Consider the following 57510-nt stretch of genomic DNA (forward strand, 5'->3'; position numbering starts at 1 on the left):
GAGTTTCACCAGACCCCCCACCGCGTTTTCGTGCTGGGCGAGCTAACGGAAACCGATTTCCGCAAAACCAGCCCCGGCGGCATGTTCACCTCCAAAATCTACTTCGACGTGGACCGCTACCAGCCTATCTCCACGGCTCACCTCGCCGAAATCCTCCAGACCCAAACCTGGGCGGAATACGGCCGCTAAGCATACCTAGGCGCCCAGCAGCCCGCATCAGGCTGCCGGGCGCCTGCACAAAACCCCGCTTTCTGTCTGAAAACGCATTTTGTTTAGTTCTACAGGGTGCGAAGGGGCTGCAAAGAGAACCAAACCGATACAACGCACCACCCTTACCCCATGCGCCAGCCTACCCTCAATGCCACTGCTCAATCCCTCGTCCAGCGCGTCTGGGGCTACGCCACCGTGCTCCGCGACGACGGCGTGGGCTACGGCGACTACGTCGAGCAAATCACCTACCTGCTGTTTCTGAAAATGGCCGACGAGCAGGCCGGCGCGCCCAACGCCCCCGCCGTGCCCGAAGGCAAGGATTGGGAAAGCCTGCGCGCCCTCGAAGGCGACGCGCTGGAAGTGCAGTACCGCCACATCCTCACCGACCTGGGCAAGGAGCCCGGCATGCTGGGCGTCATCTTCAAAAAAGCCCAGAACAAGATTCAGAACCCTGCCCGCCTCAAGCACCTGTTGGTGCTGATAGACCGCGAAAACTGGTCGGGCCTGGGCTTCGACGTGAAAGGTGAGATTTACGAAGGCCTGCTGCAAAAAAACGCGGAGGACGTGAAGGGCGGCGCGGGCCAGTACTTCACGCCGCGCCCACTCATCCAGGCCATCGTGGAGGCCGTGGCGCCCACCCCGGGTCAGACCATCTGCGACCCGGCCTGCGGCACGGCGGGCTTCCTGCTGGTAGCCCGCGACTACCTCGTGGACACCTACGGTGCCGAGCTGGACCGCGAGCAGCTCCGGTTTCTGCGCGACCACACCTTCCACGGTACCGACATCGTGGACTCGGTGGTGCGCCTGGCCGCCATGAACCTCTACCTGCACGGCGTAGGCTCGACCGAGAGCCCGGTCAAAAACCAGGATTCGCTGCTCGCTGACCCTGGCGAGCGCTACGACTTCATTTTGGCCAACCCGCCTTTCGGCAAGAAAAGTAGCATCACGGTGATGAGCGAGGAAGGCCAGACCAGCAAGGACACGCTCAGCTACGAGCGCACCGACTTCGTGGCTACCACCAGCAACAAGCAGCTCAACTTCGTGCAGCACATCTACACGATTTTGAAAGTAGGCGGCACCGCCGCCGTAGTACTGCCCGATAACGTGCTCTTCGAAGGCGGCGCGGGCGAGACCATCCGTCGCAAGCTTTTGCAGGACTGTGACGTGCATACCCTGCTGCGTTTGCCCACCGGCATCTTCTACGCCCAGGGCGTGAAGGCCAACGTCATTTTCTTTGAGAAGCGCGCCGCCGCCGAGCAAGCCCAGACCCAGGCGCTGTGGGTGTACGACCTGCGCACCAACCAGCACTTCACGCCCAAAAGCAACCCGCTCACGCTAACCCACCTGCAAGACTTCATCGCGTGCTACGGCGCGCCCGGCCAGCGTGCCCAACGCCAGGAAACCGAGCAGTTTCACCGCTACGAGCTAGCCCAGCTGCTGGCCCGCGACAAGGTGAACCTCGACATCTTCTGGCTAAAAGACGATGCGCTGGAAGACAGCGCCACCCTGCCCGCGCCCGATGTGCTGGCCCTGGAAATCACCGAGAACCTGCAAGTCGCGCTGGCGCAGTTCGCGAGCATCGCCGAAGAACTAGAAGTAGAAGCTTAGGGGAGTTGGAGCACGTTTTAGGTAGTATACCTTGGCTGCGCTCCCCTGAGCAGGCTACTTAGGAACTGTAAGTGGTATAGACACTTGGCGACACTTTGTTGCCTGGAATTAGGCAAGCCACCACGTAGTCGGGCCGGGTGTTTCCAAGGTTGTAATAGGGGGCCAGGTGCAGCAGGGCGAATAACTCCCGAAAATTGTTGACCGGAGCCGCGCCTTTTTTGGGGCTGATATCAAAAACCACCAGCAAGCCCAGCTGGTGGTAGGCATGCACGTAGGTTTGGGCCTGCGCCAGATAGTTTGCTTTTATCACTGACCAATCAGGCTTGCTGTCGTCCTTTTTGATTTCTATTGGAAAGACCAGGTTATTTTCTGCATACACGATATCCATTCGGCCGCCCCCGATTTTATCGGCCGGTTCGTAGCCATAGTATTCGGCCCGGCTACCGGATGTCAGGGCCGTGAACAGGTGGTTCTGGAATGTTTCCTCCTTGTCCTCGCCAGGGTCGTACAGGTGTGGAAAGAAGCGCTTAGGTTGCCTTATTGACTGGTAAGCGTAGGAAATGATATCCGCCAGGACGCGGAAAAATGTGCTCTGCTGCCGGGGCGCGAGCGTCGGCAAGGCGTGCTGTATTTCCCGCGCGAGGTCAGCCAATACTTCGTCGCCCACCAAAAAGCCCGTTTCGTAATCAACGAAGCTTCCTTGCTGCGTTTCCGGTAGGTAGCGAAAGGCGAGGTCTGCCAGCAGTTGCGCGTCAGCCGGTCCGGCCGCGCTCAAGGCCGCTACGTCGCGTAGTATCCGAGCGGGTTCAATTTGGGGAAAGGCGCGGAGTAATTGGGCTGTCAGGTCGGTGGTATCGGCTACGCTTTTTTTTTCAAGCGTATGTTCCAGCTGCTGCAGAAAGAGCGTCAGGTCCGCATTTTGCTCACCTAGCTCGGCTAGCACGGCGCTGATTTTCAGCTGGCAAGCAGATAGATTCTGCACGTAGTAGTGGCGGACCAGCCGGCTGGCAACCCCGTCGGCGAATTGCTTATAGGAGTGTTGCAGGGAACTGCTGAGGGAGTCTAGGAGCGCAATGTCATTGCATAGCTTGCTGAGCTTGGCAAACTCCTGGTGATAGTCCGTCCAGGACGACTCGGCCGCCGTGCGCTCGCCGATTAGCCGCAGGTTATTAAGGCCATGCAAAATATGCCACTCCAGCAAATAGGTGGGCTGTTGCCAGCTCCACAGCTGCCGCTGCCAGAGCAGGGTATTAAGGGCCGCTAGCAACGGCTCGTAGTGTTCGCGCCGCTGCCCGAGCAGGGCAATCAAGCAGTCGGCAACCAAGCCGAAGAATTCGGCATCGACCCGATTTTCAGCCAGCGTCCGGGCCTGCCGAAAGCATTGGTTTGCCTGGGCCACTTCTTCAAAAAACTGTTGTTCGGTGGCCTGGCCGGTCCGGTAGAGCAGGTGCACCAGCCCTTGCCGGAAGTAGGCTTCCGAAGCAATTTCTTCATCCGTATTGCCGAGCGCACTCGTCAGCGCCAGATACACATCGGTATCATCCCCGCACAGCAGAAACAAATACTTGAGCTTACAAATGCTGATGTAGCGCTCTTCGGCTGCGGCTACGTCGAGCAGAAAATCACGAGCAAAATCGACCCGTAACACATCGGCCAAAGCCAGTTCGCCAATCCATTCCAACGCTTTCTTGCGCACATGCTGGTTGGGGTCCTGCTCGAATACGGCGCTCAAAAACCGCTTGATGGCGCGCTGCTCGGTGGGCACGGCCATGCTGTCCCAGGCCAGCTCATCAAACCATTCAATTCGATAGGCTAGGGGCTGGGTGCTGAAGTGGGCGTAGTCGAGCGCAGCGGGTAAGGGCATTAGAAAAAGAACTCGCCTCTGGCGCGCACATCGGCTTTTTCCGGGGCCACAGCCGTCTGCAGCTCGCGCTGCGCTGTACCCACAAAAACCTGCAGCTCGCTGCCAAGAGCCGATTCAATATAGGCCAGCGTATCCTTTAGCCCATCCAAAAAAGCCTGGTCGGCCTCTTCGCCGGCCGGCGAATCGAGCATAATGAACCGTGGGTGCCGGCCGGTTTGAAACTGCACGTCCATGTCTATCAAGGCGATGTATAGCCCTAATTTGGCCCGCAACTGCTCGCCGGGCGAAAGCTCGTCAAATTTGAAATCCTGCTCGTGTTTGGTGAAGTGAATGCGAAAATCTCCATCGATAATTACCTTCTCGTAGTGCAATAAGCCAAAGGCCTGCAAGTGCTTGAGGTAAAGCTCTTCTAGCTGGTGCAGTACAGTTTTGCTACGTTCGGCCTGCATTGCCAGCAGCTCCGTTCGCGCAATTTCCAGCAAGTTTACCTTTAGCTCCATCTCGGCCAGCTGCGTATCGGTGCCGCCGCGTGGGGCAGCTAATGCCTTCACCTCGGCTTCGATTGCCGCTTTACGTACATTGAGCGCTGTCATCTCGGTTACTGTGGCCAACACATCGACCACCACGGGCGGCGGCGCGCTAGCTGCCTTTTCCAATTGCTCTATCTCGTCGATTACGGGTTGCAGCGAAACGCCAGCCAAACGCTCTTTTTTTTCGTCTAACTGCTTTGTTAGCAGCGACTGCTGATGGCGTAGGCCAGCCAGCTTTACTTTGAAGTTGTACTCGTCAACCTTGAAACCTTGCGCCTCGGTCTGCAATTGGGCTATCTGCTCGGCATAGGCTTCCGGCTCGATGGCCTGGGCCGGCACCTGGTGGTCGGTGCACAGCCGGCAGCTGCCGGTTTTCTTTTCCTGCACTACCCGCGCGGTGGCCACGTCGTGGCTGCAGCTGGGACAGGTTTTGACTTCCAGGCTGTTGAAGAATTCTCCGAACTGCTCGTACTCGGTCAGGTCGTTGAAGCGGCGGTTTCGCTTGTTCATCTCCACCGTGCTTTCGTTCATGCTGCGGTATGCACGGGTAGCCTGCTTTTCCAGGTCATTATACTCGTTATCACCACCAATAATTTCAGCGTTCAGCGTGGTTTTCAGTTGCGACAAGGTACTGTAGCGGTTTCGCGCTATTTCCAGTTGGCGCAGTGTAGTAGCTTGAGCGGGGGGAGGAGGAACGGATAGGACTTGGGTAAGTGCTGAGGTCCGGCGCTGAATTTCTTGCAGCTCAGCTTGCAGCTCCGTCAAGCGAGCCGGGTCAGCTGCGGCTTGTGGCGTAGCCTGCATTTTATGCAGGCCGATGTCATTTTTCAGGTTGTCGGCTTTCACTTTCAGCCGATTGATGGGATACGTCAATTCCAAGCCCAGTAGCATCTGAAAGACCAACTCTGACTGATTGCCGTAGAAAAATGAGTTGTCGGTTGCTTCGAGAAAAATGGCCTTGAAATAGGTTTTCCAGCTTGCCGGCACGGTCAGCAGGTTAGGATTATCCTTTTGGGAGGCCCGTTGGGTTCGTTGCAGCCGGTAGTAGTCAAACTCGCGGAAAAAGAGGTTTTCAATAAAATCCGCATAGTTCGTCAGTACGCCTTTGAAGCTCTGCGCGGCCTCTACCTGCTCCGGATTGAAAGCTTGCAACGCCTGCCGGTTAGCGTTGTAAAATCGGTAGATGGGGCTACGGTCATTCTCGCCTTTGGTCATGTGCACCGAATAGGAATTGCCCCCGATTTTAAACTCGACCCAGGCTTCCCGCAGCCAGCCCATAATCTCCTTGTCCAGGCTGTCGTTGCCGGAAAGCGCCAGCTTCAACACCTTGAAGATGCTGGTTTTGCCTTTAGAATTATCGGCTACCCACAGGTTGACGCCGTCGGCCATCACGCGGGCGTATTCGATTACTTCCCCGGTATTACTTCCCCGGTATTATTGACCCTACCCGAAGCGTTTTGCCAACCGAGCGGGGGCTGTCGCGCTGGTAGGCGTCTTCGTCAAGCGTCAGCAGCTCCTGAATCTTGGGCAGCACCATGGTGCCGCCCGCACGTTTGGCCACCAGCTTACTGAGTTTTTCTAATTCGGTAGCGGCGCTCATAGCTGGGTTTTGAACAAGGTGAAGTATTCAGTACGAACCATTGCCTCGATGTCTTGGATGTAATCGCCGAGTGGCGTTTCCCGATACTCCTCAATCGCGTACTGCCGATTTTTTAGCTGGGTGCCCGAGGCATCGGCAAAGTAGCGCTTGATGAGCTGGCAGCGGTCAAAGTACCAGGATGCCGACGGTACATTGGCCAAGCCCCGCTCAATGCGCTGAATTCCGTCTTGCGTGAGGAAGTACGCTTTGCGGATGTCTTTGAGCCCCATACTGGTCTGCTTTCTAAACTCGACCAGCCCCACTGATTTCAGAAAGCCGATGATGTCGTCCAGGTCTTGGTAGGCTCCGAAAAAAAATCGCTTCATTTCGTCGGTGCGCAAGTCTGGTTCTCCCTTAGCAAAAATATCGCTGACAATCTGTTGAACATCGGTGCTACTCGGCACGCCGGTTTCTTGGTGCAAGCGCAGCAATTCGAAGCACAAGTAGCTGGGGTAGCGCAGTAGAAAGTCTATTTTTTGAATTTTTACTTCCCAATAGAATACTTTGGCTAGTGTTGGTTCCGAAGGCTCCACGTACTCCTCAGAGAAAAAATACAGTATAAGCAAAACACGCAACCGCTCTCGGTAAGGGGCTATTTTCATGGTGATGCGATAGGACAGACCTTGAGCGAGCTGCTGGTTTCAACGCTTCCCTATTTCGACCCGCAAAATAGCATGATTCTACTCTGATACATTTCGCTAGCTTCGCAGTGGCTAAGGCACCAGTCCAATAATAGGTTGCTTTAGACATTGAAGGCAAATGACCATGCAAATGGTGTTCGCTATGCTGGCACGCCTCGTGGCACTGTACGCAAAGCTGCCACGCTTCTATGTGAAAAAAGGCGTGCACCCTATCTACATCGGTAGGTGAATGCGAGTCCACGCAGCAAATCAAGTGGCTGTTTATGCTTGTGGCGCCCGGCTTCTCGCTGGGCGGCGCTGCGGCTATGGCCACGCGGCCCAACTGAGCCAGAAAGCTACCCCTTACCAAATTATAGGTTGTATTAGCCGGAACCTTTGCAACTAGTAACTGTACCCGTTCAGGTACAATATAAGTTCGTTAACTAATTTTACACCCGAACGGGTATTAAAACAATACTTAAGTTCTTATTACACCCGAACGGGTATAATGTATGCATCATTCTCTTTCCGCCTTCGTCAAACAGCGCCGCAAGCTATTGCAGCTTTCCCAGCCCGACCTGGCGGCCAAAGCAGGGGTGGGGCTGCGTTTTTTGCGCGAGTTGGAGCAGGGCAAGCCCACCCTACAACTGGATAAAGTGAACTTAGTACTACGTCTGTTTGGCCATGAACTGGCTCCCGCGCCCATCGACCGTGCCCATCTCGCAGAGCAGTCATGAGAAAAGCTGAAGTACATCTGCACGGGCAGTTGGCCGGGCACCTCACCCAGGACGAGCAAGGCTATACTTTCGCCTACACCCCTGACTATTTGCTCATTCCTGCGGCCGAGTCGGTGAGCCTTACGCTGCCGCTACGCGCCGCGCCTTATGTGGAGCGAACGATGCTGCCGTTCTTTGATGGGTTGATTCCGGAGGGCTGGCTGCTGGAAGTGGCCGAGCGGAACTGGAAGCTCCACGAGCGCGACCGCATGAGCCTGCTGCTGGCCTGTTGCCGCGACTGCATCGGGGCCGTGAGCATTCACCCGCTAGAAACCGAAGACGACGCATGAGCCGCTGCCTCTATTGTTATCAGTCCTTGCCCGAAGGCGGCGGGCCAGCCTACCACCCGGCTTGTAGCCGCAAGCTGTTTGGTAAGGCGGTGCCACCGACGTTTCCTTATACCGAAGCCGAAATGCTGGCGTTGGCCGAGGCCGTCGTGCGTCAGCACATCACCGTGACCGGCGTGCAGCCCAAACTCTCGCTGACCCTGGCCCCGGCGGGGGCGGCCGGGCAGCCCAGCCGCTTTACCATCGTGGGCGCGCTGGATGGCGAGTATATCCTCAAGCCGCCCACGGCGCGCTATCCGCACCTGCCCGAAGTGGAGGACCTGACCATGCACCTGGCGGCCCTGGCCCGCCTGCCCACGGTGCCCCACGGGTTGCTATACCTCGAAGGCAGCGCCCTGGCCTACGTCACGCGCCGTATCGACCGGCAAAAGGGGCGCAAGCTGGCCATGGAAGACATGTGCCAGCTGACCGAGCGGCTGACGGAAAACAAGTACCACGGCTCGCATGAGCAGGTAGCCAAGGCCATTCTAAACTATTCCGCCAACCCCGGTCTGGACGTGGTGAACTATTACGAGCTAGTGCTCTTTTGCTTCCTGACCGGCAACGCGGACATGCACCTCAAGAACTTCTCGCTGCTGCACACGCCCGGCCTAGGCTACGGCCTAGCCCCGGCCTACGACCTGGTAGCCACGGCCTTGGTCAACCCCGCCGATACCGAAGAACTGGCCCTCACGCTCAACGGCAAGAAAAAACGGTTGCGGCAAACCGATTTTCGGCAGGCTGCCCAGCGGGCTGGTGTTGACGATAAGGTGATGACGGGCATTCTCGCCCGCTTTACCAAGGCCAAGCCCGCCTGGCACGAATTTATCGGGCGCAGCTTTCTGCCTAAAGTGCTTCAGGAGCAGTTTTATACGCTGTTGGATAGTCGGTTTGCGCAGCTAGAACTGGTGTAGGATAGGAGACTACTGCCGTCACTGACCATTCTTCCGGCAACTGATTTCTACCTGGCGCTTAAAAATCAGAAGTAGTTTAGCTGACCGAGACTTGTTCTGCGATGGATTACCACAAATGCCTGCACCTGCTGTCGCACGCTCCAGCTGCTAAACTACTGCGTTTGCGCGGCGCTCATACGGCCTTGCTGCTCAGTTTTCTATATCAAGAATTCAAAACGGCCGGCCTGGCTACGCGGGCCGTGCTGGCCCCGCAGCTAACGGCGCAGCTGAGCGACTACTTGCGCGCGCTGGGCTACGTGCCCGAGGCCGATGAGCTGCCGGACGCCCCGGCCGAGATGGGTTGGTTTGCGAAGCCTAACGACCCGGCCGCCCTGGCCCGGCGCTACCTGAGCCGGTGGGCCGATGACGGGTACCTGTCGCTGGCCCCCGATGAAAATGGCCAGCAGTGGTACGACCTGACGGCGGCCAGCGAGAAAGCCCTCCAGTGGCTAAGTAGCCTGGAGCGGCGGGAGTTTGTGGGCACGGGCTCGCGCCTGCGCCAGCTCTTCGACCAGCTTACTTCCTTGGTAGAAGGCAGCCACGCCGACCCTACCCAGCGCCTGCACGAATTGCGCAAAGACCGGGAGCGCATTGACGCCGAAATAGCGCAGATTGAGCGCACGGGCCGGGTGCGGGCCTACGACGACCTGGAAGTACGGGAAAAGTTTGACCTCATCGTGCGCCAGAGCAAGGAACTGGGCACGGACTTCCGCGACGTAGACGAAAACCTGCGGCAGCTGCTGCTCGACCTCTATCAACAGCAGCTGCAAGCCACGGCTACTAAAGGCCAAGCCGTCAGCTTTGTGCTGAAAGCCCGCGCGGCCCTTAAGGAGCAGGACCAGGGCCGCAGCTTTTACGCGTTCTGGGAGTTTCTGACCGGCGAAACGCAGCAGCAGCAACTCAGCGACCTGCTGGCGGCTACCGACCAACTGTTGCAACAGCGCGGCTTGGCCGCTGGCCCAGATGTAAGCTTTCTGCGCCAGCTCAAGGGCTACCTCTACGGCGAGGCCCGCCGCGTACAAGTGGCCAGCGAGCAGCTTACCGACCGCCTGCACCGCCTCGTCACTAGCCAGCACCCGCGCCAGCATCAGCGGGCGCACGCGGCTACCCAAGCCATTCAGGCGCTGGCCTTGCAGCTGCGCCAGCAGCCCGCCCCTGCACGTGGGATGACGATGGCCGGCAGGCCCGCGCTGCATTTGCCATGGGCCCGTGCCCCTCACGGTCCCCAGCCGCCGGCCGCGCCCCGGCCCGCGGTGCCGGCAGCGCCAATAGCAGCTCCCCTCACCGACCTGCCAACTGAGGTAGCGCTGGCCTTGTTTCGCCACCTGCCGATAGACACGGCGCGCTTGGCCCAGCAGCTAGGCCACCTGCTGGCTGAGCAACCTACTATCGGGCTACCAGCCGTGTTAGCCCATTTTCCGCCTACTCAGGGGCTAGCCGAATTGGTGGCCTACGTGGCGCTGGCGGCCCAGCAAACCGGTGGGCCGCACCTGCTCGATGCATCGGAGGCCGTTGTAGTGCCACTGGATGCCAGCGGCCAGCAGGGCGGGCTGCGCGTGCCACATATCATTTATCAGCGAGCTTAGCTACCGCTGTTTTACTGTACTTTTCGAGCCGGCGCGGCCATGCGCTTGCGACGACCTTTTCTGCAATGCTTCAACCCTACGCCTGGCCTGCCCGCCAGCTTTTACTTGGGCCGATATACGACGACGATGCGCGCCTGTGGGCAGCGCTACAGCAGCAACTAGGGGCCTTACAGGTTCATTTTGGGGGCATTGGCCTGCGGGTGGAAATAGCGCCGCAGGACGGCTACGCCTTTCTGGACGATGCGCCAACGGCGGACGAAGAGGCGCTGGTGACCGGCCTGCCGCCGCTGCTGCGCACCCACCCATTGAGCTACGAGGCTACCTTGCTGGCGGTGGTGCTACGGCACTGGCTGGGTGAGCACGACCAGGCGGGCCAGCCCGATGGCCCTCAGCTGCGCATAAGCCTGGGGCAGCTGGCCGAGCGGGTGAGCCTACTATTGCCCCCGGCCTCCAACCAAGTGAAGCTGCTGAAGTCCGTCCGCAAATACGTGCAGGAATTGAGCGACTTAGGCTTTCTAAAGCTGCACCACGACGACGCGCTCGACCTGCAAAACGCGCGCTACGAGGTGCGCCGCATCCTGCTGGCCCGCCTGACACCCGAAATGCTGGAAGACTTTCAGCAGGAGTTGGCCGCCCAATTGCCCCCGCCTACCCAACTGCCGCTTGCCGCCCCGGATGACGACCCAACTACTTGAGTACAACGGCTACTCAGTCTCTTCACCTCACCAGTACCTTTACCTAGCGGCCGTAGTATGTAATCCCTTTTTGACCCGGTGTTGTCGGCTGAGCAGGCGGGCTACCGGCTGACTTATCTGGAAGTAATCAACTGGGGCACGTTCAATGGCGGGCCTTTTCGCCTGGAGCTCGATGGCCAAAATGCCCTACTTACCGGGGCCAACGGCGCGGGCAAAACCACGCTGCTCGACGCGCTACTGACGCTGCTGGTGCCCCCCGCCGGGGCAGGCCAACGGGTGTACAACGCGGCGGCCGGCACGGGCGGCGGGCGAGGCCGGGCCGAGGAGCGCCGCTCCGACGAAACCTACGTGCTGGGCTACTACGGCCAGAACCAGCGCGAAGGCCAGCTCCGGGCCAGCTCCGAGATGCTGCGCGACAAGAACAGCCACAGCGTACTGCTGGCCTGCTTCGAAAACCGCAGCTTAGGACAGTACCTGACCGCGGCCCAGGTGCTGCGCTATCGCCCCAAAGGGGACTTGCACACCGACTTTTTGCTGGTGCCCCAGCGCCTGACCAGCGCAGAGCTGGGTAGCTTCGATGCGCTGGGCAAGTGGAAGGCGGCCCTCACTGCCCGGTATCAGGCAGAATTTTTTGCTTCTTTCCGCGACTACGGGTTCCGCCTGCAAACTTTGACCGGGATGCGCGAAAAGGCGCTAACGCTGTTCGGCAAGGGCGTGGCCCTGAAGGAGCTAACCAGTCTTAGCCACTTCATCCGGCAGGAAATGCTGAGCGCCGGGCGGGCAGAAGAAGGCTACGAGCGCCTCCAAAAGCAGTACGACCAGCTGCTGGGCATCGACCAGTCGATTCGGCAGGCCACCCGGCAGGTGGAATTACTGTCCCCGCTGCCCGCTGCTTACGCTCAGTGGCAGCAGGCGCAGGCGCGCTGCGAACAGGCCGAGCAGCTCCAGCTGGTGGTGCAGCAAGTGCTTAGCGAGCGCCGGGAGCAAGCGCTACGCGAAGAACTGGCGGCGGCCGAGCAGGCGCTGACTCAAATAGAAGCAGCGATTGAAGCGACTAAAAAAGCGCACGAGCAGGCGCAGTTGCATAAGGAAAAATTAGGGGGCGACCTACGCAACCACGAGGTAACCCGCCAACTGCAAGATTTGCAGGCCGAAGACCAGCGGCTGGTACATCTAGCGGCCAAGCAGCAGCGGGCCAGCCAACAATACGCCCGGCTAGCAACTACGCTGAGCCTGGACCCGCAACCCAACGCGGAACAGTTTGAAGGGCAGCGTCAACACGTAGCGCAGCAACTCCGGGAGCTAGCCGCTGCCCATGAAGCAGCGCTTACCGCCCGGCTTGCTACTCAGCAGCAGCTCGACGGGGTGCAGCAAAAAGGCCGCACGCTAGGGGAGGAGTTGACTGCCTTGCGCCAGCGGCCCAGCAGCAATATCCCGCGCGAATTGCAGCAGCTGCGCCAGCAGTTACTGACCCATTTGCTGCCTGCTAGCCTCACGGCCGACGACCTGCCGTTTGTGGGCGAGCTGCTTCAGGTGCGGCCGGAAGCCGCCGATTGGGAACCGGCCCTCGAAAAGTTGCTACGTGAGTTTGCCCTTCATTTGCTGGTGCCCGCCGCCCACGGCGCGGCCGTGACGGCGTATGCGAGTAGCACTTGGTTGGGGCAACACCTGCGCTACCAGTGCCTGCCCACCCCTGCGGCGCTACGGCAACTTGGTTTGGCCGAGTTTCCTGCCCAATCGGTCGGGGCGCGGGTGGAAGTGCTCGCGGCTTCTCCTTGGCGGGACTGGGTTGGTCAGCAGCTTGCGCAGCACTTTCCGCACCACTGCGTAGACACTGTCCCTGAGCTGTGGTCGCCCGCAGGCCCGGCCATCCTTACCAAAGAGGGACTGGCCCACCGGGAAGGACAGTACCAAAAAGACGACCGCCGCCCGCCCGGCGATGCCAGCCGCTACGTGCTCGGCTGGGACAATGCGGCCAAGCAAGCCGCCTATGCCCAGCAGCTGGCGGGCTACGAGGCGGAAGCGCAGCAACTGGCCACCTGCCGCGACCAATTACTGGCCGAGGCTACCGCCCGCGGCCTGCTTCGCCGGGCCGGGGAGGAGCTACTTCACCTAGCGGACTACGCCGACCTGGATGTGGTTAGTACCACGCTGGCCTTAACCCACGTCCGGGCGCAGGAGCAGCGCCTGCGCACGAGCAGCAACCCAATTCAGGAGCTGACGGCCCAGTACGAGGCGGCTACCCGGCACGTAAGCCAACTAGCCGAAACGCTGCAAACGCAAAACCGGCAGCAAGGCCGGGCGCTGGACCGGGTAGAAAAGCTTACGCGCCAGCGAGATGCGCTAGCGGCCACGCCGGCCCCAGCGGTTGGCGAGCCCAGTGCGGAATTGCTGGCTGCCGCCGCGCCATTCCTGCCGCCGGCCAGTATGCGGCTCGATGCGGCGGGCTGGCAGCAGGCGCAGCTCGCGGCTGGCCCGCGCCTGCTGCACGAAAGCCGCCAGGCCGATAAACAGCGCAGCGAGGGCGAGCGGGCCGTGGTGCACCTGCTGGAGCGCTTCGTGCGGCCACCTAGGGAAACCCAGCAGGAATTTCCGGACTGGCACCAGCACGTACCCGCGGCCGACCCGGTACTGGAAAACTGTACGGAGTTTACCGCCGTGCTTGTGCATCTGGAACAGGAGGAATTGCCGCCCCTGCGCGAAGAGTTTGCCCACTACCTGCGCGAAGAGCTAGCCGTAGGCCTCATCAACTTCCGGGCCTCGCTCAACCAGGAGGAAGACGACCTGAAGGTGAGTTTGCGGGAATTGAATGCCTCGCTGCACACCATTACGTTCAACCAAAAACCGGCCCCGACCTTTATTCGGCTGGTGATGCAGCGCGTGCCCACGCCGCGCATCAACTCCTTTCGCACGCGGCTCAACAATACCCGCACCAACCTAAACCCCGACCTGGAAGATGGCCTGGCAGGCCAGCAGGCCACTTTCGGGCAGATTAAAGCGCTGATTGATGAGTTGCGCAACGACACGTACCGCCGGGAGGTGACCGACGTGCGGCAGTGGTATGACTTCGCCGCCCACGAGTTTATTCGGCCCACGCCGGTGGCGGCCGGGGAGCCGCCCACCGGGCCGTTGCGGGTGTACGAAAACTCTAATGCCTTGTCGAAAGGGCAGCGCGCGCAGCTGACGTACACCGTGCTGGCGGCAGCCGTTGCCTACCAGTTCGGCATCAACCAGCGCGGGCTTCAGAGCCGGTCATTTCGCTTCCTGGCCGTGGACGAAGCTTTTAGCGACCTCGATGCCGACAACTCGCGTTACCTCATGGAGCTATGCCAGCAGCTGCACCTGCAACTGCTGGTAGTTACGCCCCTTGATAAGGTAGGTATCGTGCAGGAATTTATTCATACCTGCCACCTCGTAGCCAGCCCCGACCGCCGCAGCTCCCAGGTGTACACCCTGACGCGGACGGCGCTGGCCGAGCACCTGGCGGCCGCTCATACCCTCGAAGCCAGCTAACCCCCGCCCGTATGCTGACCGTAGCCCTCGTGCGCCGCAAGGCCGAACTATTCTTTAACGACTACCTGCGTCGCCTGGCTCAGGGGGATGAGGCCACGCTGTTTCCGTGGGCAGTGGCCGGTACGCTGCCAAGTACCGCGGCCGAGCTGACTGCTTTGCTACGCGAGGAAATGCCGCGCCTGCGCGAACTGGCGGCCCCGCAGCGCGTAGCTGGCTACCAGCTTGATACGGAAACGACCAACCTGCGGGCTACTGGTTTTGGCGAGCAGACGTGGCCGCGCCGGGTAGTCTTCGCCTCGGCCGCCGAGCTACTTACTTTTCTGGGGCGCGAGTGGCAGCGGCAGGCGCGCCACGTTGCGGCGGTGGTGGCCCTGCTGCGCGTACAGCTGCCGGAGCTGCCCGCCGCGTGGCTGGCCCGGCAGCTCAAATTCGGCCTGGCTTACCCGCCGGCCGAGTGGCAGGACATCGTGCTGGTAGCGCGGTACTTTCTCCAGGTAGCGGCCGTGCTAGGGGCCGAGCCTTGCTACGTGCGCGAGCTACCGCTACCCGTGCATACAAAGTTTGTGGAGGAGCACGAGGCTGTACTCACGGCGCTGCTGCGCCAGCTGATACCAACTTACCTGAACGAAGCGGGCCGCACGTTTGCGGCCCGGCTGCGGCTGCGCGAGCCCGAGCCGCTGGTCTACGTGCGCATCTTGGACCCGCAACTCAGCGCCGGCTTGTCGTTTAGCCTGAGCGAGTTTATGGTGCCGCTCAGCAAGTTTCAGGAATTGAATCCCCCAGGCCACACCGTGCTGATTACCGAGAACAAAATAACGTTTCTGACGCTGCCCGCGTTGGCCGGCACCGTAGCGGTATGGGGCCAGGGATTTGCCGTGGGCCTGGTCGAGCACGCCGCCTGGCTGCACGCCCGCCAAGTCTTTTACTGGGGCGACTTAGATGCGGCGGGGTTGCAGATACTCAATCGCCTGCGCCGCTATTGCTCCACCGCCCGCCCGCTGCTGATGGATGCCGCTACCCTGGCGCAGTGCCAGCAATTTCAGGTGCGGGCTGCCCCGGTAGCCGCGGCCGTGCTTCAGCACCTGACTCCTGCGGAACAGGCCTTATTCGACCACCTAGCTGCTAACCACCTGCGGCTGGAGCAGGAGCGCATTCCGCAGGCGGCCGTGGTGGCCGCGTTGCAGGTGGCGTGCCCGCAACTGCTGCTTACCCCTGGCTTGGGCAGCTAAACCTAATCCATTATCCAGGTTCGCATTACTGCGCTAGCTTTTCTGGTAGCTAGTTGAGCTGCGATGTACTCCTGCCGTTTTATCTCCTGGTCTACCAACTTGTTAATGAGCTCAATGCTGCCCCTTACTTGTTTTTTAATGGCTTGTGAACCAGTGATATGGTGGGCCCGTTTGGCGTATCTGATGAAATTGAATTTGCCTAAGTGGCTGAATCGCCGGTAAAGCGCCCGCTTAAATACCTTACCTCCCTGCAAGCCGCGCTGCCCTTTCGCCATGCGTACCGCCTTGCGAACTCCTCGGCGTAAGCGTTGATGATAGCGCGCTAAGCTGGAAGAACGAAGCAAAACCGTTTTACCGCAAAATTCTAATCCCAAATACTGCAAGGAGGCCGGCTTTCCCCGCTCATCCATACAGGTTATTACCTGCGCCGGATTTTGCGTAAAGAATCGCCGTTCCGTCTTTTTCTCGTTGAGCACCAATTGTAACTCGGCAAGCTCGCGACGGACCGCTACTTCCGCCACTACCTCCTGGCCAGGGGGTACCACGAATAACAAGTCGTCACAATACCGTCGGTAAATTCCGCCGCAGGCTTGCGCTACTTTTTGCAAGGCTACGTCCAGCGTAACCATATAGAGGTTAGAAAGAACGGCACTTAACGGGGCGCCTTGCGGGATGCCTAAGGGCTCTTTATTAGCTACTTGCTTCGGAAGGAGCTGCGTACGAAATTGCTCTGGGAAGACAAAGCGCTTTTGCCGGAAGCATTCCTTCGTTTTCTCAGGCCCGAGCGCTTCTTCGATTGCGGTAACTGCCACCGTGCGAAAGCGGGTCATCGCCTTGAAAATGGTGTAATGGTCAGCGGGTAGTTCTTCTACTTCTAATAGAGCTACCCAAGCTTGTTTTAGCAAGCGGTGATTGAGGGTGTCAAAGAACTTCGTTACATCAAAAGCCAAGGCTACGCAGGCAGGCTGAGTCGCAATGTAATCGAACACCATTTTTGCGAAATGGATGTTGTTCTTGCCTTTTGCCCGGTAGGCTAAGACGCAGTCATCCAGACCTAAAGCTGCCAGCTTAGGTTCTAACAACGATTCCAGTTGAAACCCATACCAGGAAAAGAAGAGGGCATCATGGTGCGCGGCGTAGCAGATGTCACGCTTCTTAGGGCCCTCCGGGTGAATACGACGGACCCCTTCCGTATCGTTTGCAAAGCGCTTGCGCTCCTTAACTATTTTCAGAAAAGGGTAGAAGGCGCGTTTTCGAACTTGGTCTGGGGCGAGTAGTACGGGCTTCCAGCGCTGCAATTCCTTATCGGCCACTGGGTAGTCCAAATGAAAGTAGCGCTTCCCTAACAGGGAAGCGCTACTTTTTTGGGGCTAAAACGCTTCGTGGTATCGCGGCGGTGCGCCAGTTGGGCCACCCACTGCGCGAATAATTCTTCGCCAGTCATTGTGAAAAAAATAATAGGCCAAGGCGGAGATAGGCTACTCACGAATGCCTTGGCGCACAATGTATTCTAATACTCCCCCAAAGGGGTTCCCAGAACGTCAGCAGGCACAAATGCCTCCAGGCCCGTTGAAACGTTTAATGCATATGATTCAGCAAATTCTTCCCGCTGAGCTAATAGTAGCTCACCAAGTCCTCTTCACCTTAATACTGCTGGGCAGCTTGTTCCGGCTACTGCTGCCTGTCAGCGCTGATAGGCAGCAGTTGCTGGAACAAATTGCCAGCAGCATACTCATAACCACCTGCTCCGATTAGCAGGGTACAACAAATGTACAGGTGAGCTTCATAATTCCAATAGCACAGGCGCAATACTGAGAATACGCGTTAACTAATTGCTGGCTCAGTACTTGTAACCGCATTATTTCCTGGTAACTGGTAGTCAGTTTTCAGATTGCCAGTCATAGGCTTGCCGTACCAGCTGCATAATATCGTCCAAGTCGGCCGCTGAGGCCAGGCCAACTTCTACCTCGCCATTTCCCCAACGCCCTATCCCCCGAACATCTTTGCATAAGTTACGCGGGTCCCGAATTTCCTCAAATGGCAAATTGAGCGACAACCTTAGCTGGCTCTTCTGCGGCACTACATCTACAAAATTAGTATCGAGCTTGAAGGCTATGTACAGCTTCTTAATCTCTTGTTTGACAGTTGCATCCAGATTAAGTACCCGCTTTTGAAAAGCATTGAACAGGTCGCTCATGGCTCCGTTCAGGTGCGAGAACTGTTCCAGGTTGTACTCTCCTTCCGCTGCCGTTTCAGGTTCTCGATAAGGTGCTAACTGAGTTTCGGTGAGGGACGGAGCCGCCCAAATTTTTAACGCTTTTGCTGCTAGCGTCTGGCCGCGGCTTAGCATGGCCTCTTCCGTCCAGTGCTCGGCTTTGGCTACCCCGGCGTTCAAGCGGATAGGGCTGTCGGCAAAGCCTCCTTCTGTTGCTTTTTTGAAAGCAAATGGCTTATCGCTGAGGCGGGAATTATAGCCGGTGAGCGTGAGGTTGCCGATAGTGTGCAGGCGCTCTTCCTGAATACGCCGCCACTCAGGCCCTAGCTCCTCGCGCCACGCCTTCGAGAGGTTTTCGTTCTGCGGCATAATGTGTTCGATAGTGTATTCATCAACCACTACTTTCTCTTTACGGCCGAAGTTTTCCAAGCGGTCCAGGATATAATTCCGCAGGCGCAGGTTGTACAAATCGCGGTCCTGAAACTCCCGCTTGAACTCCACATCAGTGGGAAACCGCCGGTAGCTATCCTTTAGTTGGAAGGCGGCGCGGAGACTCTCTACGTACTGCTGCTTGCGCAGCAGGCGGCCAAGAGCTGCGAAGGTCTTGTTCAGGCTGTTGGTGGGAATGCCACACACCACGCGCCGGAATACGTAGGCTTCTATCAGGCGCACTACCTGCTCGTGTTCTTCAGCAGTCAGGTATTCGTCAGCATAATCGGCGTACACTTCCAACAGGAAAGGAGTAGCCGTATCGGCCCGAAGCTCTAGCAAATCTAGATAAGCTTTCTGCAAGTTGCTATCGGTTTCGTGCTTCAGCTCCGGCATCACGATGCGCACGTAGTAGCCGGCGTACCGATGTAAGTCGCGCAGCTTTTCCTCCACGACTGCTGGTACCTTGGTATCTTTTAGAAATGCTTTGTAAGCGACGTACACGCTGTCGATACGCGGAATATGCCCCGTTTTGAGCGTGAGGTAGTCGCGGACAAACCAGTCGAATAAGTTGGCATATTGCTCTCCAAACAGCTGTTCCATCGGAAACCAGTAGTGCTCATACAAGCGGGCCTGCATTTTGGGCTCCTGGCCCATCAGTACGTAATTGCGAATCAAGTCAGCCTGCGAGAGCGCTAACCCGGTCGAGTTCATACTCTCAAAAATCAGCTGCGGATTGTCAACTCCCCGCTCCAGCGCCACATCCACGATGAAGAGCCGTTGTAAGCCCGCATACACGGTGCGGGCGTTGTCTACCGTCAGGTGCTTGGCGAAGTACTCGTAATTCCGCCGCACGTTGCTTGGCACTTCAATCGGCGGTTTGGGGTGTGCCTCCAGCACGTCGATTAAGGCTTGCTTATCGCCTCGGGTAAGCAGCAGCTTGTAGCGCAGGATATTCTCTTCCTCTGCATTGAACAGGTAGTAATTCTTGAGCTTGGTAGCCGAGGTGCTTTCCAGCACGTCGGGGTTTTGCTGCACCAGTTGCGCCAAGGCGGCTAGTAGCAGCGTCAGGGTAGTTACTCGTTGCTGCCCATCGATGATGAGTAGCTCTGGTACTTCGGAGGCGTTATGTTGGTCTTGCTCGAAATAAACCACCGACCCAACAAAGTGCCCAGCGTTGTCCTCAGCCTTACTGATGCTGATAATATCATGCAGCAACTGGTGGCATTGGCTTTCTTGCCAACTGTAGGTGCGCTGGTAGATAGGGATAATAAACTGCTTCGACGTCTGCAGAAATTTGAGTAGGTTGGCCTGTTTGGCTTTCATGAGGGGGTAGATTTTTCAGGTAGTATCGGCGCTAATCTAGGGTGCGAATAGCTGAACTGGATAGGCTAGCGCCCATTTTTCAGGTGTTCGCGACGCTGAAATCTACGCTAGCAAATTCCACAAACAGGTCGGCGACGGTGTTCGCCACCCGCCAGGAGCAGTACTGCCTGGTAGATTCGACAAATACCGGATGGGCCAGGTAATGGCGCAGGTTCTGGCAAAACGTAAGCTCATCTTCGTAGTACCTAATCAGCTTACTTTTTGAGTAATCGCGGTTGCCCTGTGCATCAATCGACGTAAGACCCTGCCGCGAGCTGCCGTCTGCGATATAATGGTGCAAAAAGGGGGCGTCGGTTACGGGTACCCCGGCCACTACCAAGCCGGAAAGAAGAGGATAGTTCGTGAGCACGACCTTCACCAACGGCTTACTGGGTAGACTGGCTATCAGGGCTGGTTGATTGGCGCTGATAAAATTGGCTTTCCGGTTTACTTGATTGGCGGCCTGCGCCACCCGCTTGTGGGCGTTATACTTATCGCGGGCTTCCAGGGGGTAGCCGATGCACTTTATTTCGGCAAGTAGCAGGCAATGCCTAAACTCTAGCAGCAAATCTATTTCTTCAAACTTGCCATTGGATAAGGTGATAATACCACTGTGGTCGTGGCAGAAAAACCCGCGTTGCCGCATATCTTCTATTACCTGTTGCCGCAGGTATCGCTCAAACAGCGGGCCACGCGCATCCAGCGAAACCCCACCGGCCTTCAGCCATTCGTCAACCAGATACAGAATATGGGACCCGGTTATCGGCAGTAGTGCAAACAGCAGGTCGTCGTGGCGCTTCACAAAGGGCTTACTCCAGAAATTCACGCGGCCGTCGCCCTGGTGCGTGAGTAAGTCCACAAATGCGTTGATGTGGCGGGTGCTGTACCGCGTTTTTAGGTGCAGTAGTTGCTTCAGGTCGGTGTACGCTTCCCCGTTCGATAAGCCAGTGGTAGGCAGAGGTTAAGCAGCTTGTTTAAATTCGAGTGGAGTCATAAAATTCAAGGCCTGGTGGGGCCGTTGCGTATTGTAATCATGCCGCCATTCGTCCACCAGTTGGTGCACGTGGTCCAGCGAGCGAAACAAGTGGACGTCGAGTAATTCACGGCGAAACGAGCCGTTGAAGCGCGCGATATACGCATTCTGCGTCGACTTACCGGGCTGAATCCAGTGCAGGATGATGCCCTGCTGCTCACACCACTCGCTCAGTTCTCAGTTTAGTACTGATAAATTCAGGGCCGTTATCGATGCGCAATTGCGCAGGACGGCCGTAGCACTCGACTAAGCGCGTGAGCACTTGCACGACGCGGCTGGCGGGCAAGGAGAAGTCAATCTCCACGCCCAGCAGCTCGCGGTTGTACTCGTCGAGTACGTTGAGCGTGCGAAACCGGCGGCCATCGGTCAACACGTCGCTCGTAAAGTCGAGCGACCAGCAGCCGTTGGCGGCCTCGGGCACAGCCAAAGGCTGCTTGACACGGGCGGGCACGCGCTTTTTCAGGCGTCGAGGCAGGTTTAGCGCCAGGGCCCGATAGATGCGTAGCGTGCGTTTATGGTTGATGGCCAGCCCGTTTTTACGCAGGCGGTGGTGCAGCTTCCAGAAGCCCCAGCCCGGATGCCGCCCACTTAACGCCCGCAGGGCCTGCTGCACGGGTTCGTCCCCTCGCCCGCACGCCACGGGGTGGTAGTTGCCGCGCGCCAGCCCCACCAGGGCACACGCCCGGCGCTGGCTCCAGCCTTTACTTACTAAGCCCTGCGCTGCCTGGCGCCGCGCCGCAGGGCTGGCTACTTTTTTCGCAGTATCTCCTTGACGGCCTGGTTCTCTAGACTTAGGTCGGCAAACAGCTGCTTGAGCTTGCGATTCTCCTCTTCCAAGTGCTTGAGGCGGGTGAGCTCGGCGACGCTGGCCCCTGCATACTTGCTTTTCCACGCATAAAACGTGGCCTCACTCAGGCCGTGCTCGCGCACAATCTGGGCCACGGTCTGCCCGCTGGCTTGCTGTTGCAAAATGGCCACAATCTGGGCCTCGCTGAATCGTCCTTTTTTCATGTCGCAGTCGTCAGGTAGGGAAAGTTACGCCTTTCTCTACTCACAACTGGCGCTCGATTTGGGGAAGCGTACAGTAGCACTAGCTGGCGGAGTCTGGGTAGTATATCGGAAAAGTAAGGCCTGACCTATCACAAGAGCACAAAATTCGCTCTTGTAATTTAGTGCACATGATTAAGCTGCTTTTCATCGATGCGATGTTTCGTAATAAGCCGAGCGTACTTGAAGATGATGACCACAGAGATTGGTTATTAATCTTAAATTATCATATACATAAATTATCATATAGTGAAGGTTATTTAGGTCCCACAACATACGATTATGACTTTTTAGTGTATTTATATAATTTTAGCAATAAAATTGAACTGAAGTAATTTTCATTGACCTTTCTGATGATTACCCTCGATAAGGTTTACTTATCGAGGGTAATTGATGTAGCTTTGAGTCCTCTCTTTCCTTACCAGTCAAAGTAGTAGACATGCCGACTATCAGCAGTGCAATGGAAGTCCTGCCAGGCTCCAAGTCGCGGGCCGTCGGCGCAGCACGACATATTAACGACTACGCCGAGTCGGCGGCGCGCTACGTGCAGACCGGACAGCAAGGTGCGGCCAACACCCAGCGCGCCTACGCTGGCGATTGGCGGCGCTTTACCACCTGGTGTGCTGACCACGGCCGCGAGTCGTTGCCCGCCGATGTGCCAACCGCCGCCGCCTTTATTACCTCGCTGGCCGACGCTGGGAAAAAGGTGGCCACCATTCAGCGGCACATTGCATCCCTGAGTAAAGCGCATCAGTTGGCCGGACTACCCACGCCCACTGATGACCGGCAGTTCAAAACTCTATTCGAAGGTATCAGTCGCGAAAAAGGCATTCGTCAGAACCAAGCCCCCGCTTTTACGCTGGCCTACTTCAAACGGGTAGTGCAAAGTATCGATACCGACCGGCCCGATGGCATTCGGGACCGGGCGCTGTTATTGCTTGGATTGGCCGGGGCTTTCCGGCGTGATGAGCTGGCTAGCCTCGACATCGAACACCTGCGCTTTGATGAAGATGGGCTCGTGGTAGAACTGCCCAAGAGCAAAACTAACCAGAAGGGCGAGGCGGAAGAAAAAGCCATCTTTTTTGCTCCTGACCGGCGTAGCTGCCCGGTGCGGGCAGTTAAGGATTGGCTGGCGCTGCTGCACCAGCACGGGCAGGCGAGCGGGGCCTTGTTTCGCTCCTTCCATAAGGGACAGCGGCTGAGTCGGCGGCGGCTGAGCACGTTTAGTCTAAACGAGATTGTGCAATTGCGCCTGGGCGCGCCTTACACCGCGCACTCCCTGCGCGCCTCCTTCGTCACGATTGCCAAGCTCAACGGGGCCGACGATGCAGAGGTCATGAACCAGACCAAGCACAAAACGACAAGTATGATTCGCCGCTATACCCGCCTCGATAATATCCGTCAGCATAATGCGGCGCAAAAGCTCGGCTTGTAAAACTGGAAAACTGAAATTGCAATACCTGAAGTGTAGATTGCGTCAGCCTCGCGCCAAGCCATTTAATTGGTTCTTAATAGAAGCCCACCTACTCGAAGTGGTGACCGCCTCGAGGAAGCTTAGTAAGCCTGATAATATACGGAACGCACGCGCGTAAAACATTTAGTCCATTTAAACAAGCCCGACAGTAAAATTTTAGCATGAGATATTGAAGAAGTGTCGGGTAAAGCTTCTTAAGTTATGTGTGCGTTATGCAAAAGACGTCTGGCCTCAACAGTAACCCAACTAATAAGCGCGTTTGCGGTGGTGGCCACATACCCAAAGCCACTGGCTATGCATTGGTGAACGTAGCCTCAACTGCGTGCAGAGCTACTCGAGCAGTTCGCAGCGAAACGAGCCGTTGAAGCGTTCGATGTAGGTATGAAGCCCAGCGGTAAGGCAGCGCTGCAAAAACGGGCTGCTTAGGAAGCGTTTTCCGTAAGCAGCCCGTTGGCTAGTGCGTAGTGAATGAATTATCTACCGAATCTTACGTGCTCGCAGGCGACGCAGGCCGTAGGCTACTCCACCAGCGAGCAAGAGGGTGGTACCACCGTCAAGCGGTACCGCTGCTGGACTGGGCCCTGGGGGGGTAGGGCCGCCCGTGGTGGGCGATTGGGCATGCGCAAGTAGGGTGCTGAAAATCAGTGCAGTTAGGGATAAAAAATATTTCATAAAAAAGGGCTAAGCAAGGTATAACCAGGAGATTTACTGCCGGCTACCAGAGCAGGTAGCCGGCAGCAGCTATCTACTCTACCACCAGTTTTTTAGCTACAACGCCGGCAGTGGTGCTTAGACGCAGGGTGTAGATGCCGGGGGCGAGCTGAGGCAGGTCAAACCGATGAGCCGTCATACCTTGGGCAGGCAAGGAAAGGGTGCGTACCTCGCGGCCTACCGCATCGAGCAGCGTAGCCACGGCGGCGGCACGCCCCAAGGCGGCGGGCAGTGTTATCGTCACGGTCGAGGTAGCAGGATTGGGATACACGGCCACTTGCTGGGCCAGCGCGGTGGGCACCGTAGCCAGCGTGCGGTTCTGCGTGGTGAACAATACGGTGTAGCGGCCGCCAGCGGCTGCGTTGGCGGCCAGTACGAGCGGGATGCTGGTGCCGGATGTCAGGCTGGTATAAGTACCAGCGAGGCCATCGCGCAGGTAGGCAAAATAGCCGGCCGGCAGGTTGGCCAGGGCATCCACTTGCAGGGTATAGGTGCCAGCCGTAGCAGCGGCTACATGCAGCGGCACCGTCACGTCGGCACCCGTCGGCACGGGCAGGCCATCGATAGCGAGGCGCTCGGTACCGGCTTCAAAGGCCAGGGCCAGGCCGTTGGAGCCGGGCAGGAAGCTGGCGTCGAAGGCCCGGTCATAGCCGGTGGTGGCCCCGGCTTCCATGTACACCGTGGCCTGGGTGCGGGCCATGGCGTTGCTAAGAGCTAGCGTAAGTTGAGGCCGGGTATCGGCGGTAGTGCGCTGCACGGGCGTGGCATCGAAGGTAGTAATGCGCTCGCTGTTGGTGAAGGTCAGGCTGCCGCTGGTGCCAGCCGCGGCGGTCCGCACGAAGAAGCCCTGGCCCAGCGGCACCACGTTGGTGCCGCCGTTGGTGCCCACGTTGTTCACGTACGCCGCGTACGAGCCGGTGTACTGGCCGCTGCTTTTGAATACGAAGAGCGAGTTATTGATGCCATTCAGGCGGTTGTTGCTCACCATCAGGTTCCAGTCGAGGGCCGAGGGGAAGGGGTTGCCGCGCAGGTGCCAGCCGCTTTCCGCCTGGCTGCCGCGCGTGAGGCCGCCGGCCACGATGGGCGTCACGCCATCGTTGGGCGTGCCCACGAAATCAACCAGCTCCGAAGCGTTGATATTTACCGTGTAACCGCGGCTTACTTCCATCGCGTCGCTGAGGGCGGCGGGCGAGATATAGCCTTTGTCGAAATCGGTAGTGCCCGCGCTGCCGCTGGTGTTCACCCGGGTTTCGTCGTAGCCAAACACCGTGGGGAAGGGCGTCGCGGTGTTGCCCACCGTGTTGTACGCCGGGTTCACCACGGGCGAGTAGGTGCTGGTAGTCAGGTCGGCTACGGTGGTATTGCTCACCGGGGCCGAGTAGTGGCGGTAGCCCGCGCCGGGGTTCAGGCTGCCATCGAGGTAGCGCTGCACGGTCACGTTGCCAGTAACGGTGCCGCCGCTCGATACGAGGTAGCTGGTACCCGCGGCGCTCGACAGCAGGGTCAGCGTCTGGCCGTTGGTCACGAGCGAGTTGCGCACCGTGAGGCCGCGCCGGATAGCCACCGGGCCGCCGAGGTTGGTAGTCGCCGCGCTGCTGGTAGTCAGGTTGGGGAAGGTGGTCAGCGTGCCGCCAATGGTTTGGGCGGCCGTGCCCGCCAGCGTGACGCTGCCCGTGCCGGTGCCCGCAAACGTGACGGTCGCCGAGTTGTTCGTGATGTTGCCGCTCACGTTCAGCACCGAGGCATCGGCCAGGGTGAGGGTAGCGCCCGAGCCCAGGCTCAGGCCGTTAGCTTGCTGAGTGCCGCTTACTACGGGGTCGTTGGCTACGTCCAGAATGGTAACGTTGTCGTTCGCAGTGGGCACCAGGGCGGGCACCCAGTTGTTAGCCGTGCCCCAGTCAGTGCTCGAAGCGCCGGTCCAAACCAAGCCCGCCGCAATGACGGGGCCAGGCGTGAGGAAGGCGGCCAGGCCGGTCAGGTTCGAGCCCGAGCCGATGCGGCTCACCAGGTTGGTCGTCCCCGCCGTCAGGTCCAGCGTGTAGAGGTTATCGGAGTTGCTACCCACGGGAGCGGCCGACAGGAAGGCCGCATTAACGGGCGCGGTAGCGTTGCTCAGGTCGGTGTAGATGTCAAAATCGGCCCCGAGCGTGGTGTTCAGCGTCAGGCCCAGGCTGCCCTGGTCCACGTAGGTGCCGGCGTTAGCATTGGTAGACCGTACCAGCACGTTGCGGGCCTGGTCGACGCCGTACAGCGTAGTGCCGGTGTTGGCATTGTTGTCGTTGTTGGTGTAGGCAACTCCGGTCAGTACCGGCGCGCCGCTGGGATTCGACAGGTTGGTATCGGTCGTAACGGCACCGGTGATGGGGCTCACGCGCAGGTTGGCCTGATTAGTACCCGATACTACCCGGATAAGGTTTACCGTGGGGTTAAAATCGAAGCCGATATTGGCCGCCACCGTACCCAGGTTGTAGGCGTTCAGGCTGCCCACGGCCGTCAGCGCGCCGGTGGTCAGGTTGAGGGTGTAGAGTTGGCCCTGCTGGGTGCTGGCGTTGTAGCCCAGAGCATACAGCGTGCCGGTGGCGGGGCTGAAATCCAGGCCCGCCAGCACCTGCGAGCCATCGGCCGGCAGGCCGGTGATGTTCACCGCCGTGCGAATAACGGTCGGGTTGCTGGCGTCGAACGACACGAGGTTGCCGCCGGCCACGCCGTAGAGCAGCCGCCCGGTGAGCGCCGCCGAGGCATCGGCCCCCGCCAGCTGCGCCGAGATGTCGCGCACCGGAATGCCGAGGCCGATGGCTCCCAGCGACGTGGTCGCTCCCGTGGCCAGGGTCAGCGCGTAGAGGTTGCTGGTGCTCTGCCCGTTGGGATTGGCCGTCAGGTAGGCTTCGTTCGTCAGGTTGGTGCGGTCGAAGTACACGTCCACATCCACCAGGGCATTGCTGGCGCTCAGCGCAACGCCCAGCGTACCCACCGTGTTCAGCGTGCCCGCGTTGGGCGGGTTTTGGGTGGCCAGCGTGTTGCGGGCCTCGTCGATGTCGTAGAGCGTGGTGCTGGTGCTGCCGGGGTAGCTGTTGGTGTAGCCCACCGCACCGATGCGGGGCGTTTGCCCGGCGTTGGTGTCGGTGCCCGCGTAGGCCAGGGCCCCGTCGGTAGCCGCCAGCGCCCCGTTGTTGGGGTTGAGGCGGTAGTCGGCGCGGTTGGTGCTCACCACCCGGATGCGGTCCACGGTGGGGTTAAAGTCGAAGCCGATGTTGTCGGTAGCGTCGCCCAGCGCCAGCGTGATGGGGCCACTACCCACCGGTGTCGCCACGGCCGTGGTCAGGTCGATGGTATAGAGGCGCGATTCGCCGGTGCTGGTATTGTAGCCCAGGCCAAACAACTGCCCGGTATTGGGCCGGAAGTCGGTGCCCACCAGCGTTTGCCCGGTGGCGATGCCCGTGATGGCCACCGCCGAATTGATAAAGCCCGGCGTGCCTGAGTAGAAGCTGAGCAGGCTATTGTTGGTGCTCACCGCGTACAGCAGTCGTCCGCTCGGCGCTGGCGTCGTGCGGTTGATGCGAACGGCAATATCCGTAATGCCCACGCCCGTACCATTGATAAACCCGGCAAACGAGGTAGCCCCCGTCGCCAGGTTCAGGCGGTAGATAAACGAGATAAAATTACCGCTGCCATCCACCTGGTTTACGTTCAGGTACGACTGCTGGTCGTTGGGCCCAGCGGTATAGATATCCAGGTCGGTGCTGGCCCCGGGCGCGTTGAGGGGCGTCGGATTGCCCCCCGCCGTGGGGTTAATGGTCGCTACCGTCGCCAGCGAGCCCCCGTTCGGGTTGTCGGAGCGCACCAGCAGGCTGCGCTGCTCGTCGATGTAGTACAGCGTCGTGCCGGCCGCCCCGATAAATGAATTGGTGTAGGCCGCCGTCCCAATGAAGGGATTCTGCCCGGCGTTGGCGTCGTTGGTCACGTAGGCCAGGGCACCGTCGGTAGCCGCCAGCGTCCCGTCGTTAGGGTTGAGGCGGTAGTTATTGTCGTTGGTACCCGCCACCCGGATGCGGTCCACGGTGGGGTTAAAGTCGAAGGCAATGCGGTCGGAGCTACCGCCCAGCTCCAGCCGGATGGCACCGCTACCCACCGGCGTCGCCACGGCCGTGCTTTGGTTGAGCACGTACAGTTGGGCGTTGTTGCCGGTGGTGCTGGCGTCGTAGCCCAGCGCAAACAGCTCCCCGGTCGCGGGCCGGAAATCAATGCCCACCAGCATTTGCCCGGCGGCAACGCCCGTGATGGCCACGCGCGTCTGCGAGTTAGTTGGCGACGCCAGGTTGACCGACGTCAGGTCGGTACCCGAAAGCCCAAAGATGGTCTGGGCCTGCGCGGCGGCCGGCGCGGCCAGCGCCAGCGCAAAACCCGCTGCCGTACCCAGCAGCTGAAGGAACCGCCGGCTCGTTACCGGTGGTGAGAGTAAAGACTTAGGCATGAAGTAAATGGTGTAAGGTGAAATAAACGGGATTTAAATAGAAATGAGCTCTTAAGTGGTTTACAGGGCTGCATTTAGCGGACAAAGCGAACGGTACTCAGTGCCGTTAGCCAGGTTACTCGAAGGCGGATGGTTCGTTTCATAGCAAAGGCTAAGAGCGCGATAACAGGGCCCCCACCTCCTTGCTTGCAGCTAGGGCCGGAACCCAACGGTAAAGTTACTGGCAAGCACTACGTGAATAGGTTAAGTTATAGCGCTATTATCCTACTGTGATTTATCAAAAAATGCGTTTTTACCTTGTATGCGTAGTTTTTATATTTTTTACTAATAATAAATTTATACTTTATCTTGCAACTATCTAATGGTCATAAGCGGCCTGCGTATAGTGGTCCAGCAAAAAATAGACAGTGAGTTAAGATGGAGATAATCCAGCTAAATGAGATAGTTTAGGGTAGCGTTTTCAAATTTCTGTTGGTAAAAGGCGCTTTCTCCACAGGTCCGCGATAGTAGAAGCTGTTGCGCGAGAGGCCCACAGGGGGTGTGCATCGAACTGGCCAGGTCGGCTTGGGCAACCAGGACGCGTTGATGGGCTATTGCTATGGCCCCAGCGTTCTTTAGCAGCGCGTTTTCCATCTGGAGTCGGCTAATAGCGGCGTATAGTGGCTCTACGTCCGGGGTTAGTGCGGTGGGAGCAGGCGACTCGGCGAAGGACCGGAAACAGCCAGGGTTACGTGGGTTACGAGGCATCTACAGTAGCATCGCTATCAGAATCCAGGCCGTCGCTGCCATTCCAGAAAACAGCCAGCTAAAAATAGAATAGTGCTTCTTGGTAAAGTCTTATGTATGTGAATACCAAAGCCATAAGAAACATCAAAAATTTTATACTATACTATAAATAAACCTGTGTAAAATGCCTGATACCCAGGTTTAAGTATAAAAAGGTATAAAGGGAAAATACCTTTTGTACTTATTTTTACCTTTTTCTTAGAATACCCAAGAACTGATTACCAAGTACATCGCCTAAGAATCGGCGAAGCTACGTGAGCCCGGCTGAAATAGAGGACATGGCCGTGCCGGACGTTGGCCTGAAAAATGGCTTCGTGGACGAGCGCCGCCTGCCCTGGCCGTGGTTTGAGCAGTACTATTTCAACCACGGCCTGCTGAGCTTGCTGGCCCGGCCACTCATCTGGCGCCTGCACCAGCCCGACGGCACGCAGCAGGACGCGCTCTGGGTGCGCGACACCTGGCGCAACCTGCGCGCCCAGCCCGTGCCCGCCCCCACGGCCAACACGCAGTTGCAGCTCTGGCACCCCGTGCTGGCCGCCCCGCCCGAGGTGCTGGCCTGGCGCGAGCTGCTCGAGCGCCACCAGCTGCGCCAGCCGCTCAAGCAGGCCTTTCGCGAGGTATATCTACTCACCCCGCCCGAGGAGCGCACCCGCACCTACTCCAACCGCCTGGCGGCCCACCTTCTACAACTACGTGAGCACCGACCAGGTGCGCTTTGTGCGGGGCGACGCGCCAGTGCCGCTGCCCGCCGTGCCGCCGCTGGCCTTCTCGGAGGTGATGCGCGACGTGGACCTCTTTGTGGGCGTGGCCAGCGTAGGCAACGACCCGCAGTGGCGCGACAACGGCGGCCTAGCGCAGTTCCGCGACTACTGGGAAAGCTACAGCTTTGGCGACCTGAGCGAGATGGCCAAAACCCGCAAGCTGGCCCTGGAGCGGCTGGTGCCCCGCCTCAAAATCGGCAAGGTGAGCGAAATAGCTGTGAGTAGTGCGCGCCCACGGCTTTAGCGGCCGAAGCCCGAGTTGGGAAAGTTTGCCCAGCCGCTGGACCATTATTTACGCAGCCAACGCGGCCGCAGGACGGCGTGAGCTACCCACCAAATCTGCCCCAACCCGCCTGCGCTAGAGGTCTTTTTTGTGCACGGGGCAATGGTAGCGCGGGTCGCAGCCTGAGACTAAACAGCCACGCAGCACGACGGTGCCCTGCCGGGCCCGACGTATAGCTCGGGGCGTGGGCCGGCCGTACACGATGGGCAGCAGGCGGTCGGTGTGGCCGCCCACGCAGGCCGGGCGGGCGGCGGCCGGGTAGGCGTAGGGGCAGGCCGTAGCACCAGGCGGGGCCTGGGCCGTGGCCGGGCCAACGCCTACCATTGCCCCTAGGGCGATGAAAGCCAGCAATGCTTTTTCATAACGGGCTGAGTTGACTGCGAAAGCTACCTTGGCGCTTGGTTTTTAGGGCTCGGCGGGCCGCCCGGTGGGCGCCTGCGGCTGGGGGCTCGCAAATTTCAGCTGTTTCAAGACGCTTTTGTATGCCGCTTACGCTTCGTTTTCGATGGTGGTCCTGGCTGGTGTGGCTCGGGGTGCTGGGCGGCTGCCAGCCTAAGACGCCGGCTCCTACGCGCATCACGGCCGAGAACTACCTCACGGCCATTCCCGACCCCAAGACGCTGGGCGAAGCCTACGTGAGTGACCCCGACGGGGTGCTGCCCCCAGGGGCCGCGCCCACCCTCAACGCCCAGCTCGACAGCCTCGACCGCAGCGGCCGGGCGCATATCGACGTGGTGCTGGTGCGCAGCCTGGGCGAACTGGTGCCCAAAACGGCCGCCACAGCGCTATTCAACAAATGGAAAATCGGTAGTAAAGCCACCAACAACGGCCTGCTGATGCTGCTGGTGCTCGACCAGCGCCGCGTGGAGTTTGAAACCGGCTACGGCCTCGAAGCCGACCTGCCCGACATTATTTGCTACCGCATTCAGCAGCGCTACATGCTGGAGCATGCTCGCGCCGGCAACTACGATGTGGCCGTGCGGGCGGGCGTGGCGGCCATCATCCGGCGGCTGCGGCCGCCGGCCGCGCTCCCCAAGCCGGTGCTGCGCACGGCCGCCGACTCTTCTAAGTTCTACGTCGACAGCTTGCAGCGGGCCATCATGGCGCAACATGGGCTGCTGGATGACGAAGACCCGCTGAACACGGCCCAGCCCGGCGAGGATATGGCCGGCTACTACGCCACGCCTGAGCCGGCGCCGCCGTTTGGCACGCTGGTGGTGGGCCTGCTGGCGCTGGTGCTGTACCTGGTGCTGTGGCACTGCACCACGCGAGAACTGCGGGCGCGCTGGTGGCTGCTACCGGTGGCCCTGGGGCTGGCCGTGGGCCTGGTGGTGCAGGCCCTGCGCGAGGCGCTGACTACGAGCGAGTTTCTGGCACTTGCCTACGGGCTGCCGTTGCTGGTTGTTCACGGCTATTTTGGGTGGCACTATTGGCGGGCGCGGGCGCCGGTGCCGGCCCTGGGTCGGCCCGCGGCCTATGGGCAGCGCCAAGCGGCGCACCGGGGGCTGGGCTTCACGGCCTACTTGTTTCCGGTGGCGCTGGCGCTGTATTGGCCCTGGCACCGCCGACAGCTGGCGGCGTTGCGCGATGCGCCCTTTGCCTGCCCCGAGTGCGGGCAGCCTATGCACAAGCTGTCGAGCGCCGCCGAAAAATCGTATCTCGAACCCGCCCAGCTAGTCGAAGAGACCTCAAACGCCGTGGACTACGACGTGTGGGCGTGCGCGAGCGGCCACCACGTGTCACTCGCCTACCCCAACCCCGAGAGCCGAACCAGCATTTGCCCGGCTTGCCAGCACCGCACCCTCGCGCCGGGCCGGCTGCGGATAGAGCAGGCCGCCACTACCCGGGCCGAGGGCTGGGGCTGGCGCGTGCAGCAGTGCCGCTTTTGCCAGCACGAGGAGAAAATGAAGGAAACCATCCCGCGCCGCTCCAGTCCCGCCGAACGGGCGGCTGGCGGCTCATCCTCCTCGTCGTGGGGCAGTAGCACGGGCAGCAGTAGCGCCGGTAGCAGCCGAAGCACCAGCAGCGGCGGCTCGTCGGGTGGCGGCGGGGCGGGCAGCAGCTGGTAAGCGGCTGGCGCGGCCGCGGGTTCTTGCTGGAGTCTGCGTAGGATACCCGGTTCCGGCGTAGCAGAGTGGGCGGCACTGGTTGGCTTGCTGCGCCTAATGTTCGTAGCTGTGCTTGGTTCGCTGCCTGCGCCCGAACGTCGCCCCTAGTCAGCCGTACAGATTAGACCTTACCCACGCTATGCTTTCCGTATGGGGTTATTTTTTCTTTGCCTGAGCGGGCTGGCGCTGGCCTGCCCACCCCAGGCCCCGCGGGCCTCGGGGCCGGCGCTGCCCGCTGCCATTCGCCGGGCCCTGCCTGCGGGCTACGCCGTGCTCGACGCAACCCAGGGCGACCTGAACCGCGACGCGACGCCCGACTGGCTGGTGGTGCTGCACCGGCCCGACGAGCAAAAAACCTCCGACGTGATAGACCATCCCACCAAGCGGCCGCTACTGCTGTTCGTGGGCGGCGCGGGCGGCACCTACACCCTGGCTGCCCGCTCCGATAATGCCGTGTATTGCGTGGACTGTGGCGGCATGATGGGCGACCCGTTTGTGGGCCTGGCCATCAAGAAAGGCTATTTTACGGTGGAGCACTACGGCGGCAGCGCGCAGCGCTGGACGCGCTTCGTGACCTTTAAGTACGACCCGGCAGCCCGTACCTGGCTGCTGCATCGCGACGGTAGCGAGCATTTTCACGCCCTCGACCCCGAGCACGGCACCACTGCGGCCACTACCGCCAAGAACTTCGGCCGGGTGCCGCTGGCCAAGTTTGACATTTATAAAGAATAGCCCACGCCAGCCGCCCTTCTCGCCAGCCGCTACCTTCCATGTCCTTTGATTTTCAACGCTTTCGGCAGCAGCTTACGCAAGCCGCCAGGGACGCCTTTCTGGAGCTGCTGGCGACGAACCCCACCGAGCGCTTTTACAGCTTTGCCTTGTACAGTGATGAAGGCGCTCTGACGGTGTGCCCGTCGGCCAACACGCTGGCGCACCTGGCCGCCCAGCCGCCCGAGGACCTGCCGTATGCCAAATTCGAGCCGGCCGAGTGGGCCTACGAAATGCGCGGGGCCGCCACCCAGTTTGACGAGCTAAGCCGCCAGCTGCGTACGCACGTGCTGCATGAAGCGCTGGCAGAAAAGGAATTTGAGCAGTTTCGCCAGCAGCTCTACACCACGTGCGTGGCGGTGCTCGACGAGCTGCGGCAGCAGCGGTTTTTCGACCAGGCGGCGGGCCGCGAGGTATTTCTGCTGTTCAGCGTGTCCGATGGCGATACCCCGGCGGCCGAGTTAGCGCAACTCGTCAAACGCCTTAATGAAAACGCCTATTGCGCTGAATACCTGGCCTGGCTGGCGAGCTGGGAAACCTGAAGCCCCTGCTATCTCCACCTCAGAAGTATCCTTCTCTACTTACTCTAGCTGCCTGCATGAAGCGGATTCACGTTACTGCCCTAGGTACCCTGGCTACCCTGCTACTGAGCATCAGCGCCTGCCACCCCGACCAGCCGGCTACCCAGCAGCCCGTTACTGCCTCGCCCGTTGCCGCTAGCCCACGAGCCCCGACCAAACCGGGCGTGACCTCGGCTACGGCCGACGACACGCTGCACTTGCCCGGCGGGCAGGTAGTGCAGTTTCGTCCTATCACCCAGGCCACATTCAACCAGCTGCCCAACAACTCCTTATACGAAATGCCCAACGACCCCGGTGCCGAGCACCTGCCGGCGGCCGCTGGCGGGGTACGTCGGCAGGGTCTAGCGCTGTTATTGCAGCCGGCGCAGGGCAGCGCGATACGACTCGCCTCCACGGCTACCGAGGCTGAGCTGCAAAATGGGGGCGTGAAGTATATGTACTGGGGCAGCCTGCCCACGGCCCACCAGTGGGTGGTGCGTGCCTGGGCCTGGGAGTCGGCGGGCACGGTGCTGGTAGACCAGCGCACCGGCCACCGCCTGGCCGAGCTGCCCGGCGACCCCGTGGCCGCGCCCGATGGCCGCCGCGTATTGTTCTTCAGCCCCGGCCTGGGTGGCGGCGACCAGGCCAATATGTTGAGCTTGGCACAGATAGAGCCCACCGGCGCGCGCCTGCTTTGGCAAATCGAGCCCACCACCTGGGAGCCAGTCGAAGCCCGCTGGGCCGCCCCCAACCGCATGGTGCTGAAGCGCCGCCATACCCTGCCCGATGGCAGCATGGCCGACGATGCCCGCGTGACCTACGACGAGCTTACCCTACCCCGCTAAGCCCGCCTTATGCTTTCTACCCGCTTGCTGCTAGCCATCGCGGTGCCCTTGCTAGGGGCGTGTCGGCCCGATTCGCCCCCGGAACTGCCGCCGTGCCTGAAGCCTCTGCTCGAAACGCTGTCCGTCCGCTACCGTCCCCTCAACCGGCAGGACACGCTGACCAGCTACTGGGCGCCCGATTCGCTCTGGGCTGATAGCCTGTTTCACCTGACCGATGCTCACCGTAGCCAGCTCCTGCTGCGGGTGCGGTTTGTGCCCGCCTCGGTAGCGGCCGCCGCCGGGCTCGATACGCTCCGTTTCCGCCGTCCCTCTTCCCAACTCGAACTCTACCCTCAACCCGGTTACCACTGGAACTTCTACGCGGGCCGCAGCCCGGAAATCGACCTCACCGAAACGGCCGACAAGGTGCCCCTGCGCCTGGCCCTGACTACCACCTGGCGGTATTCGTTGAGCGAATATCGCCGCTGGCGGCACGAAGCGGCGGATGACCCCCGTACTGAGGAGCGCAACAACTACCTGGTGGACTACCCCTTCGGAGTAGCGGCCGAGGCCCGCGTCAGCGACTCGGTGGCGTACGTCCGCGTATTTCCGATGCGGCCCCGCGTGCCCCGGCCCGACACGCTATACCCGTACCTGGCCTACCAGCGGCCCTTCCCGCTGCGCCACCAGCGCATTCCCCTGGTGGCCGACCAGCCCGATACAACCCGGCACGCTCTGCTCCGCCTTAGCTTTCGCGTGCTTCACCATTCGGCTAACTAAGGCTGCGTTTTAGCCTGATGGCCAAGTAAAACTCAGCGTTGCAAGCCAAGCAGTGAGCGGGTTAGCCAACTCGTCCGGTTGCCGCTTACTGCTCACGCAGTAGTTAACGCACTGTTTTTTCCTGGCTGCTCAACCAGCTTTTTGCCCGTAGTTGCCAGGATACGTAAGGCAGGAGAATGGAGCGAATAATTCGTAAGCTGCTGCTTACCTGGGTGGTGCTTTTAGGCGCCTGCCTGCTTACGCAAGTGTTTCCTTTCTCGGGAAGCGCCCGGCTGGGCTATTGGTTGCTGCTGGTGGTAGCCCTCACCAGCCCGGTAGTCGTCCTGCTCCTGTTCTGGAGAGTGGGATTGGGCCTGCGCGAGGCATTTTACCGGCTGCGCGTGCTGCGGCGGGCGGCCAGGTGGAAGCGGAAAGAGCCGCAGGCACCCTGGACCGGGAAAGGGTGGGACGCGTAAAGAGCCCCCGGCGGCGGAAACCACGCCAGGCCCCTGTCAGCTTGCTGAGCGCCGCCTAGGGCAGATTCCAGATTAGTGTACAGTCATTGAAGGGCGTAGAGACGCAAATAGTGCGTTTCTACGCCCTGTACACCAACTTAAGAACCGCTCTGATTCTCACGCGGTGAGGTCGGCATCAGCCCGCCCTAGGTAGTAGAGACACCCATATGCCACCGCTGGCGGCAGCAGTAAGATGGCCGCCGAGTACCCAAGCCCCAGCAGCCCCAGGGCTACTGCTGCCGCCCCCCAGCTAGCCCACAGCAGCACCCGCGCCGTGCGGGTCTGGTAAAACAATGCGCGGCGCAAAGGTGCCGACTGGGTGCGCCGGGCCAGGCGCCTGGCCAGCGCGTTGAGGCGCACGGTGCCGGTGGGGTCGTCGGGGCGGGTACCAGGGCGGTCGGCCAGGTGCAGCACCCGGCCGTCGGCCAGCTCCAGGCGCAAGTGGTACTGCGCAAATCCTCGGAACCGCAGCAGCCGCAGCCAATAGGTGTAGGCCACGATGCTGCTCAGCAGGATGGTTTCGGGGGGCAAGGCCGGCTGGGTGCTAGGCGGCTCCAGGTGCAGCGCCTCGCGGTCGAAACGCAGCAGCCGAGGCCGGTTGCCGCGCGCCCGCCGGTAGCCGGCTCCTAGCAGCAGCCCCAGGCCGAGCAGCGCGCCCACTGCGTTGCGCCTAGGCGTGGGGCTGCCGGCCAGCTTCAGGGTGTTGAGCAACAATAATAAGCCACCCAGCAGCAGGGCCATAGCCACCAGCAGGCCCGTGGGCTGCACCAGCACCAAGCTGCGCTGGGCGGGCCGGGCGGCAAGTGCGGCGGGTGAGTGGCTGGGCATAAACAGATAGCAAAAACGCTTGGCAGCTTGCTTACCCGGATAGATTGAGGTAGGGCACGGCTATCCTGCAAAACTAAGCAGTCGCCTACCCGTAGGGATACGCCTCCGCTTTATGCAGTGATGCCGGTTTCGCTTTCACTCACTTTGCTGAGCATCAGGTTAATTTGGCCTGAAGCTACTAAGTCTTGCCGGTTAAAGTAGTACAACTGCCGTTCTATGCCTCCAAACTCCGCCCTAAGTGAGCAGCTTCGCCACCAGCTGCGGGCGCTGCTGCGCACCAAGCAGCAGTTGCTGGTAACGCCCGCCGAGCGCCCGGCCGCTTCGCAGCTCCTGTCGCACAGTGGGGGCGACCCGTACTTTGAAGCCGGCGAAACCTGGCCCACCAACCCCGAAACCGGCCAGCCGCTGGAGCTGATTTTTCAATTGGTAAACCCGCACGGAGATATGCCCTGGCCCTTCGAGGCGCAGGTAGTGCAGTTTTACCACAACTACTACTGGGGCGAACTGCCGTTTGACGACGGCGACCCGCGCGATTTTCGCGTGAAAACCTATCCACACCTGCGCCCCGCGCAGCTGGCGCAGGTGCCCCGGCCCGCGGCGCTGCCGCCCATTGGGTTCAGCTATATCCACACCCAGGCTGCACCCTCGCTGCCCGACGATGAGGAGCTGGCCGACCTGGCCCCCGAGCTGCAAGCCCTGTGCGAGCAGTTGCGTCCCGACGACTGGCGCGCCGCCTACAACCAAGCTGTGACGGAGCTGGCCGGCGAGCCCGACCTGGGCTCTTGGGTGGGCGGCTACGCGCAGTGGCTGCAAGGGGCGTACCCCACGGGCACGTTCTGGCTGCAATTCGACAGCACCGCAGAATTTGCCTGGGGCGATGCGGGCCTGCTGTACTTCTGCGTCGATGGCTCCGACCCTGACACGATTTCCTTTCAACTACAAAGCTGTTAATGACCAGTGCATTACTGCTCGGCGGTGCCCTGGCGCTGGCCAGCCTGGCCCCGCCCGCCTACCGCACCTACCACAACGCCCGCTTTGGCTACCGCATCGACTACCCGGCGGATTTCAAATCCCAGCCCGAGCCGGCCAATGGCGACGGCCGCCGCTTCGTGTCGGCCGATGGCCAGACGGTGCTCACGGCGTATGCGGGCTACAATGCCCTGGATGGGGGCCTGGCTGCCAACCGCAAAATAGCCCGACAGCGCTGGCAGGAGAAGCACGCTACCTTCGTCCTCGACCAGCTCACGCGCACGGGCTACGTGCTGTCGGGGCAGGTGAAGGGCCGGATTTTCTACGAGAAGACTGTCCTTCAAAGCAACACGCTCACCACCTTTTTGTGGGAATACCCAGCTGCTCGCAAAGCCGCGATGGATGATGTTATTCAGCATACCATCCGGACGTTGCAACCCAGTGTGGCGGGTGAAAACTAGCGGCGGCAGCTAGCTGCCGTTGCGGACAGTGAGCCAGGAGCGAAAAGTAGTTGCTTCTTCCGCCGTCAGGCGGTGCTTGCTGCCACGCGCTGCGAGAGGTAAGGGTTCACAATTATTCTACTGCTTGGGCAACGAATTTGCTCTTACCAGCCGCGCAACCGGCCGCCGACACTTGCGTTCAACAAAGCTTATTCATTTCGCCTTATGGTTTGTTGCTTCCGTTTTCCTGGTACCCGTTGGTGGTATTGGAGCTACTCGCTGGTGGCGCTGCTGACGTTGCCCCATGCGGCCCCAGCCCAGGCCCCGCCGCCCGGCACCGACTACCTTGCCCCGCTCAAAACCAAGGACCTAAGCCGGCTGTGGCGGGCCGACCGGCTGGTATTCTACGGTACCCCAGGCGCCGATGTATTTCCGGAGCCGCTGGGCTTTATTGGTGCGAACTACCAGCGCTTCTACCTGCATTACACCAGCGTGCGCCCGGCCCCCGGCCAGCCCTACGTGTACCAGGTGAGCGGTAAAACGCGGGTAAAAACGAACGTGTGCGCCTTCACCGGCACTATCACGGTGGTGAAAGCGCGGCTCTATAAAGCACCCAACGCGGAGCATCCGCAGCTTCGGGAAGGAGAACTGACCTGCCGGGTCGAGCTGGCCGAAGACCGCCGCCAGCCGGGCAGCGGCACTCTCAGCGGCACGCTCACCACCTATTTCTACCTCGACGCCAAGGGCCAGCCCCAGTACAATTCCTTGGAGCCCATGGACGGCTTCAGCAACAACCAGTGCGTGGCCACCTGGACCAGCTACGCCACCCGGCAGCGCAAGCCCTGCCACTGGGGCGATTTTAAAATCCCGGAGTCCGGCGACCTTGACTTTAGCGTCAGCGATTTTGAAGTAGCCGCCAAATACGTGCCCAACGGCTGGCAAACCTACATGGCCGCGCTGGAAGGCTAGGCCGACAGTCCCAAAACCCGCCAAGCCCGCGTTGAAGAAAAACGCGCCTGGTGGAAATAAGCTATGCCGCAGTTTCCTTCCCTTCAGCGAGTCCTTCAGGAGGCCGGGCGCGTTTCCCCTACCCTTGCTATGCGCCGGGGCGGGGTGCGTAGCGGGCTGCCAGGTCACGTATTTGCTTACAGCTGCGCCTGTTCGTCTCGTCGCTGAATCAGCGCGCACTGGACCACCGGATGCAGTACGCGTATACCGCCGAGGGGCTGCTGGAAATCAAGCCCTGAGGCCAGAAACTTGCTGTTAACTTCTAATGCCCTGGCCTAGCCCATGAAAAAATGTTGCTTACTCCCTGTTTGCCTGCTGCTAGTGGGTAGCGCCCAAGCCCAGCTGCGGGTGAGCCCGCTAGCCCCTTCGGCCGTGCCGGCTAACCTCAAGCGCAGCGGCCGCGTGGTGCAGGCCCTGCGCTATACCGACCGCACCGGTACCTATACCGTGCTGGCCACTGAAATTGGCCCCCGGCCCGACCCCGCCGCCCAAAGCAGCGAGGGCCAGCGCGCCGACCTCTACGCCTACCAGTACCCGGCCACCGGCGCGGCCCCCACCTGGCAGGTGCACGATTTTGCGGACGACTGCCCGCTCGACCTGGAAGCCCGGTTTCTCTCGAAAGCGCTCACCGTCACCGACCTCGACCAGGACGGCACGGCCGAAGTCTGGCTGGTGTACCGCACCACCTGCCGGGGCGACGTAAGCCCGAGCACCCAGAAAATCATTATGTACGAAGGCCCGCGCAAGTACGCCGTGCGGGGCACCAGCCGCATTGCCCTCGGCGGCGGCCGGCACGATGGCGGCACCTACACCCTTGATGCCGCCTGGGCAGCCGCGCCGGCTAGCTTCCGTCAGCATGCGGCGCAGCTCTGGCAGCAGCACCGCAACGAGCGGCTGAGCGAATAGCTGCCCGCTGGTATAGCTAAGGAGCTTGTTCAGGGCTTCTGAACTTTCTAGTAAGTAGTCATGCTGCGCGGAGCGCAACGGAGTTAAAGTATCTCTGTCGCCCCGCTGAACGGCTCGGAAGAAGCGGTAGAGATGCTTCGACTCCGCTCTGCTCAAGATGACGGGCCTAAACAGGTTTTGGTAAACCCTAAACAGGCTTATGCCTTCCTCTTGGATAAGTTCTATTAGCTTCCATACCAAGGCGCTTATTGGCCGCGTTTGCTGGTGAGCGGCCGCTCTTGGGCTGGCTTACTTACTGCCTTTTCTATTCTGCCACCAACTGGTTGTCTATGCTTCGTTTCGCTACTACTGCGCTGGTTATTTCGCTGCTGGGCCTGGGGGCCTGCCAGCCGGCCCCCACCACCACGGCCGTGCCGCGCCAGGTGCGTAGCGTGGGCTACGGCCACGTCACGGTGTACCCCAACTACGCCGAGCTGACGGTGGATGCTGCCTTCACTCGCCCCCGCCTCAAGGATGCCGTGGCCGAGGTGCAGCGGGTGGTGGACCAGGTGCTGGCCGTGTCGAAGCGCTACGCGCCGGGGCGCGACGACGTGCGCGTGAGCAGCACCTCGTCTAACAAGGAATTCACTTACGTGAAAAACAAAGAGGTCTTCGTCGGCTTCAACTCCACGCAGTCGGTGACGGTGCGCATCAACGACTTGCGCCAGCTCTCGCCCTACCTCGAAGAACTACTAGCCACGCCCATCAGCCGCATCAAAGACCTGAGCTACGGCCACAGCCAGGCCGATAGCCTGCGCCGCGAGGCCGACGTGCTGGCCCTGGCCGACGCCGTGAAAACGGCCGATAAACTATGCGCCGCCCTGCACGTCAAGCGCGGCGCGGTGCTCGAAGTCAACGACAGCTCCAGCCCCGAGAGCAGCAACACCAACGGCTGGGGCCGCCCCGCGGCCAACATCGAGCTCTACAGCAAAAGCTTCGGCGGCCAGGGCTTCAAGATGAGCCCCGAGCTGCTGCGCTTCGATAGCCAGTGCAGTTTGTCGTCAGCCCTGGAATAGGGCCTGGGCACCAGCCTCACTAGGTGCCCAGGCTGGCCAATTTGCCGCTACCACTTATCCAGCCACTCTTTTTTCTTGGCCGCAAATTCCTCGGCCGTAATAACGCCCGCGTCGAGCAGCTGCTTGAGCTTCTGGAGCTGCTCGGCGGGGTCGGAGGTAGCGGGGAGTGGAGGGCTGGCCTGGCCCGCAAGCAAGCGCCCCAATTCAGCCCCGGCCCCCAGGTGCAGGCCCGCGCCGGCCAGGCCGCTGGGGTTGCGGGCGGCTTCGCGCAGGGCCTTGAGCTTTTCCAGCTCGGCGTAGCTGAGGCCAGCGGCGGCGGCTGCCTGGGCGGCGGCCGCCGCGTCGGCCACGCGGCCGATGCGCTGCTGGGTGGCCGCATCGAAGACGGTGCCGGTGAGGCGAAAATCCGTCAGCTCCAGCCCTAGGTTGGCAAACTCGGCCGCCAGTGGCTCGTGCAGGCCAGCGGACAAGGCGGCCAGTTGCCCATCGAGCTGCTGATACGAGAAGCCCGCCGCCGCTAGCTGCGCGGCCAGCACCTGCCCCAGGCGGCTTTGCAGCAGTGATTTGGCCTGTGCCACGGCGTAGGTATCTGCCAGGCCCGCCACCTCCGTGAAAAAGCGGCGGGCGTCGGCTAGCCGGAAGGAAAAATTACCGTGCGCGCCCAGCTCCACCGGCACCTGATACACCGGGTCAAGGTATTTCACGGGCGTGGGCGTGCCCCAGGGCTGGTTCACGTTTTCGGCCCGGCGGTAGAAGTACAGCTGCACTTTGTGCTCGCTCTCGAAGCCGGTGCGCAGCTTTAGCAGCGTGGTGATGAACGGCTGATTGTCAGTAGTCAAGTGGTAAAGTCCCTCTGCCTCCAGCACGTCGGCCACCGCCCCCTCGTACACCAGCAGCACGCCCTGGCCGGGGCCCACGAGCAGCTTGCTCGCGTCCTTGATTTCGTCGCGCACCGAGGGGTATTTCCACAGCAGCAGGTCGGGCTGTGGGTCGGGCCACTGAATAACTTCGGGCAGCTGGCCCCGAAAAAAGTTGAATGCCATAGCTAGTCGCAGGTAATGGGCGGGCCGAGCTCGCCGGCCGGGCTCAGGGTGTATGTAGTGCGGTCGCGGCCGACCACGAAGCCCCCCGCGTAGCGCAGGGCCAGGTTGGGCAGGGGGCCATCGGCGGGCAGCGGGGCGGTGAAGCGGACGGCGGCCGTGCGGGCATCGAGCGCCTGCACAAAGCGCTGGCTGCCGAGGCTGGCCGTGGCGTAGTAGGTCAGCAGCACGTAGTCGGCATCGTGGTAGAGCACGCTGGGGTAAAAGAACTGCCGGCCGGGCGTGAAGTCGCGATACGACAGCACGCGGGCCTGGGCCAGCTCCTGGGGCGTGATGAGGCGCTTCACGTGCGGGTCGGCGCTGGTAAAAACGCCCGAGCCGCCGAAGTCCTTGCGCCACACAAAGCTGGGCGCTACCTGCGGCCCACCATCGCCGGCCCGATACTGGTAGGCCAGCAGTTGAATGGGCTCATCGGGGTAGTCAGAGCTGGCCTCGCTGAAGGCAAAGCCCGTGCGTACCGGGCCGGCGGGCCGCTGGGCAACGGGGCCCCGGCCGCGGGCGGCATCCCAGGCCTCGTCGGCGGTGTACACGCGGTGCGCGAGCGGATACAGCAGCAGGTTGCGCCCGTCGGCGGTGAAGATGTGCAGGGCGTCGTCGTGGCGGTCGCCCCGGTCGAGGGTCACCACGCCGCTGGCCAGGGCCGGCTGATTGGCCAGCAGGCTGGCCGTGACGTTGGGCAGGGCGGGCGGGTTGGCTTGCACCTGGTAGGCGGCATTGTCGGTGCAAAGCAGCACGGTGCCGTTGGCCAGGCGCTCCAGCTCCACGGTGGGCACCCGGGGGCGGGAGCCACCGGGCAAGGGTAGCTCCTGTTGCACAGTTCCGGTGCGGGCATCGTAAAAGACTACGACGGGCTGGTAAGCGTCATGGTTGGCCGTGGCTTTGGCCCCGGCCACCACCAGCACCGGCTGCCCGCCCGCGCCCAGCACCAGCGCCGACTCAGCCGTTTGCCACGCGCTCGGCGGCGGCTCGTTGCGGCCGGTCATGATGGGGTCGGGCTCCAGCGTCGTACCGGCTCGCTTGTGCTGCGCCCAAAAATGCGTTCCCACGCTCCACAGCACCACCAGCCCCGCCATGAGCAGCGCCCAGCGCACCCGGCGCCGCATCTCGGCGGGCGGAATATTTACTGGCGGCGTGCCCGGCACCTGCCGGACGTTCACGTTGATGTCGTCGCTATCCAGAAAATACTCTGTACCGCAGTTGGTGCAGCGGTAGGTGTCGGGTTGCAGCGCTACTTGTTGGACACTGCCGCATTTGGGACACTGAATGGCTTTAAGCTGTTTGGCCATGCGCAGGGATGGGGGCCGGGCGACCAGCCAGGCGGGCTAGTGACGCTTACGCGGCGAGCCAGCGCAGGTTCTTACCGACAGTGGGTGGGGTGTCCGCCACTACTTGAGCCAGGAGGTAGCGGCAGTAGCGTAGCCTTAGCCGGCGGTTTGGCCAGGTTGTCTGGTTAAGCTGTAGATGATTAGTTGGCAGCTATTCTTTCTGTCAAAATCAGGAAAGTAGTGTCTCATCTTCTGCTGTTTCGCTTGGCTACCTCGTAGCTTAGCAGCTCTATTATTGAAGCTGTTTAGGAAGTCTACATTCGTCATGCTGAGCGCAGCGCAGCGGAGTCGAAGCATCTCAGCCGCCTCCTCCAAACCATTCAACGGGGCGATAAAGATGCTTCGACTCCGCTGTGCTACGCTCAGCATGACAGGAAGTTTTGCATTTCAAAACTTCCTAAACAGCTTCGTTATGTGTTATGCTAGGCTTTACCGTTATTTTTTTACTCGCTACCTTTTATATGCATCACATCATTTACTTAAGTTGTGCCACCGCGCCACTCACCAGTGCGCAGCTGCAAGCCTTGCTCACGCTGGCGCACCAGCGCAATACCGAGCTAGCCATCACAGGCGTCCTATTCTATGCCAATGAGCGGTTTATGCAGGTTTTGGAAGGGGAGGAGGAAACCGTGCAGGCGCTGTACGAGCTGATTAAGCGCGACCCCCGCCACCACTCCGTTATCGCGTATGCCGACAAGCCGATTGTCGAGCGCAGCTTCAGCGAGTGGGCCATGGCTTTTCAGCCCGGCAGCCCGCAGCAGGTGCTGAAACTAGCCGGCTACCTGGGGCCAACGGACGTAGCCGTTGAGGTAGCTGGCTTGTCCCCGAAGGATAAAAATCTGTTTGACCTGCTGCGCTCTTTTACGCTACCTTAAAAACGGCTCCCCGCACGTACCACCACTTGCGAGCCGGAAACGAAGCAACGCCCCAAAGTCTACCCCACTCTGCTCCGCTCGTTACCCAGCTGGAGTCCTCAACTTATTTCGTCAAGACGGATTGGATGGCTTGTAGCTAAGCTACCTATAAACTATTGCAGCACAACCTTTTCGCTTAGTACTGCGGCATTGTTCTGCACCCGCAGGGTGTAAAAGCCAGGGGCTACGCCAACCGTTGAGAATGACTGCTCTTCGGCGCGACCTAGCGGCTGCTGCCGCACTACCCGGCCCACCGCATCCAGTAAAGTGGCCGTGCCCAGGCGGTTGCTGGCAGGCAAGCGCAAGGTGAGCTGGCCCGTGGCGCTGGGGTTTGGGAAGATGGCTAGCTCCTGCTCGCTGGTAGTGGGCCAAGCTTTGAGCAAGGCGGGCGTAAACTCATAGGCCCCGATATCAGGAGCCGTGAGGCTGCGCGCGGCGCCGGTTATATCCTCGCTCACCTGCGCCAGCGGCACGGCCGCCCCGCTTAGCGCGGCAGCACCCGGCAGCAGGTTGCCGGCCGCCGCCGCGCCAAACTGCGGAGCCACGGCCACGCTGGCCCGGTCGAAGGTGCTGCCGTTAGCGGTTTGCCAGTCGGCCAGCGTGGCGTATGGCACGCCGGCGTAGTAGCCGGTTTTGAAGTTGGTGCCACTGCCCATCAGGTTGTTATGGTCGGATACTGTAGTGCCGGCCGCCGAGGACAAGTACACCGCGTAGGTGGTGCCCAGGCCCGCGCGGGTTACGTGCACCAGGTTGTTTTGGAATACCACATCCTGCGCCGACGTTTGGTAGAAGCCATAGGTATTGGATGCCGTCGTGCTGGTGGGGTCGTTGATGTCGACCGTGTTATAGTAGTAGCGCATGCTGCTCGACGAGGCATTGTAAAAGCCGTAGACCGAGCCCGCGCCCCCGAGGTCGTACACCAGGTTGTTGGCTACTACATTAGGCTTGCCAGTAATCGTCGTACCGGTGCTCATGAACATGGCAAAAGCCCCACTGGTAGAAGTAGTAGCCGGCGGAAAGGCCCGGTGAATGCGGTTTTTCTCTACCGCTGCCCCATTCACCCCCGCCCCGAGGGAGATGCCGTAGAAGGTGGTGAGCGCCGTGCGCGTGGGCCGCGAAATGTCGTTACCAAGCAGCTGCGGCGAAGTGAGGTAGCTGGCAAAAATACCGTAGTAGTGAAAGTCGCGCAGCGTGTTGCCGCGCACGACGATGCCCGGCGTACCCGCCGTGGCCACCCCCGTGCCCACCACCGCAATGCCGTAGTAGCCGCCCTGCACCGTGTTGCCGCTAAGCGTCAGGTGTTGCGGAGCCGCTGAACCCGCGGTGGTGGCGTCGGTAGAAGAAGCACTGGACACGATGCCCGCGAAGCTGCTCGTCGTGGCGCTGGTGCTGGTCGTCACGGCACACTTGCGGATGATGCAGTAGTCCGCATTGTTCAGCACCTGGATGCCCCAGCCATACGCGGCCGTGCTGGTACCGCCCACGGTGGCATCCACCGTCAGGCTATCGAGCGTCACGTAGTCGGCCCCGCTCAGGGTAATAACCGCCTTCTGCGCCGCGTTGGTCGAGCCAAACTGAATCGTGCGCCCCTGGCCGTTGAACGTCACGCGGTTAGTGGCGCTACTGCCCGTGATAGGGCCGAGGCTTAGCTGCTCGGTGTACGGCCCCCCGCTCACCGCGAAGGTAACCGGGCCGCTCACGCCGCTGGCCGTGAGGGCCGCCGCCGCCGCGCCAAAACTCGCATAGTTGGTGCCGCCCGTGGGCTGGGCGCTATCGATGGTGTAGGCACCAGCTAGCTGGGCAAAAGCGGCCGGGCTGGCAAGAAGTAGCACAAAAGCGGCCCATAAAATGCCAAGCTTACCAGGAATAGCGGATGGAAGGCGGTGGCGCCGCGCCGCGCTGGCGAAAGAGAAACAGGGGCTCATCAAGCAGAGGGGTAGAGATAAAAAGGGAATCCGGACAGTACCCCCACCAGCCAGCCAACTACTGGGCGCTCAAGCTCCTGAGCGGCAAGTCGCCTCGCTATGATTTGTGCCCGCCTGGGGGCCTGGGGCTGGTGGTGGAACCCAGCCAGGCACTACCCGCTGGTGCCTGCATCTGGGAGAAGGCCGGGCTGAAAGCACCAAGGCTTTGCGCAGCTACGTCGTGAACGCAGCCGCAAAGCTAGGAAAGGCGATGCTAAATATTGGCCTTATTTATAATAATTCTAAATAAAAAAACCAAACTAGTTTATCTACAGTGTTTACTAGCTTGCGTCCTTCGTCGTGAATACTGCTTTATGACGCAACGCCATAGTAAATCCCAGCTACCCACCAAGGCCCCGTATTTTACTCTGGTGTCTTAGCCGCACCACGTGGCGGCTGCTTAAGTAGCAACCTGTGGTGAAACGGCTTACTAAGGAGCTGTTGGTATTAGCCTCTCTCTTTTGATTTTACCTAGACAAAAGACGTTAGACACAAGCCAGGGAAAGTATCAGTCGGGTTAAACGACCTCTTTTCTCCTGGCCTGTGCCTAACGTCTTTACAAGCTGAGCTAACCCGCTTCTAAGCCAGTTCGCCCGTGAGTGCCGTAGCCACTGCTGGCTGGGGGTGCTTGACGGCTGGCAGGGGCTTGCGCTTGTTTTTCTTTTGCAGCTTATTGAGCCAGATGATGGCGCCCGTAACTGGCAGACTAGTAGCGATAAGGCAGGCGATAAAGTAGAGAATCTTGGTGAAGGTGCCGTACACGTCGCCCATGTGCAGCGGCCGAATGAGCGCTACCAGCTGCTCGTTCCAGGGCTTGGCGGCAAAAATATCGGCCTTGAGGATAGCCCCGCTGTACTGGTCGAAGGTGAGGCGGTCGGAGCCGGCGAGCGTGAAAAAGCCGGTCGGTGTTTTGTAGATGGTGGCCGCGCCTTCGGGGCCTTTGGGTAGGGTTAGGTACACCACGCCGGGCCGGGGCAGCTGGCGGGTGGTCAGGGCCAGAAAATCGTCGGCCGAGAGCGTGCGGCCGGGCGCAGCCGGTAGCGCCGAGGGCAGCGGCTTTTCGCCCCGAAAGCCAAAGACTTTGGCCCCCAGCAGGGCGCTGGCCCCGTTGCGGTACCACTCAAACGACCAGCACAACCCCGTGAGGGCCATCACCGTGAGCAGCGCGAAGCTGTAGAAGCCCAGCGTGTTGTGCAGGTCGTGGTTGATGCGCTTCCAGTTGGCGTCCCACTTGATGTTAAAGCCGGGCTTCCACATCTTCCAGTTGCGCCACTGCTTGAGCTTGGCCGGGGCCCACAGCACCAGGCCGCTGAGTTCGAGCACCAGGAAAATGATGGTCGAAATACCCACGATAACCTGGCCCACGCCGCCCTCGATGAGCAGCCAGCGGTGCAGGCCCATCACCCCGAAGAAAAACTTTGACAAGCCGGTGTCTACGTTGCCCTGCACGGCCCCGGTGTAAGGGTTCACGAGTAGGGTTTGCGAATCGTGGTTGCGGCCGTGGCCGCCTTTTTTGCCTTTGCCGCCCCGGCCCCCGCGGCCGCCGTGCTCGCCCTTGCGGCCGGGTCCTTGGCGGGTGGCTTCGGCGCGCTCCTTGGCTTCTTCGGCCAGCTGGCGCTTGATGGCAGCTTTGGTGGTGAGGGTCAGCGTCCAGGCGTGGTCGGAAGCCTGCGGCACCATCAGGGCGGTGACCTGGCTTTCGGGGTGGGCGCGCTCCAGGCTGGCTATCAGGGTGCTGGCGGCTAGTGGCTTGGCCCCGGCCGGCGCGGCTACGTGGTAGGCTTCGGCCTCCACGGCTTCTACCAGCTCGTTGCGAAAAGTGTAGAGCGTGCCGCTCAGGCACACCACAAACAGCACCAGGCCCGCGCCCACGCCCAGCCACAAGTGCAGGTCGCCAATGAGCTTGCGGAAGGTATAGCCTTGTTTTGCGTTTGACATGGAATAACGGGGGTGGGGTAACGCTAGAACCGCACGGCGACGCTACCCAAAAACTGCCGGGGCGTCTGGGGCACCAGCGAGGTAGTGCCAATCCAGTAGCGCTCGTCGGCCAGGTTGTTGCCTTTTACCGTGAAGCGCAGGCGGCCGACCTCGTAGAAGATGCTGGCGTTGAAAATCTTGTAGCCGTCGATGATGAGCGTATTGGCCGCGTTGGCGTAGATGTCGGACGAGTAGTTGCCGCCCACGCCCAGGCCCAGGCCGTTGAGCGGGCTGCCGCCGCTGAGGCGGTAGCTGAGCCAGAAGTTGGCCACGTGCTGCGGGGCCTGCTCGGGGGTTTTGCCCTCGTTGGTTTCCAGGTAGCGGCTTTGGTTGTAAGAGTAGCCGCCAAAGAGGTTGAGGCCGGGCACGGGGTTCACGACCAGCTCTAGGTCCACGCCTTTGCTGTTGCGCGAGTCGTCCTGGATGTTGGGCAGCGGGTTGGCGGTCGTCGAGGCGGGGTCGGCCCGCAGAATGTCATTCTGCCGAATGGCGTAGTAGCTCACGTTGGCCGTGGCGCGGCCCTGAAACATATCCAGCTTCAGGCCGCCTTCCCACTGAATGGTCTGGGTAGGCTTGTAGTCGGTGGTCGTCGTCACGCCCGCGCTGCTGACTACCGTTTGCGGCTGGTTGTTGGTGAAGCCGTTCTGGTAGTTGCCGTACACCGAAAGGCGGTCGCGCAGCACCTGGTACACCACGCCAAACTTGGGCGACCACGCTACCTGGTTGTATTTGGTGAAGTTGCTGGCTTCACCCACCTTGAAATAGTCGAAGCGCACCCCGGCCGACAGCAGCAGGCTTTCGGTCACGTTGAGCACGTCCGACACGTAGGCCGCCGAGTTGTAGAAGCGCCGGTTGAAGCGCGACCGCGCCTTGCCTGCAATGGCGTTGTCGAAGCTTTGCAGGTTAAACGTCCGGTTGACGCTCGCGTCGTAGTCGGCATCGGGCTGGTTGAGAGCAAACGTGGTGGTAGCGGCGGCAGCGGTCAGGGCCGTTGGGTCATCGACGTAGGTGGTGCCGCTCACGCGGTTGTCGAGCGTAAACCAGCGCGAGTGGTCGAGACCCACTACCATGCGGTTGCGCAGCGTCCCGATTTTGAAGTCGCCGATGAAGTTTTGCTGCACCTGCACATTGCTGAAGTTCGACGGGATGTAGCCGCCCGTGCGCTGAATGCGGGTGGCAGCGGGGTCAAACTGCGCGTTGTCGGTGGCCGAGCGCACGGTGCTCGGCAGCAGCCCCAGGGTCAGGGTGCGGCTTAGGTAGTCGGCATTGCCCAGCGAGTAGAGCGTTTGCGACTGCCAGCCCGGCGCCAGCTTGTAGTTGATGCGCCCAAACACGTTGTACACGTTTTGGGTGGTTTGAAAATCGTTGGTGGTGTACGAGCGGTCGAAGTTGATGTACTGGCTCAACTCGCTGAACTTCTTGTTATAAAGAAAGCCCTGCGGCGTGGTCACGACGCCAGCCTGGTTGCGGGTTTCCGCTGCAAAGAGCGCGTTGCCCAGCGAGTAGCTCGTGTTGTTGAAGCGCGTATTGTACAGCTCCACGTCGAGGTCCACGCTCAGCCGGTCGTTCACTAGGTACGTCACGCTCGGGGCCAGCAAGTAGGAGCGCGCCTGGCCCGCGTCCTGAAAGCTGCGCTCGCCGGCCACCACCGCGTTCACGCGCACCAGCAGCGAAGAGTCGCGCAGCAACGGCGTGTTTATATCGAGGGTAGCGCGCTGCTGGTCCCAGCTGCCGCCGGTGTAGCTCACCTCGCCGCCAAAAGCGCGGTAGGGCCGCTTGGTGACGCGGTTGATGAGGCCGCCGGGGCCGCCCGTGGTGCCGTAGAGCGTGCCGTTGGGGCCTTTCACCACTTCGATACGCTCGGTCAGCTGCGGGTCTGAAAGGGTGAGCTGGGCCGTTTGCAGGCCGTTGCGCAGGCTGGTGCTAGAGGTGAATCCGCGCAGCCGCACTTGCAAGCCGGTGCCACCCGAGCCGCCCGAGCGGCTCACGCCGCTCACGCCGGGGGCGTTGTAGAGGGCGTCGCTGGTGTTGGTGACGACCTGGTCTTGCAGCAATTCCTTGGTCACGACCGAGTAGGTCTGGGCATTTTCGAGGTTGGAGATGGGCAGGCGCGACACAAACTCGCCGCTCTGCTTGCGGGCGTACTTGTTGATTTTCTGGCCCGTCACGGTTACCGCGTCGAGCTCGGCCGACGATTGCCGCAACACGATGGTGGCGATGGTCGTGGTGCGGCCCGGCTCAATCGTAACGGCCTGCTCGCGCTTCTCAGCACCCAGGGCCTGCACTGTGAGCGTGTAGCTGCCGGCGGGTGCTTTTAGCACAAAAGCGCCCTCGTTATCGGTCGTCGCGCCGTGGGTGGTGCCTTTCAGACCCAACAAAACGCCCACCGCCGCCTGGCGGTCGGCATCGATGACCTTGCCCCGCAGCGTGCCCACGTCCTGGGCGTGCGCTTGCTGCACTAATGAAAATATGATGAAGCAGAAAAAGAAGCTAAAAAGCCCTTTACAGGGCCTTAAAGGCAGTTTTGGGTAATGGGTACTACGCATAGAAGAGTGAATTTTATTTAGACTTGTTATAAACAAGCTACCTTCGAACCGCAAAAGTACCCGCCCACCTACCCCGCCCGGTATCGAAAAACGGAGCTTATTTACCCAAAAAGAGATTATTTGCTTATGCTCGTTACCTCGCGCCTCGCCCATTCCGAGCAGTATATCTGCCACGAGCAGGTGCCGGAAGCCTACCAGCCCAACAGCGTGCTAGCCGAGCAAACCGTGACCGTGGCCGCGCCCTTCGTAGCCCACCTCAGCAGCCGGCAGCTCAGCACCAGCGGCCTGCTGGTGCTCGACACGCACTTCAAGTTTCGGGAGCCCGCCACCGACTTATTCGCGGTAGCCGGCGAGAGTATTCTGATGCTATTTTTCTTACAAGGGCAGGCCGACAGCGCCCCGGCGGGCCGGGCCGGCTACGTGGGCAACGTGCACAGCCTCTACTACTTGCCCGGGCTGGAAGCAGCCTTTAAGATGCCGGCTCACGAGCCGGTGCAGTACTTTGCCATCATCTTGTCGAAGGCGTTTTACTTCCGCCTGCTCGACCAGCAGTGCCAATTGCACCAGGCCTTCGTGGCGGCTGTGGCCCGAGCCGAGCCCACCGGCCTGGCCCCGGCGCATCTGCCTATCACGGCCGAAATGCACCAGTTGCTGCACGCCATCCGGCACTGCCCCCGCGAGGGGCTGTTGAAGCGGCTGTTTATCGAAGCCAAAATCCGGGAGCTGCTGCTCTTGCAGCTAGAGCAGGGCCAGGCCCCGCCGCCCTGCCTCGACCGCCCCGCCCTGCGCCCCGACGAGCAGCAGAAAATCGAAGCCTGCCGCCAACTGCTCGAAACCAACTACGCCGCCCCGCCCACCCTACCCGAGCTGGCCCGCCTGGTGGGCCTCAACGAGTTTAAGCTCAAGCAGGGCTTTCGGCAGCAATTTGGCACCAGCGTGCGGGCCTACCTCATTCAGTTTCGGCTCCATAAAGCCCGGCAGCTGCTGCTCGAAGCCGCGCATTCGGTGGGCGAGGTGGCAGCGCTGGTAGGTTACAAAAACGGGGCGCACTTCACGGCCGCTTTCAAAGAAAAATTTGGCGTCTTGCCGAGCGCGGTAGTGCGCTAATCAAGTAAAACAGCTAGTAAAACCACATGCTAAAATTCAACAACGTACTTTTAATTAGCTTATTGGCCAACGCCTTGTCCAGCGCGGCCCAGCCCGCCGTGCGCCCGTCCACGGCTTCGCCTCAGGTGCAGGTGCTGGACACGGCTTTTCGTATGCCGCAGTTGCAACGCACGCGCCGGGTCTGGGTTTACTTGCCCGCAGGCTACGCCAGCTCGCGCCAGCGCTACCCGGTGCTGTACCTGCAAGATGGCCAGAGCGTGTTCGATGCAACCCAGGCCACCGGCCGCGAAGGAGCGGTGGAGTGGCAGGTCGATGAGACCCTCGACGCCGCTCGCCGGCCCTGCATCGTGGTGGCTGTGGCCGCCGATGCAACCCACCGCATGCAGGAATACAACCCCCACGACACCCCGCAGTACGGCCCCGGGGAGGGCCGGCAGTACCTACGCTTTCTGGTCGAAACTCTGAAGCCCTACGTCGACCAACACTACCGCACGCAGCCCGACCGACGCCACACGGCGCTGGCAGGCAGCTCAATGGGCGGGCTGCTTACCTTTTACGGAGGGCTGTATTACCCCGAAGTGTTTGGGTCGTTGGGCGTGTTTTCGCCCTCGTTCTGGCTGGCACCCGACTTGGCCGCTGAGATTAGACGCGTTGCTACCCCGGCCCGCCAGCGAGGGCAGCGCTACTATTTCTACGCGGGCGGCCGGGAAACGCGCCAGCTGCCCAGCGGCCTGCCCATCAACATGGCCGCCGATATGCAGGCGGCCGCCGCGGTGCTACGAGCGCAGGGCCGGCCCACTGTACAACTGCTAATCAACCCCGAAGGACGCCACGGGGCACAGGCGTGGCAACAGGCATTTCCGCAGTTTTATAAGTGGCTACGGTAGCAACGGGCTTTTAAGCAGTAGCCTTGTTCCTAAGCTTACCAGTTAGCCTGCCGCAGCCCTTCGGGCCGCAGCACGCGAATGCTATTGAGCGCCAGCTCGATAAGCCCCGCCTGGCGAAACTCGCTGAGCGTGCGGCTCAGCGACTCGGGGGCCGTGCCCACCACGGCGGCCAGGTCCTCCCGCGAGAGCTGAATGCTGGCATCGGCGGCGGGCAGGCGCAAGAGGGCATCGGCCACGCGGCGGCGCAGCGAGTGGTAGGCCAGCTCCACGAGCTGCTGCTCGCGCGCACGCTCGCGGCCCGCCAGCAGCCGGATAAACTGCTGGCTGACTTCAGCATTGCGCAGCAGCAGGTCGGTAAATTCAGCGGCGGGGATGTAGTACAAGGTCGAGTCTTCGACGGCGACGGCGGTGTCGTGGTAGGGCCGGCCTTCGAGCAGCGCCTGGTAGCCCAGAAACTCGCCGGGCTGGTAGAAACCCGTTATCAGCTCTTTGCCGGCGGCGGTGGTTTTGCTGGTCTTCACACGGCCGGCCTGCACGAAGTAGAGCCGGGTGGGCTCGTCGCCCTCGGCGTAGAGCTGCTGGCGGCGGGGCAGTGAGTGCGGCTTGCGGTCGGCGGTGAGGGCAGGCAGGCCCCCCGCGCGCCGGGCATCGGCCAAAAACGTGGGCAAGTCGCCGCGGGCCAGGTCATAGTCGGGCCGCAGGTGCTGAAAGCGGTGGAGGCGGCCGGCCACCGCGCTCAGCAGCTCGCTGCTGTCGAAAGGCTTGGTGAGGTAGTCGTCGGCCCCTAGGGCCATGCCACGGCGCAGGTCAGCGCGCTCGGTTTTGGCGGTGAGGAAGATGAACGGCACGCCCGCCAGTTGCGGGTGCTGGTTGAAAATCTGGAGCACGCCGTAGCCATCAAGCACGGGCATCATAATGTCGCAGATGACGAGGTCGGGCCGGGTGGCCAGCGCCTGCTCGATGCCGAGCTTGCCGTTTTCGGCCGTCAGCACGGCGTAGCCGGCCAGCTCCAGCAGCTCGGCGGTATTTTCGCGGATAAGCGCGTGGTCCTCAATCAGCAGCAGCGTGGGCATAGGGAACGGTAACGGTGACGGTGGTGCCCCGGCCCAGCTCGCTGGCCAGCGCAATGGTGCCGCCCAGCAGCGCCACGTACCGGGCCACGATGTAGAGCCCCAGCCCGGTGCCGGGCACGTGGGCGGCGCTGCGCGCCCGAAAAAACCGCTCGAACAAGTGCGCCTGGTCTTCGGGCGAAATGCCTACTCCCTGGTCTTGCACCACCAACGTCAGCTGGCCGGCCTGGCAGGTGGCCCGCAGCGCCACGGCCGTATTTTCGGCCGAATACTTAAGGGCGTTGGAGAGCAGGTTGACCAGGATTTTGCGCAGCAGCGAAGGGTCGAGCCACACCGGAGCGGGGCAGTCGGCGGCCAGTTGTATGGTCTGGCCGGCCTGGCGCAAACCCTGCACGTCGGCCACGGTATCGTGCAGCAGCGTGGGCAGGTCGAGGCGCGCCGGGCGGGCTTCCAGCTTGCCTTCTTCAATGCGCCCTACCGATAAGAACTCTTCCAGAATATCATTCAAATACTTGACCGACTGCTCGATGCGCCCCAGGTGGCGCAGGCGCTGGGCTTGCTGCTCGGTGGCGGGGTACTGCGCGATGAGCGCGGCCGAGGTGAGCACCGCCGTGAGCGGCGTGCGAAACTCGTGCGAGGCCATGCTCACGAAGCGCGACTTCAGCTCGCCCAGCTCTTGCTCGGCGGCCAGGGCCTGGGCCAGCTCGGCCTGGCGCTGCTCTAGCTGCGCCAGCGTCGTGAGCAGGGCGTGGGTGCGGTCGGCCACCTGCTGCTCTAGCTCGGCATTGAGGCGCTCGACGCGCTGGCGCTCGGCGAGCAAAGCCTGGTCGGCCGTTTTTTTGGCCGTGATGTCGAGCACGTAAGACACGGCGTAGAGCTCGGCATCGAGGTAGAAATAGCTCAGGCTCACCTCCACCGGAAACACGGAGCCGTCCTGGCGCTGGCCTTCGAGGTCGCCGCGGTGGGCGCTCATGGCCCGCACCGAGGGCTGGGCATTAAACGACGCGCGCAGCTGCGCGTGGCGGCGGCCGGCGGCCTGGGGCACCAGCGCCTCAATGCCCCGGCCCAGCAGCGCCCCCACCACGTAGCCAAACTGCTGGTGTGCCATATCGTTGGCCGACACGATGCTACCCGCCCGGTTGCAGACGATGATGCCGATGGTGGCGTTGGCCACCACCGCCTCGAAGCGGCGCACGCTCTGGGCCAGCTCGCGCTCGGCCTGGTGCAGGCGGTTGTGCTCGGCCAGGCGCAGCAGGAAAAACGGCGCGCCCTCTACCTCCAGGTACGTCAGCTCCAATCGGGCCTGAAACAGGTCGCCGTTGCACTTGGCCACGGTGGTTTCGCGGGTTTGGCGGCCGTGCTGCCGGGCCTGCTCGCGCAGGTGCTGCCAGTCGGCCGCCGTCAGGGTGGGCGTGGCGGGCACGGGGGCCGGGGCCGCCAGCAGCGCCGCCTCGGAGGAATAGCCCAGCAGCTGCACGCCGGCCGGATTTACCTGCGTGAGGCAGCCCCGCGTGCCATCATAAATGGCCACCAAATCGGGGGCTTCGTGCAGCAGCACGTGGGCCAGGGCGTGGGCAAAAGGAGCGTGGGACATGGGAAGGCGGAGCGCGTAGCCAGCGGGCAAAGGTCGGGCAGAGGTCGGCAAAAGCCGCCGCCCGACGGCTTGATAACTCTCAAGCGCGGGCTTGAGGATGCTCATGTCAGCGGCACGCGGCAACCCGGAATTTTGCCCCGTCTTCTCCCCTAAGTGCCTTATGCCCTGCCTCTCTCCTACCCCCGACCCGGCCGTGCTGCTGGTGCTGCTGCCCCCCGCCGCTGGCGAAGACCCCGGCGAGGCCGGGCCCGCTGCTACGCTGCGCGGCCTGCGGCAGCGCCTGGGGCCGGCCGTGCGGGTGCTCAGCATCGACGAGGCCAGCCACCCTGCCGTGGTGCGCAGCTTCGGCCCGCCCGAGCTGCCGGCCTGCGTGCTCATGCGCCAGGGCGTGGAGCTGTGGCGGCAGCCGGGCCTGCCCAGTGCCGAGGCCCTGCTGGCCACCCTGGCCGCCGCGGCTCCGCCGGGCTAAGCAGGCTTTCCCACGTGTCTTTTCCTCATTTTTCTTCCTGCCTCATGCTTACTTCCCGCACTTTTCTGTTGACCGCCGCTGGCTTGTTAACCAGCTTCGTAGCTACTGCCCAAACAACCGAGCCGATGCCGCCCGCCAACCAGGACATGCTTTCCTGGATGCTGCGCGTGCTGCTGGGGGCCGTAGTACTAGTGGCGGTGCTGGCCGGCATCGTCCTCACCACGGCGGCGGCCAACCAGCAATCCTTTGCCCCGCAGCCTGCCCCCGGTAGCCGGCCCGCCGCTCCGGCCGACGTGGTGGCAGTAGCTTCCCCAACCGCCGCGCCCGCAGCGGCCCCGGTTGCGCCGGCTACTCCCCTGCCCGCCCCACGGGCAACGCTGGCCCCGGCACTAGCTTTCAGCGAATAGCCCGGCCTGCTTCATCCGGCCGCCAAGTCGCTGGCCCGCAGATAGGTAGCGGGCTTGTCAGCTGGGCAATTTTCTTTTTCCTCAGAAAGCCTTTCCCGCTTTTGTCATGCAAACCATACTAGTGCCCGTCGATTTCAGTGCTGCGGCCGAAAATGCCTTGCGCTACGCCAATAAGCTCGCCGTGAAGCTGCCCGCCGAAATCGTGCTGGTACACAGCGCTACCAGCCCGGCTCGGCTGCCCGAGGAGCGCGCGGCCCTGCGCCGCCGCCTCGAAGCGCTGGCCGAACGCCTGCGCTACCAGCAACTCACCCGCCAGGGCGGGCGGCGCATCCGCTACTACTACCACCTGGCGGCCGAGGCCCTGCCCGACTGCCTGCAAGTGCTGGTGACGGGCTACTGCGCCAGCCTCGTCGTGACGGGCCTCGCCCTCGACGACTGCGCCGCGGCTACGGCCGCCGGCACTACGCCCCAGGGGCTGCCTGAGCGCGTGAGCTGCCCGGTGCTGGTCGTGCCGCCCGGCCACCACGAGTTGCCGGCTCACGTAGTCATGGCTGGTGATTTTGACCGCGTCGGCACCAGCCAGCTGGCAAGCTTGCCGGCGCTGGCCCGCACGCCCGCCGCTCAGTTCGAGCTGGTGCAGTTTTACCAAGAGTCGCAGCTGTATGATGGCGCGGGCAAGGGACTCACGCCGCTGAAAAAAGCCCTGCTGCGCGCCCAGCAAAGCCTGCCCAATGCCACTACCCACCTGCTGCCCGAGGAGGATGCGCTGGAAGGCATCACCGAGTTTTGCGCGCAGCACGCCACCCAGCTGCTGGTGCTGGCCACTACGGACGGCTGCCTGGTGCGCCGCTTTTTTCACCCGCACTACCGCCAGACCCACGCCTACCACCTGCGCATTCCGGCGCTGCTGCTGCCCATGAGTACCCTGCCTTCGGCGGCGTGCTGCGCCCGGTGCGCCTTGCGCCAGGCCGCCGCGGGCCAGTTGGCTCAATCAAGTAAGTTCTTTCCTCAGTTGGCAGCCGGGTAGTCTGCTTCGGCAGCCAGGGAGCGCTACTTGCGGCGCCATTTTGTTCTGGTCTGCTTGGCTAACCTTGGGGCCGGCCCGCCCGCGGTGTGCTTCCAGGCCCGTGCCGCGCACCAAGCGTATCGGCGGCACTAGAGCTGCCCGGCACAGCAGGCACCCGAAGTAGGCCACGTACTTCAACAGCTTCTTCAAAAAGCGGACCGGCAGCGTCCCTTTGGCTTCTGCTCGTTGCTTGGCTGCCAGGCGTTGACCGCAAGCAGGC

At 61.3% G+C, this 57510-nt stretch carries 45 protein-coding genes and 2 pseudogenes; 28 read left to right on the forward strand and 19 right to left on the reverse strand.

The window, feature by feature from the left end; all coding sequences use genetic code 11:
• Together VFO93_RS05785 and VFO93_RS05790 are read left to right on the forward strand one after the other, a co-directional pair.
• Positions 1 to 189: hypothetical protein (locus VFO93_RS05785; RefSeq protein WP_325133392.1), on the forward strand; the 189-nt coding region annotated here is incomplete at its 5' end.
• 150 nt (positions 190 to 339) lie between these two features.
• Entirely contained in the window at positions 340 to 1818 is a 1479-nt protein-coding gene (locus VFO93_RS05790; RefSeq protein WP_325133393.1) for a class I SAM-dependent DNA methyltransferase, read from the forward strand.
• 58 nt (positions 1819 to 1876) lie between these two features.
• Here the strand turns inward: VFO93_RS05790 and VFO93_RS05795 are convergent, their stop codons facing one another.
• From VFO93_RS05795 to VFO93_RS05810, 4 genes are read right to left on the reverse strand one after another with little or no spacing between them, the layout of a single operon-like run.
• Positions 1877 to 3682: a hypothetical protein gene (locus VFO93_RS05795; protein ID WP_325133394.1), complete on the reverse strand. Its 1806-nt coding sequence runs from the start codon at positions 3680 to 3682 to the stop codon at positions 1877 to 1879.
• Complete coding sequence (locus VFO93_RS05800; RefSeq protein ID WP_325133395.1) at positions 3682 to 5601, reverse strand: hypothetical protein; 1920 nt, start codon at positions 5599 to 5601, stop codon at positions 3682 to 3684. The genes VFO93_RS05795 and VFO93_RS05800 overlap by 1 nt, the downstream gene beginning before the upstream one ends.
• Positions 5602 to 5632: 31 nt before the next feature.
• Positions 5633 to 5812 carry a hypothetical protein gene (locus VFO93_RS05805; protein WP_325133396.1) on the reverse strand — a complete coding sequence of 60 codons (180 nt, stop codon included), beginning with the start codon at positions 5810 to 5812 and terminating at the stop codon, positions 5633 to 5635.
• Positions 5809 to 6453 carry a hypothetical protein gene (locus VFO93_RS05810; protein ID WP_325133397.1) on the reverse strand — a complete coding sequence of 215 codons (645 nt, stop codon included), beginning with the start codon at positions 6451 to 6453 and terminating at the stop codon, positions 5809 to 5811. Before VFO93_RS05810 ends, VFO93_RS05805 begins: the two co-directional genes overlap by 4 nt.
• A gap of 530 nt (positions 6454 to 6983) precedes the next feature.
• Here VFO93_RS05810 and VFO93_RS05815 point away from each other — a divergent pair.
• The 7 genes from VFO93_RS05815 (at position 6984) to VFO93_RS05845 (ending at position 15549) form a co-directional block, all read left to right on the forward strand.
• Positions 6984 to 7208, forward strand: a complete 225-nt coding sequence (locus VFO93_RS05815; protein ID WP_325133398.1) for a helix-turn-helix transcriptional regulator — start codon at positions 6984 to 6986, stop codon at positions 7206 to 7208.
• Positions 7205 to 7537 (forward strand): HipA N-terminal domain-containing protein, encoded by a 333-nt coding sequence (locus VFO93_RS05820; RefSeq protein ID WP_325133399.1) that lies wholly within the window; start codon positions 7205 to 7207, stop codon positions 7535 to 7537. Before VFO93_RS05815 ends, VFO93_RS05820 begins: the two co-directional genes overlap by 4 nt.
• Positions 7534 to 8487, forward strand: a complete 954-nt coding sequence (locus VFO93_RS05825) for a HipA domain-containing protein (RefSeq protein ID WP_325133400.1) — start codon at positions 7534 to 7536, stop codon at positions 8485 to 8487. The genes VFO93_RS05820 and VFO93_RS05825 overlap by 4 nt, the downstream gene beginning before the upstream one ends.
• A gap of 101 nt (positions 8488 to 8588) precedes the next feature.
• Entirely contained in the window at positions 8589 to 10112 is a 1524-nt protein-coding gene (locus tag VFO93_RS05830) for a DUF3375 family protein (RefSeq protein WP_325133401.1), read from the forward strand.
• A 65-nt stretch (positions 10113 to 10177) separates the two neighbouring features.
• On the forward strand, positions 10178 to 10807 hold the full coding sequence (locus tag VFO93_RS05835) for a DUF4194 domain-containing protein (RefSeq protein WP_325133402.1): 630 nt from the start codon (positions 10178 to 10180) through the stop codon (positions 10805 to 10807).
• Positions 10808 to 10885: 78 nt separating this feature from the next.
• On the forward strand, positions 10886 to 14320 hold the full coding sequence (locus VFO93_RS05840) for an ATP-binding protein (RefSeq protein ID WP_325133403.1): 3435 nt from the start codon (positions 10886 to 10888) through the stop codon (positions 14318 to 14320).
• Between the two features lie 11 nt (positions 14321 to 14331).
• Positions 14332 to 15549, forward strand: coding sequence for a Wadjet anti-phage system protein JetD domain-containing protein (locus VFO93_RS05845; RefSeq protein WP_325133404.1), 1218 nt, complete (start codon positions 14332 to 14334; stop codon positions 15547 to 15549).
• A 2-nt stretch (positions 15550 to 15551) separates the two neighbouring features.
• Here the strand turns inward: VFO93_RS05845 and drt2 are convergent, their stop codons facing one another.
• The 4 genes and pseudogenes from drt2 to VFO93_RS05865 form a co-directional block, all read right to left on the reverse strand.
• Complete coding sequence (gene drt2, locus VFO93_RS05850) at positions 15552 to 16898, reverse strand: antiviral reverse transcriptase Drt2 (RefSeq protein ID WP_325133442.1); 1347 nt, start codon at positions 16896 to 16898, stop codon at positions 15552 to 15554.
• A 530-nt stretch (positions 16899 to 17428) separates the two neighbouring features.
• The gene (locus VFO93_RS05855; protein ID WP_325133405.1) at positions 17429 to 19519 is read right to left on the reverse strand and encodes a DUF262 and DUF1524 domain-containing protein; all 2091 of its coding nucleotides are present in this window, start codon (positions 19517 to 19519) and stop codon (positions 17429 to 17431) included.
• A 79-nt stretch (positions 19520 to 19598) separates the two neighbouring features.
• Entirely contained in the window at positions 19599 to 20417 is an 819-nt protein-coding gene (locus VFO93_RS05860; RefSeq protein ID WP_325133406.1) for a hypothetical protein, read from the reverse strand.
• A 102-nt stretch (positions 20418 to 20519) separates the two neighbouring features.
• Positions 20520 to 21602 (reverse strand): annotated as a pseudogene (locus VFO93_RS05865) (IS3 family transposase).
• A gap of 496 nt (positions 21603 to 22098) precedes the next feature.
• On the opposite strand from VFO93_RS05865, the gene VFO93_RS05870 reads away from it, so the two are divergent.
• Complete coding sequence (locus VFO93_RS05870; protein ID WP_325133407.1) at positions 22099 to 23073, forward strand: site-specific integrase; 975 nt, start codon at positions 22099 to 22101, stop codon at positions 23071 to 23073.
• A gap of 516 nt (positions 23074 to 23589) precedes the next feature.
• Here the strand turns inward: VFO93_RS05870 and VFO93_RS22335 are convergent.
• Together VFO93_RS22335 and VFO93_RS05875 are read right to left on the reverse strand one after the other, a co-directional pair.
• Positions 23590 to 23784 (reverse strand): PID-CTERM protein-sorting domain-containing protein, encoded by a 195-nt coding sequence (locus tag VFO93_RS22335; RefSeq protein ID WP_414653557.1) that lies wholly within the window; start codon positions 23782 to 23784, stop codon positions 23590 to 23592.
• A gap of 73 nt (positions 23785 to 23857) precedes the next feature.
• Positions 23858 to 28294, reverse strand: coding sequence for a DUF4394 domain-containing protein (locus tag VFO93_RS05875; RefSeq protein ID WP_325133409.1), 4437 nt, complete (start codon positions 28292 to 28294; stop codon positions 23858 to 23860).
• Positions 28295 to 29358: 1064 nt separating this feature from the next.
• Here VFO93_RS05875 and VFO93_RS22340 point away from each other — a divergent pair.
• Together VFO93_RS22340 and VFO93_RS05880 are read left to right on the forward strand one after the other, a co-directional pair.
• Positions 29359 to 29718 (forward strand): annotated as a pseudogene (locus VFO93_RS22340) (DUF4132 domain-containing protein); the annotation flags it as partial.
• Between the two features lie 55 nt (positions 29719 to 29773).
• On the forward strand, positions 29774 to 30085 hold the full coding sequence (locus VFO93_RS05880) for a hypothetical protein (protein ID WP_325133410.1): 312 nt from the start codon (positions 29774 to 29776) through the stop codon (positions 30083 to 30085).
• A gap of 114 nt (positions 30086 to 30199) precedes the next feature.
• Here VFO93_RS05880 and VFO93_RS05885 read toward each other — a convergent pair whose 3' ends face one another.
• Positions 30200 to 30448, reverse strand: coding sequence for a hypothetical protein (locus tag VFO93_RS05885; RefSeq protein ID WP_325133411.1), 249 nt, complete (start codon positions 30446 to 30448; stop codon positions 30200 to 30202).
• A gap of 158 nt (positions 30449 to 30606) precedes the next feature.
• Here VFO93_RS05885 and VFO93_RS05890 point away from each other — a divergent pair, with 158 nt between their 5' ends.
• The 5 genes from VFO93_RS05890 (at position 30607) to VFO93_RS05910 (ending at position 35164) form a co-directional block, all read left to right on the forward strand.
• On the forward strand, positions 30607 to 32193 hold the full coding sequence (locus VFO93_RS05890; RefSeq protein ID WP_325133412.1) for a TPM domain-containing protein: 1587 nt from the start codon (positions 30607 to 30609) through the stop codon (positions 32191 to 32193).
• A 189-nt stretch (positions 32194 to 32382) separates the two neighbouring features.
• Positions 32383 to 32964: a hypothetical protein gene (locus VFO93_RS05895; RefSeq protein ID WP_325133413.1), complete on the forward strand. Its 582-nt coding sequence runs from the start codon at positions 32383 to 32385 to the stop codon at positions 32962 to 32964.
• Positions 32965 to 33002: 38 nt separating this feature from the next.
• The gene (locus tag VFO93_RS05900) at positions 33003 to 33542 is read left to right on the forward strand and encodes a DUF4303 domain-containing protein (protein WP_325133414.1); all 540 of its coding nucleotides are present in this window, start codon (positions 33003 to 33005) and stop codon (positions 33540 to 33542) included.
• Between the two features lie 56 nt (positions 33543 to 33598).
• Positions 33599 to 34405: a hypothetical protein gene (locus VFO93_RS05905; protein ID WP_325133416.1), complete on the forward strand. Its 807-nt coding sequence runs from the start codon at positions 33599 to 33601 to the stop codon at positions 34403 to 34405.
• 9 nt (positions 34406 to 34414) lie between these two features.
• Complete coding sequence (locus VFO93_RS05910; protein WP_325133417.1) at positions 34415 to 35164, forward strand: hypothetical protein; 750 nt, start codon at positions 34415 to 34417, stop codon at positions 35162 to 35164.
• 611 nt (positions 35165 to 35775) lie between these two features.
• Here the strand turns inward: VFO93_RS05910 and VFO93_RS05915 are convergent.
• Entirely contained in the window at positions 35776 to 36486 is a 711-nt protein-coding gene (locus tag VFO93_RS05915) for a hypothetical protein (RefSeq protein ID WP_325133418.1), read from the reverse strand.
• Between the two features lie 216 nt (positions 36487 to 36702).
• Between VFO93_RS05915 and VFO93_RS05920 the strand changes: the two genes are divergently transcribed.
• The 5 genes from VFO93_RS05920 (at position 36703) to VFO93_RS05940 (ending at position 40864) form a co-directional block, all read left to right on the forward strand.
• On the forward strand, positions 36703 to 37437 hold the full coding sequence (locus VFO93_RS05920; protein WP_325133419.1) for a DUF1963 domain-containing protein: 735 nt from the start codon (positions 36703 to 36705) through the stop codon (positions 37435 to 37437).
• Positions 37437 to 37916 (forward strand): hypothetical protein, encoded by a 480-nt coding sequence (locus VFO93_RS05925; RefSeq protein WP_325133420.1) that lies wholly within the window; start codon positions 37437 to 37439, stop codon positions 37914 to 37916. The genes VFO93_RS05920 and VFO93_RS05925 overlap by 1 nt, the downstream gene beginning before the upstream one ends.
• Positions 37917 to 38120: 204 nt before the next feature.
• Positions 38121 to 38864: a hypothetical protein gene (locus tag VFO93_RS05930; RefSeq protein ID WP_325133421.1), complete on the forward strand. Its 744-nt coding sequence runs from the start codon at positions 38121 to 38123 to the stop codon at positions 38862 to 38864.
• Between the two features lie 321 nt (positions 38865 to 39185).
• On the forward strand, positions 39186 to 39809 hold the full coding sequence (locus tag VFO93_RS05935) for a M949_RS01915 family surface polysaccharide biosynthesis protein (protein WP_325133422.1): 624 nt from the start codon (positions 39186 to 39188) through the stop codon (positions 39807 to 39809).
• 329 nt (positions 39810 to 40138) lie between these two features.
• Positions 40139 to 40864 (forward strand): SIMPL domain-containing protein, encoded by a 726-nt coding sequence (locus VFO93_RS05940; protein WP_325133423.1) that lies wholly within the window; start codon positions 40139 to 40141, stop codon positions 40862 to 40864.
• Between the two features lie 47 nt (positions 40865 to 40911).
• Here the strand turns inward: VFO93_RS05940 and VFO93_RS05945 are convergent, their stop codons facing one another.
• Both VFO93_RS05945 and VFO93_RS05950 read right to left on the reverse strand, forming a co-directional pair.
• On the reverse strand, positions 40912 to 41907 hold the full coding sequence (locus VFO93_RS05945) for an SPFH domain-containing protein (RefSeq protein ID WP_325133424.1): 996 nt from the start codon (positions 41905 to 41907) through the stop codon (positions 40912 to 40914).
• Between the two features lie 2 nt (positions 41908 to 41909).
• Positions 41910 to 43250 carry a hypothetical protein gene (locus VFO93_RS05950; protein ID WP_325133425.1) on the reverse strand — a complete coding sequence of 447 codons (1341 nt, stop codon included), beginning with the start codon at positions 43248 to 43250 and terminating at the stop codon, positions 41910 to 41912.
• A 500-nt stretch (positions 43251 to 43750) separates the two neighbouring features.
• On the opposite strand from VFO93_RS05950, the gene VFO93_RS05955 reads away from it, so the two are divergent.
• The gene (locus VFO93_RS05955) at positions 43751 to 44164 is read left to right on the forward strand and encodes a BLUF domain-containing protein (RefSeq protein WP_325133426.1); all 414 of its coding nucleotides are present in this window, start codon (positions 43751 to 43753) and stop codon (positions 44162 to 44164) included.
• 152 nt (positions 44165 to 44316) lie between these two features.
• On the opposite strand, the gene VFO93_RS05960 is transcribed toward VFO93_RS05955, so the two are convergent.
• From VFO93_RS05960 to VFO93_RS05970, 3 genes are all read right to left on the reverse strand, one after another.
• Positions 44317 to 46035: a T9SS type A sorting domain-containing protein gene (locus tag VFO93_RS05960; protein ID WP_325133427.1), complete on the reverse strand. Its 1719-nt coding sequence runs from the start codon at positions 46033 to 46035 to the stop codon at positions 44317 to 44319.
• A gap of 711 nt (positions 46036 to 46746) precedes the next feature.
• The gene (locus tag VFO93_RS05965) at positions 46747 to 48105 is read right to left on the reverse strand and encodes a PepSY-associated TM helix domain-containing protein (RefSeq protein ID WP_325133428.1); all 1359 of its coding nucleotides are present in this window, start codon (positions 48103 to 48105) and stop codon (positions 46747 to 46749) included.
• A gap of 23 nt (positions 48106 to 48128) precedes the next feature.
• Positions 48129 to 50603, reverse strand: a complete 2475-nt coding sequence (locus VFO93_RS05970; protein WP_325133429.1) for a TonB-dependent receptor — start codon at positions 50601 to 50603, stop codon at positions 48129 to 48131.
• Positions 50604 to 50816: 213 nt separating this feature from the next.
• Between VFO93_RS05970 and VFO93_RS05975 the strand changes: the two genes are divergently transcribed.
• Both VFO93_RS05975 and VFO93_RS05980 read left to right on the forward strand, forming a co-directional pair.
• Complete coding sequence (locus tag VFO93_RS05975) at positions 50817 to 51797, forward strand: AraC family transcriptional regulator (protein ID WP_325133430.1); 981 nt, start codon at positions 50817 to 50819, stop codon at positions 51795 to 51797.
• Positions 51798 to 51823: 26 nt separating this feature from the next.
• A complete protein-coding gene (locus VFO93_RS05980; protein ID WP_325133431.1) occupies positions 51824 to 52684 on the forward strand; it encodes an alpha/beta hydrolase in 861 nt (286 codons plus the stop codon).
• 35 nt (positions 52685 to 52719) lie between these two features.
• On the opposite strand, the gene VFO93_RS05985 is transcribed toward VFO93_RS05980, so the two are convergent.
• Complete coding sequence (locus VFO93_RS05985; RefSeq protein ID WP_325133432.1) at positions 52720 to 53757, reverse strand: response regulator; 1038 nt, start codon at positions 53755 to 53757, stop codon at positions 52720 to 52722.
• Complete coding sequence (locus tag VFO93_RS05990) at positions 53735 to 55348, reverse strand: PAS domain-containing sensor histidine kinase (protein WP_325133433.1); 1614 nt, start codon at positions 55346 to 55348, stop codon at positions 53735 to 53737. The genes VFO93_RS05985 and VFO93_RS05990 overlap by 23 nt, the downstream gene beginning before the upstream one ends.
• 160 nt (positions 55349 to 55508) lie before the next feature.
• Here VFO93_RS05990 and VFO93_RS05995 point away from each other — a divergent pair, with 160 nt between their 5' ends.
• From VFO93_RS05995 to VFO93_RS06005, 3 genes are all read left to right on the forward strand, one after another.
• Entirely contained in the window at positions 55509 to 55817 is a 309-nt protein-coding gene (locus VFO93_RS05995; RefSeq protein ID WP_325133435.1) for a thioredoxin, read from the forward strand.
• Between the two features lie 44 nt (positions 55818 to 55861).
• Positions 55862 to 56224, forward strand: coding sequence for a hypothetical protein (locus tag VFO93_RS06000; protein ID WP_325133436.1), 363 nt, complete (start codon positions 55862 to 55864; stop codon positions 56222 to 56224).
• Positions 56225 to 56330: 106 nt separating this feature from the next.
• Positions 56331 to 57251, forward strand: coding sequence for a universal stress protein (locus VFO93_RS06005; protein ID WP_325133437.1), 921 nt, complete (start codon positions 56331 to 56333; stop codon positions 57249 to 57251).
• The last annotated feature ends 259 nt before the right edge of the window (positions 57252 to 57510 follow it).

The organism is Hymenobacter sp. (assembly GCF_035709525.1).
In the GTDB taxonomy this organism is placed as follows: Bacteria; Bacteroidota; Bacteroidia; order Cytophagales; family Hymenobacteraceae; genus Hymenobacter.

What these genes read in the sequence shown, in the direction of transcription:
- VFO93_RS05790 (WP_325133393.1), top strand. Translation starts at nt 340, where the DNA reads ATGCGCCAGCCTACCCTCAATGCCACTGCTCAATCCCTCGTCCAGCGC.
- VFO93_RS05795 (WP_325133394.1), bottom strand. Translation starts at nt 3,682, where the DNA reads ATGCCCTTACCCGCTGCGCTCGACTACGCCCACTTCAGCACCCAGCCC.
- VFO93_RS05800 (WP_325133395.1), bottom strand. Translation starts at nt 5,601, where the DNA reads ATGGCCGACGGCGTCAACCTGTGGGTAGCCGATAATTCTAAAGGCAAA.
- VFO93_RS05805 (WP_325133396.1), bottom strand. Translation starts at nt 5,812, where the DNA reads ATGAGCGCCGCTACCGAATTAGAAAAACTCAGTAAGCTGGTGGCCAAA.
- VFO93_RS05810 (WP_325133397.1), bottom strand. Translation starts at nt 6,453, where the DNA reads ATGAAAATAGCCCCTTACCGAGAGCGGTTGCGTGTTTTGCTTATACTG.
- VFO93_RS05815 (WP_325133398.1), top strand. Translation starts at nt 6,984, where the DNA reads ATGCATCATTCTCTTTCCGCCTTCGTCAAACAGCGCCGCAAGCTATTG.
- VFO93_RS05820 (WP_325133399.1), top strand. Translation starts at nt 7,205, where the DNA reads ATGAGAAAAGCTGAAGTACATCTGCACGGGCAGTTGGCCGGGCACCTC.
- VFO93_RS05825 (WP_325133400.1), top strand. Translation starts at nt 7,534, where the DNA reads ATGAGCCGCTGCCTCTATTGTTATCAGTCCTTGCCCGAAGGCGGCGGG.
- VFO93_RS05830 (WP_325133401.1), top strand. Translation starts at nt 8,589, where the DNA reads ATGGATTACCACAAATGCCTGCACCTGCTGTCGCACGCTCCAGCTGCT.
- VFO93_RS05835 (WP_325133402.1), top strand. Translation starts at nt 10,178, where the DNA reads ATGCTTCAACCCTACGCCTGGCCTGCCCGCCAGCTTTTACTTGGGCCG.
- VFO93_RS05845 (WP_325133404.1), top strand. Translation starts at nt 14,332, where the DNA reads ATGCTGACCGTAGCCCTCGTGCGCCGCAAGGCCGAACTATTCTTTAAC.
- VFO93_RS05855 (WP_325133405.1), bottom strand. Translation starts at nt 19,519, where the DNA reads ATGAAAGCCAAACAGGCCAACCTACTCAAATTTCTGCAGACGTCGAAG.
- VFO93_RS05870 (WP_325133407.1), top strand. Translation starts at nt 22,099, where the DNA reads ATGGAAGTCCTGCCAGGCTCCAAGTCGCGGGCCGTCGGCGCAGCACGA.
- VFO93_RS22335 (WP_414653557.1), bottom strand. Translation starts at nt 23,784, where the DNA reads ATGAAATATTTTTTATCCCTAACTGCACTGATTTTCAGCACCCTACTT.
- VFO93_RS05875 (WP_325133409.1), bottom strand. Translation starts at nt 28,294, where the DNA reads ATGCCTAAGTCTTTACTCTCACCACCGGTAACGAGCCGGCGGTTCCTT.
- VFO93_RS05885 (WP_325133411.1), bottom strand. Translation starts at nt 30,448, where the DNA reads ATGGTAGGCGTTGGCCCGGCCACGGCCCAGGCCCCGCCTGGTGCTACG.
- VFO93_RS05890 (WP_325133412.1), top strand. Translation starts at nt 30,607, where the DNA reads ATGCCGCTTACGCTTCGTTTTCGATGGTGGTCCTGGCTGGTGTGGCTC.
- VFO93_RS05895 (WP_325133413.1), top strand. Translation starts at nt 32,383, where the DNA reads ATGGGGTTATTTTTTCTTTGCCTGAGCGGGCTGGCGCTGGCCTGCCCA.
- VFO93_RS05900 (WP_325133414.1), top strand. Translation starts at nt 33,003, where the DNA reads ATGTCCTTTGATTTTCAACGCTTTCGGCAGCAGCTTACGCAAGCCGCC.
- VFO93_RS05905 (WP_325133416.1), top strand. Translation starts at nt 33,599, where the DNA reads ATGAAGCGGATTCACGTTACTGCCCTAGGTACCCTGGCTACCCTGCTA.
- VFO93_RS05910 (WP_325133417.1), top strand. Translation starts at nt 34,415, where the DNA reads ATGCTTTCTACCCGCTTGCTGCTAGCCATCGCGGTGCCCTTGCTAGGG.
- VFO93_RS05915 (WP_325133418.1), bottom strand. Translation starts at nt 36,486, where the DNA reads ATGCCCAGCCACTCACCCGCCGCACTTGCCGCCCGGCCCGCCCAGCGC.
- VFO93_RS05920 (WP_325133419.1), top strand. Translation starts at nt 36,703, where the DNA reads ATGCCTCCAAACTCCGCCCTAAGTGAGCAGCTTCGCCACCAGCTGCGG.
- VFO93_RS05925 (WP_325133420.1), top strand. Translation starts at nt 37,437, where the DNA reads ATGACCAGTGCATTACTGCTCGGCGGTGCCCTGGCGCTGGCCAGCCTG.
- VFO93_RS05930 (WP_325133421.1), top strand. Translation starts at nt 38,121, where the DNA reads ATGGTTTGTTGCTTCCGTTTTCCTGGTACCCGTTGGTGGTATTGGAGC.
- VFO93_RS05935 (WP_325133422.1), top strand. Translation starts at nt 39,186, where the DNA reads ATGAAAAAATGTTGCTTACTCCCTGTTTGCCTGCTGCTAGTGGGTAGC.
- VFO93_RS05940 (WP_325133423.1), top strand. Translation starts at nt 40,139, where the DNA reads ATGCTTCGTTTCGCTACTACTGCGCTGGTTATTTCGCTGCTGGGCCTG.
- VFO93_RS05945 (WP_325133424.1), bottom strand. Translation starts at nt 41,907, where the DNA reads ATGGCATTCAACTTTTTTCGGGGCCAGCTGCCCGAAGTTATTCAGTGG.
- VFO93_RS05950 (WP_325133425.1), bottom strand. Translation starts at nt 43,250, where the DNA reads ATGGCCAAACAGCTTAAAGCCATTCAGTGTCCCAAATGCGGCAGTGTC.
- VFO93_RS05955 (WP_325133426.1), top strand. Translation starts at nt 43,751, where the DNA reads ATGCATCACATCATTTACTTAAGTTGTGCCACCGCGCCACTCACCAGT.
- VFO93_RS05965 (WP_325133428.1), bottom strand. Translation starts at nt 48,105, where the DNA reads ATGTCAAACGCAAAACAAGGCTATACCTTCCGCAAGCTCATTGGCGAC.
- VFO93_RS05975 (WP_325133430.1), top strand. Translation starts at nt 50,817, where the DNA reads ATGCTCGTTACCTCGCGCCTCGCCCATTCCGAGCAGTATATCTGCCAC.
- VFO93_RS05980 (WP_325133431.1), top strand. Translation starts at nt 51,824, where the DNA reads ATGCTAAAATTCAACAACGTACTTTTAATTAGCTTATTGGCCAACGCC.
- VFO93_RS05985 (WP_325133432.1), bottom strand. Translation starts at nt 53,757, where the DNA reads ATGCCCACGCTGCTGCTGATTGAGGACCACGCGCTTATCCGCGAAAAT.
- VFO93_RS05990 (WP_325133433.1), bottom strand. Translation starts at nt 55,348, where the DNA reads ATGTCCCACGCTCCTTTTGCCCACGCCCTGGCCCACGTGCTGCTGCAC.
- VFO93_RS05995 (WP_325133435.1), top strand. Translation starts at nt 55,509, where the DNA reads ATGCCCTGCCTCTCTCCTACCCCCGACCCGGCCGTGCTGCTGGTGCTG.
- VFO93_RS06000 (WP_325133436.1), top strand. Translation starts at nt 55,862, where the DNA reads ATGCTTACTTCCCGCACTTTTCTGTTGACCGCCGCTGGCTTGTTAACC.
- VFO93_RS06005 (WP_325133437.1), top strand. Translation starts at nt 56,331, where the DNA reads ATGCAAACCATACTAGTGCCCGTCGATTTCAGTGCTGCGGCCGAAAAT.